Genomic DNA, 54,813 nt, shown 5'->3' with positions numbered 1-54,813 from the left:
AGTAGCCCAGCACAAATTGAGATGAAGGATCACAGATGAGCTACAAAGAGAAATTCATAAACGAGATTTTGTTTCAAGGCAGAGCTACGCCGATGCAGGTGAAATTTCTAGCCGAGGGCGCACTTAAGAATATCGCAGATAAAGACCTCGGGGAGTTTGCAAATTTCGCTTTCAGCCTCAAGACGAGGTATGACAACGCCATTCAAACGATCATCAATGCCGCCAACGAATATCAGAGGGAGACTACGATGCGGCTACTGAAGCGAGGATGCGCGTTTTCGGATATTACGGCGCTAAAAAGCTTCTTGGAGCAATACTTCAAGCGTAAGCTTATAGCGTGCGGCGTGTATCCGTTCACCTGCACGAGTATATCGATGAACGAATACGGCGAGTTTATCAGCGACACCACCAAAAAAGCGATTTCGGCGGCGGACGAAGTAGCATTTTTAACGGCGCTTTTGAAAGAGCAATACGCTATCGGCGAGTATAGAGGCGAGCTTTTAGCGCAAAACATCGAGAGGGCCCAGCGCAACAAGGCGGAGCAGTTTAAAGAGGTGCCCAAGATAGAAAACAAAAAAACGGCATCGGAATCGGAGGCCGCCGCAAAGGTGATCTCTTGGCTCAGCGAAAAGATAAAGGCGAGGTCGGCATGCTAGAGCTTAATAAAATTTATAATACCGACTGCTTGGAGTTTATGCGCTCTATGCCTGATAGCTGCGTGGATTTGGTTGTAACCGACCCGCCTTATGAAATTCACACCAAAGGCGGAGGACTGGGTAGGCGCCCCGTATATGAAAACGGCGCGCTGGGTAAAATTTCGCAGGGCTTCGACGCAGAGGCTACGCTAGAGCAGATTGCTCGCATCTGCAAGAAAATCAATATTTTCATATTTTGCTCTACAAAGCAAAAGCCGCGCATAATGAATTGGGGCTATAAGAGGGATTGTAATATCGCCGAACTCGCGTGGTATAAACCCAATGCTGCGCCATTTACAAACAATACCTTTAAAAGTGACCTTGAAAATATAATCTACATCAGGGAAAAAGGGGTCAAAATCAAAGGCATTTCAAGGCTTTTTACGCACAACTGCGGCAAGAGCAAATACGGACATCCGACTGAAAAACCGCTCGAAATAATCGAAAAGCTGATTTTAACCGCATCAAACGAGGGAGATTTGATATTCGACCCTTTTATGGGTAGCGGCACGACTGCGGCGGCTTGCAAAGAGCTAAATAGAAATTTTATCGGCTGCGAGATAGAGGCCAAATACTGCGAAATCGCCGAGAAAAGATTAAGAAAAACTATAAGGGGGCTACTATGAACGAAATTCTGAATTACGCGGTGTATAAGCTGGAGCTTGACGAGATAGAAAATAGCGACGATTGGTTTGACGCAAACGGGCAGCTGAAATACAAAGAGCGGTTTTTATTTGACGCGCTCAAAGAAGCGGGACGGATAGAGGCTAGCTGGCTAACGGCTCTATTCGCAAACGAGCAGGACGCGGTAGAGTTTTGCGAGGGTGCGGGGCTAAGCTCAAACTCGGACTATTTTTACTTTTGCCTGCGGGTAGAGGTTGCCGTTTCTGCCGGCGAGGGCGAATACGTGGAGATAGGGTATTGATGAGACTATCCAAAGCGAAGTTCGAAGCTTTTAAAAATTTCCTAGCCTACGAACACCCGGTGTGCCAAATTTGCGGACAAGCTCCGAGCGTTGAGCCGCATCACGTGAAATTTGGACGTTACGGAGCAGACAAAGACGATCACAAATTGATCGCGGTATGTAGAGTTTGCCATCAGTGGTGCCACGCGCACAAACACGAAAGCATAGAAAAATACGAGAGGCTGGCGGATGAGAATTGGGCGAATTTCCAAATACAAGGCTAAAAAGACCGCCTACAAAGGCGCGATATACGATAGCGCCAAAGAAGCAAAACGGGCGGCGGAGCTAGAGCTGCTACAAAGAGCGGGCAAGATAAAAAACCTTAGGCGGCAGGTGAAATTTACCCTGCAAGAGGGGTTTTTGTATGAGGGGCGCAAAATACGCGCGATAGAGTATATCGCCGATTTCGTCTATGAAGCGGACGGGCTCATCATCGAGGACGTCAAAGGCTACCGCACGCCCGAATACAAGATCAAAGCCAAGATGCTGAAAAAGCTGATCTCTTGCGGCGAGATAGACGGGGAATTCAAGGAGAGTTGATGGAGCTATATTTTTCCGTGCTAGATCATGTAGCACAGGGGTGGGAAAGCAGACCGGACGACTACTATTTGACCGAAATCTCATTTCTGCTGCGCGAGGTTTTCGGCTCAAAACTCACGGACGAAACCGTGATAAACTCTTTGCGGACTTGTAGAACTGCAAAATTTGAAAAAGAGCTCGGCGAAATCTTAAATACGCCAAAAGAAGCTTTGCGGTGGATTTTGAGCCATAGAATGAGAGAGGATAGGCGCAAGGCTTGCGAAAAGAGATATAAAAAAAATTAATAAAGCGTGATTGAGCGGTCGATTTTCATATGTTCGTTTTGTAGAAACCGCGCATACACCTTGATCGTCATGTCTAGGCTTGCATGACCTAGTATTTGAGATACCCATTTCAAAGGGATTTCGCCCCTTACCGCGCGCTCGACCATGTGGGTTGCGAATGTGTGGCGGGTATGTCTAGCGCTTCGGTATGGGATACCGCATTCAGCTAGAAATTTACGCCACCTGCCATTTCCAAAAAGCGCCGTAGAACCGAAAAGATGATCTTGCTTTCGCGAAAATACCCACTCACTATCCCTATTCTTTTCAAGCCGGGCGATGTATGGCAAAAGCGGCGCAAATATAGGCACGATCCTATCCTCTCCGGTTTTGGTGCGAGGTTTGACAAGCCCGTCCGTGAGGCTCTTGCTGATCGATATGCTCATAGCTTCCATATCTATATCATCCCAGCGCAGAGCCAAAATTTCGCAGCATCGCGCTCCCGTATAGAACGCAAAAGCAAGAAAGCTCTCAAGTCGCCCGCTAGCCTTTGAAAGCATCAGATCCACCTCTTCCGCCGAGAACGGATCTGTTTTGCTGCGCGGGATCTTTGGATATTTCGCGCGCAGAAATGGATTTTTTGCAAGCTTTCCGGCTTCTACTGCTTGTTCGCAGGCTCTGCGCCAGCACAGCACGACGCGCTTGATAGTGCTTGGGGCTAGACCTTCCTCAAGCCCCGCAAGCCACCTTTGAATATCTACCTTCTTGATGCAGGCGGCATCTTTCGGTAGATATTTCGTATGAGAAAACGCGAATTTTTGAGCACGACTTAGCTCAAAATTTATCTGTCCGAGAACTTCGAGATAGTCTCGGGCGATAGAGGCGAGGGTCATTCCTCGCCCTCATAAGCGTCACCATAACTCTCAAAATCTCCCCAACTTTCTGTTTCAAGAGAACTTTTCGGAACTCGGTAGTATCCACCACCGCCAACGGGCATTGCTAAAATTTTGCCATTTTCAAGCTCGATGAAATGGTCTATATCGCCGTTGCCTTGCGGGCTAGAGCTGCGAAGTATCTCTCTTTTTACGAAAAATTTCTCACTATTCCTAGAAGAAACTTTCGCGACAGCAGTAAAACTTTCAAATTTGACAGCATCCCATCCGGTATAGGACACAGCCGATCCGTCAGCGACATAGCAATATCTACCAGATGTTTCATCATAGAAACGAACCAAATATCCTTTTTTAGGATAGCTTTTACCCCAGTTGAGAATTTTGGAGTAGCTGAATTTTAACTCTTTCATTTTTAGATCCTTTTCTTCTTGTGGGCGACGAGGATTTTCCTCGTCTTGCCGCCAGCCCACTATTCCTCTATAAATTTTGTGATAGAGTTTTGTAGGTTTTTATCCTCCACAACAAATTTAATTGTTTTCCCGCTTTTATCTACAGCGGTAGCACTACCGCTAGTAGCATCTTCCCAACTCATATCAAAATCGCTAAAATAAACTCTAGCCTCTAGGATATAACCTAAGCGACGATCGCATCTATCATATCCGTTGCCGTCAAAGGTGGCGTATTTTTCAATTTCTCCATACTCCCTGACACGCTCAATCTGAATTCTTTTTCTCTCGACGTAGAAAACGTTACCATCGAAATCTCGAACCTTTGTGAAAACTACCTTTTTCATCTCTTAGTCCTTTGTAAAACATTTTGTTTTAAATTGAGCGTATTATAATACATTTTGTTTCAAATGTCAAGAGTTTTTAAAACTTTTTGCATTATTTTTATGAGAAAATGAAATATTTTGTTTTATTTTGCTATAATTATGAAAATTTGGATAGGAATAGACTATGACAAAACAGGAATTCGTGTCAAAACTAAAAGATCTCAATTTGTCCGTTGCCGATTTTGCGGAGATGGTGGGGCTTCATCCTGCGTCCGTGCGAAGCTTCAATGATGAAAAACGCCCCGTTCCCGATTGGATAGATAGTTGGATGCAAAACTACGAGAAAGCTAGGGCGCTAGACGAGCTTTTGGCGCTCATCGAAAAATTTAAAAAATAACCCCCCAAACATATCATTTTTTAAAAATTTTCACAAGCCGAAGTCTTTTTTCAAATCCGTGGTAGCATTTCACAAAAAAGGTGAAATATGGCAAGGATCACGGACGAAAAAAGAGAAAAAATCATCGCGGACTACAAGGCGGGAGCGAGCAAAAACTCCCTAGCTCTGAAGTATGAAGTCAGCATAGGCGCGGTTTTTAAAATTTGCAACGGCATAGAAAGAGACCTCGCGCCGCTTGTGAAAGCTCAAGTGGCGATAAATACGGAACTCGCAGACCGCAGTGAAAAAGAAGTGAAAGCCTTTCACTCTGCGGTAGACGAAGCCACAAAACACCTCATATATTTTCAAAACTCGGCATTGAGAAATCAAAAGTTGGCAAATGCTGCACTGGAGTCCGCAGAGAAGCTATGCGACATAGAGGCACACGCCCGCATCACGGCAAAAAACAAAGAGACCGTGCTAGGACGTATGCCCGAGACGATCATTCAAAACACCAACGCGCAGCAGACGAAAATTCAGATCACCAGGCGCGAGATAGGGGCAAAAGATGAGTGAGCTAGCCCTTGATCTGCGCTATACGCCGCAGCAAAAGGCGGTATTTTTCCAAAACGACGCGCGCTTTTGCACTATCGAAAAGGGCAGACGTTTCGGCTTTACGAAGGGCACGGCGAATGCCTGCATCGAGTGGCTGCTTGAGGGGCAAAAGATACTCTGGGTAGATACGATAGCGGCAAATTTGAAAAGATATTTCGAGCGGTATTTCCTCCCCGAACTGCGGCAACTGCCAAAAGAGCTGTGGAGCTGGAACGCGCAAGACAAACAGCTGAAAATCGGCGATGGCTATCTTGATTTTCGCTCCGCAGAACGCCCCGAAAATATCGAGGGTTTCGGATACGACACGGTCATCCTCAACGAAGCGGGCATCATCCTCAAAGACCCCTACCTATGGGACAATGCGATCTCTCCTATGCTGCTTGACAATCCGAACTCCCGCGCATTCATCGGCGGAGTACCGAAAGGAAAGAATAAATTTTTCGACCTAGCACAGCGTGGGATGAGAAACGAAAAGGATTGGCGGAATTTTCAGTTTTCTAGCTACGACAATCCGCTTTTGCAAAAAGAGGAGATCGATCGTCTCGTCGCGGAATTGGGCGGAGCGGATAGCGACGTAGCGAGGCAGGAGATTTTCGGAGAGTTTTTGGATACGACGTCAAATTCCGTGTTTTCTTTGGCGGCTATCGAAGCCTCGTTTCGCAAGCAGAGGTATTTCGACGCAAGCGCGCCCGTGATCTGGGCTCTGGACGTAGCCAGAGAGGGAGACGACGAAAGCGTGCTCTGCAAAAGGCAGGGCGATAGCGTAGAAGCTTTGAAGCCCTACCGCATAGCTAGCACGAGCGAGCTAGCGCGCGAAATTTACGGCGAGTATGAGAGAACCGAACTCAAACCTCACGCAATCTATATCGACACTATCGGGGTGGGCGCGGGGGTTTTTGATACGCTATGCGATCTAGGATTGCGCGGTATCGTGCGAGAGGCAAAAGGCAGCTTCAAGGCAAGCGATGAGCGCAAATATGCAAACAAAAGAGCGGAGATGTATTTCAATCTGCGCGAAAAGCTTCCGCTGCTTGCGATCGCGCCCGATGAGGAGCTCAAAAGGCAGCTGCAGACGATCTCGTTTTTTTTCGACAAAAAGGAGCGGTATCTGCTGATGCCCAAAGAGAGCCTCAAAAAAGAATATGGCCGCAGTCCTGATCGCGCCGACGCGCTGGCGATGAGCTTTTTTGATCTCTGTCCGATACTGCCGCAAAGAAAGGAGGAGCGCTATGACGACTACGCATGGTGAAAAGTCTATAAATGCTGTAGATTATGGACGGGAATATGACTATATTTTTGATCGGATTGATCCCCTGCTCGTGCGATCTTTCGCGAAACTTAACGACGAGGCGCTAAAACTCACGCTATATGCATATTTTTGCGATTTGGCACAAGGAAGCGCGCGCATACCGAAAAAAAAGGCAAAAACAAAAATGGCTGAAATTTTAATACGGCAAGGGAAAAATTTTAAAAAGGTGGCGGAGCTCACGGGGATAGGGCGCTCAACATTTTATAAGCTAGGAGGAAAAAATGGACGATAGGACGGCATATCTGCAGGAGCTCAAAACTGCGGCGATGGACGGCTACGAACACTACAAGCAGGGTTTCAAGGATTTGGAGGAGGCATATCTGCTGATATTGCGCCCCGAGCTCGCAGAGAGCCTGCAAAAGCGCAATAAGAGTAAAAACTATATTCCAAAGCTCAATTCAAAGGCAAAAAGAATTTACGACGGGCTTACGGAGACCTATTTTAACAACGACAAATTCGCAAAGCTGGAACCCTATATCAACTCTTCGGACGACGTGATAGACAAATGGCAGGCGGCGATTGATCATTATGCCGAGAGTATAAATCTATACAAAACCTTTGCACCGATATTCTTGCGTGCGCCGTTTTCGGCAAGCTGCGCGGTAAAGGTGTATTGGAGCAAAGACCGCGCAATGATAGACGAAGTGAGCCTGCAAGACCTATATTTTGATCCGGGTGCGCGCGGGCTGAATGACATATCCTATCTAGTGCATCGCATCTATCTTAGCAGCGAGGATATTTTGAGCTACGGCAAAAGGGGCGTTTTCAAAATAGAGAACAAAGAGGCTTTCGAGAACAAAAAACCCTACGAGCGGATCGAAATTTACGAAATTTACGAGCTGCGCGGCGGTAAATGGTATGTTTCTAGCCTCTACGAAAACGAACTTTTGCGCGACAAAATAGAGCTGCGAGACGGACAGCCTTTTATAGTAGGCTATATGCTACCGCAGATCAGATGCACGGACGAGGAAACCTATGTCAGCGCCTACGGCGAGCCCGCGCTGATGTCGATGCTGCCGCTGCAAAACGAGCTCAACGTCAATAGAAACTCGATCGCCGACGTCATCCGCCAGCAGGTCGCGCCGAAAATCATACTCGACAAGGCTTCAATGGTAGAGAGGGGCGAGCTTGAGAGCGTAGGCACGCCGATATACACAAATCAACCAAGAGCCGTGCAAGTTTTGCCCGCGGGAGACATAGGCGGAGCGATGGCTGCGCTTCAAGTCATCGAAAACGAAATGAGCGAAGTTAGCGGCGTCTCTCCTCAACAAAACGGCGCGACGACCGTGCGAAAAGAGACCGCTACTATGGCAAGCATAATGGCAAACGAGGGCAGCGTAAGACTTCAAGGATATATCCGCACATTCAACGAGACCTTTTTTGAGCCGATATTTGAACGGCTTGCGTTTTTGGTGTGGAAATACGCCGATCCGGTCTTTTTCGCAGGCTTTGGACGCGGCGAGGTGCCAAGCTTCAAGGTAAATTTAAACACGGGCATCGGAGCGCTAAATAAAGAGGTGCAGAAGCAATCCTTGATGGACGCGGCAAAGATGATCGGCGCGCAGTTTGGAATGTGCTTGCAGATAGGAGATCAGGCGGGGGCTGCTGCGATGAAAGAGGCGAGCAAAAAGCTTCTTTTGGAGCTTCTGCCGCTATACGGCATTAAAAATGCAAGCGAGTTTATCGGCGAGGAGAATAAGCTAGAGCAGATGATCCTACCGCCGCAGATACCACCCGATATAAATCCAATGCAAGGAGGAAGCAATGCTTTCTAACACGCAAAAAAAGGTTTTTGACGCCACTATCTCAAATTTGACGTCAAATAGAGAACTTGAGCCGATTTTAGGCAATGACGCCGTGAGGAAATTTATCGTTTTGCTAAGTATCAAATACGAAGAATATCTGATCGCGGCGCAAGATGAGAATGCAGGCGACGAAAGCCGCCTGCGAGCGATGGATAAGGTGAAGCTGATAGAGGGCTTCTTTGAATTTTTTGAAAATTATAAAGGAGAATAGAGATGACAGAGCAAGACGCAATCAACGCATTAGTAGGCGAGCTAGAAGCTAGCGAGGCGCAAGAGCAGGTAGAGCCGCAGGGATCAGAGCATGCAGAGGAGCAGCAAACAGAACATCCGCAAATCACACAAGAAAATCTGCAAAATATGATAGCAAGCGCTATGCAAGGCATAGAGGAGCAAAAGGCGGCACAAGAGGCGGAGAAAGCCAAAGCGGCGGAGCAGGCAAAGGCGGCGCAACTCCCGCCCGAGCAGCAAGCGCTCCTAGATAGTATGGGCTTGCAAGGAATGCCTCAGATGCAAGAGCAGATCAGGCAGCTTCAAGAAGCGCAGGCACAGGCACAAGAGGCGGCGCGCAAACGAGCGGTTTTTGATAAAAATTTAGACCAATTTAGTAAGGACTATCCGACTATCAAGCCCGAGGAGATGGGAAAATGGGCGGAACAAAACGGCTTTTTGTCGCTGCTAGGCGAAAACTACGACGGCTGGAAAGCGGTAGCAAACGCAATGATAAAGATCGCGACGCCTACGCAAAAACCGGACGAGATCATCGATACGAACAAATCGGGCGGAGAACTCGGTGCATTCGACAGGATGAAAAAAGGCGAAGAGGTAAGCGACGTAGAGATCGGCGCGGAGCTTCTAAAACAGGCGGGATTTTAAGGAGAATGAGATGAACCCATTTTTTTCAGGTATAGCAGGCGGGCTAGCAGGAGCCGCAAATACGGCGACAAGCGGCGGTGGATGGAATTTTCTTGATATGTTAAAGGGTGCGGGCAATCGGGCGCTAGGTTTGTTTTCAGGCTCGGGCGGCGGAACGCCTACGTGGTTGCAAGCTGCGGGCTTGGCGGGCGGTCTGTATTCGGGCTTGCAGCAGCAAAAGGCGGCGAATAAAGCCCTGCAAATGCAACAAGATGCATACAATTTCAATAAGATGCTTTCGCAGCGTGAGATCGACAGGCAAAATCAGGCGCAACAAAATCTCTATGACGGATAGAATGCGTCCACTTTCGCGAGGTAGAAAATGGCTTTTTTTAACCCGCACAAGGTAGATTTCAACTACGATACGAGGATGATAGATGCAGTCGGAGCGGTCGGTAGATCGCTCTATGAAATTTATAAGGACAATGTGGCGAAAAATCAAAATCAGGCGCAACTTGACGAGACGAACCGCGCAAATTTGATGAAAGAATACCTATACGGGCAGAAAAATCAAGAAACCGCGCGGCACAATCAAACAATCGAAGCCGAAACCTCAAAGAAAAACGCATTCGATCAGGATTTGAGCTTAAAAAACTTCTACAGCACCGACGCGCTACGCAGGGCTCAAATCGGCAATCTATACGCCGACAACGCGCGAGCGAATAAAGCCCTTGCCTTTCAAATAGGGCAGGCGCAGGATAAAGCGAGAGATGAGCAGGAAAAACAGGCGGGCATCGATATGGCGTGGTATAACGCGGGGCAACAAGGCGGGCAATTCGGGGAGTTGCCTGCGGGCTTGAGCGACGCGGAGAAGATCAATCTAGGTAGGCGGTATAGATTACAAACCGAAGCGCAAGGAGGAATTTACAAGGCGCAAGAGCCTATTTTGAAGCAGCAAGAGGAGCAACGCAAGCAAAAGCAGATCGACGCCGAAGCGGATATTATATTTTCGCAGCTAGGAGGACAAATTCCGCAAGGGATGACCGATCCGCAGGCGCAGCGCGAATATATCAACGCCTACGCCGCGGCAAAGACGAACCCGCAGCTGGTAAAGCAAACCGAAGCATCGGCGGGGCAGAAAAACGCAATCGCACTAAATCAAAAGAAATTTTTAGAGGGAATGAGCGCCCTTAATGCGGGCGAGAATTTCATCAACACCACCTCAAATTTAAGCAGTCTTACGGGTAAAGGCATTGAAACGCAAAGCGGCATATTCGATAGAGCCGTAAATGCTCTCGGCGCGAATATCAGCACCGATGCGGCGGCCTTTAATGCGTCTGCCGATCGCTGGGCTAGAGCTAGACAAAATCTACAGAAAGGAAACGGAAATTTTAATTACACGACCTTTAGAGATAATCTCGACCCGGGGCTCACGGGGTCTAAAACCGCGCAAGAAACCGCGATAAATTCATACATACAAGACCTGATGGAAGTCCAAAATGTAATAGATAACCTAAGAGCTCAAGGTTACGCGGGAGCCGATGACTATCAAAGACAGCTTGACGCGAAAATGAAATTAATCGAGGACATAAGAGAGCTGCTGGCGGGGCAAAAGAGGGGCGCAAAAGCGAGCAGCGGGGAGGCGACGCAGCTATTTATGCAAAAAATGGGTATACCTGTAAGCGCTGCGCCGATAAATTCCGCCCCACAGCGAGGATACCCAAGCGACGATCTGCGTCAGAGGTTGGACGAAATAGGCATTTTTAACGAGGAGTTTTAGATGAATGCAAGAAGTTTTTTAGGAGATGAAAAAATCAGCGCGTTGATGCAGCGGGGATATTCACCCGAGCAAATCACAAACTACGCCAAAACTGAATATTATAAGCAGCAGGGCGCGCAGCAGGCAAGCTTAACCCCGCAACAAGAAACCCAAGCCGCGTCACAACAAAACGTAGTTTTGCGCCCCGCGCCGCAACAGAGCGAAAATACCGATTGGGCGGCACAAGGTTATCGCCCCGTGCCGATAAGAGACGAGCAGACGGGAGAAGTCGTAAATTCCGCACCAAAATTAGGGCTTGACGGGCGCCCTATTCCTGCTGCGCCTACACCTGGGCGCAGTGAGGAAGCACGAGCCAACGATAAGAAGAGTAAATTTTTAGGCGGGGCGCTTGACGGGTTAGGAATGGAGGTAAAGACTATTCTTGCTAATTCGTTTTTTGGAAGCGGCGAACCGGCAAAAAGCAAAGATGAAATTTTGCGAGACAAGGTAGCAAAAGCATCTAGCAGGTCTCTTTTTCAAACCATAGCAGGAGATGAAAAAGATGCCGCGGAGCTACAAAAAGATTTAGATTATATCGCAAAAAATGCAGGATATGAGCTTGGCGCAGTGCAGACTAGCGACGGCAAAATTTACTTCGGAACCCGAGGCGCGAACGGGCAAATTATTCAAAAAGAGGTTACGCCTAGCCTCTGGGACGACCTAGCCGCGCGCAAGACCGAGATAGCAGGAGGCGTCGTCGGTGCAGGGCTCGCTCCGTTTACCGGCGGGGCTAGTCTTGTGCCTATGCTAGCTATGAGCGCAGGAGGTAGCGCGATAGGCTCGATGAATGATCTGCGCCAAAAAGGCGAAGCGGTCGGCAGAGAGTATAGTGCGGGGGATTATGCCTCAAGGGCGCTTCAGGCTGCGGGCGAGGACGCATTGGGCGGCGCTGCCGCCATAGGAGTGGGTAAACTCGTAAAAGCGGCAGCTCCCGCGATCAAACAGGCGGGCGAAAAAATAATAAGCCCAGTAGTAAAAAAGGCGGCAAGCCTAGCCGACAACAGCATTTTGGCAAATTTGGCTCGCCGCGCGACGACCGACAATATCGAGGGAGCCGAGGCACAGTATATTAAATCTATGGGCGGCGAAGCACAGGCTCTTAAAGATTTAGCCGCTACGAAAAATGCGCTAGGAGAGGAGGGATTTAGCCAATTTTCTAACGCAGATAGGTCCTTCCAAATCCCTAAAACCGGTAGCGAAAGCATAGATAAAGGGATAGGTTTTGCAAACGAAAAAATCATAAAACCCGCCGAACAGACGATCAAGCGCGTTATTCAAGGCGAAAATTTAAGCCAAAGAGAAGCCGATCTGCTCGCAAGCGCGCTAAGCAACGACAAGGGAGCAAAGCTCGTCCTCGACAGCGTAGCGAGCGATGCAAACGCATTCGCCAAAACGCAAAAGGTTATGCAGGGGTTAAACTCCAGTTTCGCGAAAAATATCGGCGAGGCCTTTAAGGATGCGCCTAATGCGGTTCAAACTCTCAAAGAGTATGCGGCGCGCACAAAAGGGGATTTTAGCAATGTCATAAAGACGCTGGATAATGAATTTAGCACCGCGGGACTTGATACGCGCGCCTTATCTAAAAATGTCTCTGCGGCGCTACAAGACACGCTCGGGAACTCGCGCACCACAAAGCACATAATGAAAGCTATCGAGCGCGGAGGACTTGACGGGCTGCAGGACGCGAGGTCGTTTATCAACAAAGAAATGTCGGCTATGAAGGGGGCAAATGATGCCCTTAGCAGAGAGCGCATCCTTGAGCTCGGCGACGCGCGAGCGATCATTGATGATGCCGTAAACGGCGCGCTCGATCAGTTTTCGCGTATAAATCCACGCGTAGGCGAGCGAGCAAAAGCGCTTATGGAGACGGCGCGAAATGACTACAGGGCTTTTAAGGAAGTGCAAGAAAGCGATCTTTACAAGCGCTTAACGGGGGCTATGAAAGATACGAACGACCTAACGAGCGCACTTATCAAAAGTGCAGACAATCAGACGGGTAAAAATTTAGACGAGATTTTAAGCGTATTAAATCCCGCCGAACGCGCAAACATAGAGGGAAGTCTTTTAAAAAATATCGTCGAGCGAAACACAAAAAACGGCATAACCGATTTTGAAAAAGCTTTCGAGCAGATAGACAAAATCCCTTTTAAATCGCAGCGCGTGGCGGGAGCGGTAGAGGAGCTGAAGCAAAGCGCACCGCTGTTAAAAAATTCGGGTGAAATTTTAAAACAGCTGTCTGAAATGGCGCCAAAAACCGCCGAACTACAGCAAGGTATCGGCAAAACTATTGCTGCTGCGTTTCAAGTAATGCTTAGAAATCGCGTAGTAAACAAATTGAAATCCAAAATCCCGTGGTATGGCAATAATCAAGCGCTTAAAAACCATATCGCAAACGCCCTTAAAAATGCGGGCGATTTAGAGGGCGCGATAAAAAATATCGAAGCGATACCGACGGAGGGTTTAGATAGCGCGACCAAAGAGGGACTAAGTAAATTTGTAAAAGAGGTAGTCCCCGAGATTAGGCAAATTATAAAAACCCAAAATGATGACGCCGTAAGGGCTAAATTTAGCCCCGAGGAATTAAAAAAGGCGTTGACAGATTCAAGCTTAACCACGCAAGAAAAGGTGAATTTGGTAGAGCGAGCAAAGCAACAGATCAAAGAGGAGCTAGATCAAAAGGCGGGCAAAGTCGCCAAGGGAGAGCTTGTCAAGCAGGGCGAGGGTTTTGCGGTCAAGGATGGCGGCAAGCCTTATCAATACGCGCAGCAGACATTTAAGCCCGAGCAGTGGATCAATGATTTAAGCGGAATTCTGACCGACAAATGGGCTGCAAATTTAAAAAGCCTCGCGGTAAAACACCCCGAGATGTTTAAGAGCGAGGCAGATGTTTTTAGGGTAATCAAGGAGATCAAAAACAATCCTACGCGCTTTTTTAAGAACAATAATTCGGAAAACGCCCTGATACTTAAAGATTTAAGCGAGACAAAGACGGGCGAGGTAGGCATTCGTAAAACAGACGGGCAAATAATCCACGCTACGACCAATGATAAAGAAAAAAGGTTAAATCAGCTAAACAAGAGACAAAATAAAATTTTAGGAAACACTCAATTGGAAAGTAGCGACCGGTCGGCGCGCCTCAGCCGACACTCCGATACTAGTCGGACAATGGCTACCGCAGATAATGCGGGGTCGGTCGCTAATGATCCTATTATACCCCAAAACTCCCAAAAAGTAAAGGAGCTATCCCCTGCCGAGCTAAGAAAGGCGATAATAAATGCTAAAGACGATAAAGAACGCCTAGCCATAATAGAAAATCAAAAGGCGGGGATTAGACAGAGGCTTGAGGATGAGGCAGTGGGCGATAAGTCCGCAGATAAGCTGGCTAAAGAAGCGCAGATATTAGCGGACAATAAACCCGCAGAGAAAAAATTTACTCTCGAAACAATTAAAAGCTTTGATCACAGAAAACACGGACATGCGTATTTATCCAAAATAAGTTTTAACGATAGGAAGCCCGTAAGGGAATTTATAGACAGCAACACCCGCATGTGGGATAGTAAGCGTAAATATTATGAAACCTCTTACACTTTTAATGCCAAAGAGGGTGATATGTTTGAAGCAAGGCTGGATGACGGAAGCTGGAAAAGCGACCTTAGAGACTATTATATCGTTAAAAAAGACGACAAGGGCGAGCTTTATTTAAGCAGGGCAAAAGAGCTATCCTATCTGCAAAAAGAAGCTATAAAAGAAGCTGAAACCAAAAGCGAATGGGAGACTAAAATTTTAAGTTCTGCAAATGTCGAAAAGCTAAACAAGATAATGCGCGACATAGAGCATACCGAAGTCATCACGCCCAACAATAGAGCCAAGCTATATGTAGCAATAACGAATAGACTAAAAGAGCTAAGAGAAGCGAGAAAATAATTCAGGTGCGAGGCTATACCCCCGCACCAATAGCCTAGCTTGAGCGGATCTTGCTGGGCAAATGCCGAATTATACTTAAATTTATACAAATCCCTCAAATTTATTAAAAATCTTTCAATCTTGCCGTTTCAGTCCATAAATGCTGTAGATTATGGACGCTCAAAAAGCCAAAATTGCCTTAACTTTCAAAAGGAGAACGTTATGGCAATCACATCTACGGGCTTTCAAGCCCCGGCAACAAAAAGAGAAGGGTTGAAGCCCTCCGTCTACGATAGCATAATCCTAATCGGAGCGGACGACACCCCCCTCCTAAGTCTCATCGGAACCTCAAGCGTTACGAATACCGAGCATAGTTGGCTAACCGACAATATCGCGGCGCCCAAAAAGAACGCACAGCTTGAGATTAGCGATTTTGCCGATGATCGAAAATCGACTCTTCAAAAAACCACCAACAGCGCGCAAATTTTCACTACCAACATAAGCGTATCTTATACGATGCAGAAGGTAGCCACCTATGGCGGAAAAGAGATGGAGCGCGAAACGGCTAAGCGCGCCAAAGAGCATAAGCGCGATATGGAATACGCACTATTCGGACTAGGCCGCGATACGGACACCAAAGTATCCATATTTAAAGCTCCTACTCCGCGAACCGATGCGGTCGCGGGCGAGATGGCGGGACTTTTCTACTATATTTCCAAAGGGGAGGCGGCATTTGCTAACGGCAGACGCGGCAATGTCCTTGCTTTCGATAGTAAGAAAGACTGGACCGGCACGCCTTCAGTTTTAACCGAGGAATATTTAAATCAAATTCTGCAAAGCATTTGGGATACGGGTGCGACACCTAGAGATGTTTTCATTGGCGCAAAACTCAAAAAAGCGATTAACGCTTTCGCTACCCGCCAATTCGGTAACGAAAAAAGCATCAATTCAAGCGTCGTAAGCCTTGACACCGACTTCGGAAAGGTAAATTTTAGACTTCACCGATACCTATCCGAGCAAAACAGGTTAGACGACGTGCTAATTGCGGGCGATTTTAGCTTTATGAAAAACGGACTTTTGATCCCTACTATGATCGAAAACGTAACCACTAGCAAGACCGCAAAACAAAAGCGCTACTACACCGAGGCAACGCTTGAGGTGCGAAATGCGGACGCTTTTGCAATCGGCGTAGGACTAAAGGTCAAATAATGACATCGAAATTCGCAAAAGAATTTCTAGCCCATAAGATCGTGGGCGGCAAAAAAATGCCGCCCGATCAGATATTGTCCGAAATGTTTTTAGAGGCTATGCTGTGGGTAGCCAACAAATGCACGCCTAGCGAATTATTGCGTAGCGTAGAGAGCAAACGAGTGTATAGAAACGTCGCAAATGGCTTTTATATCACATACCCTGATAAACCGAATTTTGATGACGAAAAAGAGCATATTATGATCGATGAGAGCCTAACGTATGCGGTAATCAACTACGTAGCATTTATCATCAATCAAGACGCTTTTTATAGGGATTTGGCGCTTGAAATTATTTCGGATTATATCGCAAACGACGGCAAAGAAAGGATATTCGATGACTGAGGAGGGCTTTAATACAGCGCTTTTAAACGCCAAGGCAATATCGGACATTGATATTTTAGAGTTGCTGCGGATTTTGGCGGAGAGGCTGAAAATTCTTGATGCTCTCATTACAGCAAGCATATTAGAGGGGTAAAAAATGGTATCGATTTATGAACTTAAACTGGGTGCTGAAAAGCTTGAAATTCTAAAGACCCTAAGCGCAGAAATAGAAAAAGCGATCGCCTCTATCGGCAAAATCGATAACAGCCGCTTAAATACTATCTATAACGACATCTTGGAAAAAGCAAATCAGGTCTTGCAAGATAAAAATTTCGTCCAAGAGCTTAAGGACAAGGTGGACGTCGCGCATAAAGACATTTCAGAAAAAGCCGCCACGATAAATCAAAAATTCGAGCAGCAGCAGACCCTATTGGAAAGCCTGCGAAAGTTGAAAGCAGAGATAGAGGTCGTCTTAAAAAGCGGAATTATTAACGACGAGGCTCAAAGCGCCATTCAAACTTATAGCTCGAATTTGATTGAGCGGAAGTTAGCGACCAAAGCGAGCGTGGAGTATGGTTACTCAAAGATTGAGGCGAATGCGAAATTTGAGACCCTCGCGCAGGGTATAACCACCGCAATAAGCGCCACCGCAGGCAAGCTCGGCAAAACCGAGCAAGCCGCAGATAGCGCAAAATTAGGCGGAGCCGCTGCAAGTATTAACGAAACTGCGGATACGATAGTCAAAAGAACGCAGGAAGGAGATATAAAAGCTCGATACTCACTATGTGAACACGTCGGGCTAGGCGCAAATACTCAAGATAATTTGATGGGGGCAACTAGCGAATTAATTTTTCGCAATGCGGAAGATAAATATGAGCGTGGGGCTACGCTAACAAGAGTTTTGCAATGCCTAAATTCCGTCCAAAACGATGTCGCGTGGATGGATAGCGATGCCATAACACCGGACAATAAAAACCAAGTAGGATATGCTAGATTGCCGGGCGGATTGATAATTCAGTTTGGTATGACGCATAGGTTAGCAACAGGCGAAGCTAGAACGCAGATATTTCCAATGGCATTTCCTCATGCTTGTTTCGTAGTTTTATGCTCGCCGCATTTGCCATTGCCTGAAAATGGAATTCTAAGCCCATATACGCAAGCGTGGAGCACAACAACCTGCACGGTCAAGAACGTCGATTCGGATAGTTCTTGTCATATAGCATGGATAGCAATAGGAAATTAGGAGAGATTATGAAATACGTAAACTATGACGGAAATTCAAAAATTCTAGGATACTACGATAGTGAGATACACAAAAACATCCCGACTCCAAACGTCGAAATAAGCGACGAGCAATGGGCTAAGGCTATCAGTGACGGAGCCACTCACATAAACCCCGAGACGAAAGCTTTCAGCACGAAGATAGAGGAGCCGCCTATCGAGCAGCTTCGCGAAGCAAAGACCGCTGAGCTTGCGAGATGGACGCACGATATGGGAGATAGCTGCAAGATCAATCTCAAAGACTTCGGCGTCATCAACGGCGGCTATCTCTATCTCCTAAACGTCGAGGCCATGATAGATACTTTTGATAGTCTTGAAGTAAGGGCGTTTAGGATGTATGATAACTCGATGAAGGCGATAAGCGGCCAAGAGGAGTTGAAGCGCATTAAAAAGGCGATTCAGCTCGGGGGTCAAAAACTCCACACTCTAAAATGGCAGTATGAACTCAAAATTTCAAAAGCAAAGAGCAAAAAAGAGCTAGACGCCATAGTGTTTGCGGACACAATCGAGGTGGCGCTATGAGCTACCTTTTGATATTTCTCCCTGCGTTTATACTTGGAATTCTTGCCTGCCCGCTGGTAATTTTTCTAAGGGCTCGCAAATGCGGCCAATGGGATCATTCCAATATGATGAATATCTTTCGAGTGGTCGCGCACCTTGCGACGCACCCCGACGACTTTGCGAAATTTCAATACCCTGACGGCTCAAAGCCTTTCTGGTATCTAGGTAGCGATGAATTCGCTGATGTCGTGAAGAGCCGCCCAAAGGAGCGATGATGTTTTGGGTACTCAATAGGCTACGCGGGCGATACGCCTACTTTGCGAAAATCAATGCGCTGGTAGTGGCTCTGCTGATATTTGCCTTTTTGGGAAATTTCTACCTTGCGATCATCTGCGGGCTCGGGTATTTGCTCGGAGAAAGCAAAGGCTGGGGCGTATGGGTCGGCGCGCTCGTAACCCACGGCAGTTACACAAGCGAGCATGAGGTGAAATTTATCGAGCGCCTTGCCCGCAAGATTATCAAAGACCCGCGCGAGCATTGGCTAGGCTATTGCCGCGTCTGTTTGTTTCTGCGCGGGCTTTTATGGTGGCTACCGGTATTCGTACCGCTGCTCTTTGCGGGCATTTACGGCGCGCCGCTTTTTGCCGTAGCTCTTGCGGCGGGTTTTCCGCTTGCTTGTGAGCTAGGATACCGCACGAAATGGACGATCAAATTTCGAGCATTTGAAGCGAGCGATGCGTGGGGCAGGCAAGAGGTGTTTTATGGGGCTATGCAGGATGCGGCGTTTATAATTTTATGGGTGATGATATGAGTTTTAAAATTTACCTTGGAATTATCGGCGCGCTGATCCTTACCAGCCTTGCGCTGGCGGGGTGGAACCATAGCCTAAAGAACAAGATCGAGCAGCTGAACAAAGACCTAGTATTCGCCAAAACGCAAGAGCTCGTAAGCTCCTCGAATTTGCAGGCTTGCAACGCAAAGATCGATCTGCAAAACGCCAAATTTGAAGAGATCGCTCTGCAAAACGAAAAGCTCAAAGCCGCCGGTCCTATCATCAAAAAAGAGATAGAAACTAGATACAAGCCGATAAATGTGCCGATAAGGGACGCAAAATGCGAAAAGAAGCTGAAATTCTATGAGGAAATATTCAGGGAGATGGGCAGATGAAAACAGGACAGCTATATATGCCGCAGTATTCAAAGCCTCTGCGGAAAACATTTTTGATGGATAAAAACTACCAAAAAGAGCTAGCTAGGCACAAGCGAGAGTATATCATCAGATTTTTTCTTTTTCTGATAGGGCTGGCGCTGTGCGTATCTCTTAGCGGGTGTGCAAAACAGGCGCCGATAACAAGAACGGAATATAAAGACGTTTTCATTCCGATAAGGTGCAAAGTAAGCCTCCCTGCAAAGCCTAAATTTGATCCAGACAATATGCAAAGCGCGGTCGAGCTGGCAAAATACTATCAAACCTGCGAAGCGCTCCTGAAGGAGTGCGCGAATGTGGGGGATCGATAAAGAAGTGTGGAACTACATACTTGTAGGGATCATAAGCTTTTTGGGCTCAATGCTGGGGATCGGTAGCGGAAATATGAAGCTGCGAGGATCGGGCGGACAAAAGGTCATATCGTGGCTCGTGGCGGTGGGCTCATCGATGCTGTTTGCGTTTGTGAGCTACGCGGTGCTGAGCGAGTTTATGCCCGGCAGTCCCAAATCCTGCATAGCTCTTAGCGGAGCGGTGGCTTGGTTCGGCGCAGATTGGGTCAGAGCAAAAATAAATAGCTTCTTGTCGAAGAAGATTAAAAATTTAAAAGATACGGATTTCGGAGGATCGGAATATGAAGATAAAGATAAATAGATTTAAAAACATTCACGACGGAACGATCGGGAAACTCACGATCACGGACGACGGAAAGAGGCTTTTTGAGTGCTTCACCCTAGAGCCGGCAGGCGGCGATACTACGCAGAGGGGCAAGGATAGGCGTATACCGGCAGGCAGGTATCAAATGGAGTGGCACAATAGCTCAAGACAAAAACGGATGTGTCCGCTTCTATATAACGAGCTGGTGCCGAAAGATAGATACATTCTGATCCATACGGGCAATATCCCGCAAGAAACATCGGGATGTATTCTCGTAGGCGACGGACACAACGCTGCGGGGGTTACAAACTCCGTTCGGGCATACAATTCGTTTTTTGAAATTTGCATAGGCAAACACATAGAATTCATAGAGATCACAAACGAGGAGGGGATATGAGCCTGCTAGAAAACATCAAAGCTCACGAGGGCTTTCGGGATCACATATACAAAGACAGCCTCGGAAAGGCTACGATAGGATACGGCTTTTTGGTAGCCGCTCTTAGCCCTGATGAGCTCAAGCTAAACGGCGGCAAGGCGGAACCGATGAGCCGAGAGGTGGCGTATAAAATTTTAAATCTCAAACTAAAAAAGCTTCAAAAACGGCTCTTTCAGTGTTTGCGGTGGCTTGCGGACAAGCCGCAAAACGTGCAGGACACCCTAATCGAAATGGCATATCAGCTAGGGCTTGCGGGGCTTATGGGCTTCCGTCATACCTTAGGCTGCATAGAAGCAGGCGATTACGCACAAGCGGCAAGAAATTTAAAAGCAAGCTTGCTTTACCGCCAAACCCCAAAAAGGGTTGAGGGCTACATTAAAGGACTGAAAAATGGCTGATTATAAAGAAGCATATAGCGAGCTTTACAAGCGCGTGCTCGGCGACACTATGGCGGCTGATACGCCGTATCAAAAATTTACCGCTAAGATCGATGAATACATGCAGCTTTACGGGCTACATAACGATAAGAAATTTGATATGCTTTGCAACACCCTCGTTTCGATGACGCAAAGCGTAACGACGAGCTCACAAGATATAGCCCTAAGGCTTCTAAGCGAAAGCGAGGAGTTGCCGCTGCGAAAACAGCAGCTCGAAGCCCAAGTAAAAATAGCCGATGCGGATGTAAAACTCAAGGAGCGCGAGCTTGATCTGATGGAGAAAAAGCTTGCCCTAGCGGACAAAGAAGCCGCATTCAACGAAGCGCGCACAAAGCTTATCAACGCTCAAACCGAAAGTGAGGGCGAACGCAAAAAGGCTATTACGCGCGAGATTGAAAGTTACAACGACAAGCTACGAGTGCAAGAAGCAACGATGCTAAAGGATGCAAATTTTGGCTATTCGGTAGGAGGATTAGTGCCGCCTGCGGATCTGACGACGAGAATGTTTGACGCGATCGATAAAATCACTCCGTAAGGAGAAAGAATGTCTACCGAAGCAGCAGCGTTTTTTAAACAGACCTCGTGGAATTTCGTAGAAGACGCCAGAAACGGGATGATATGGAGTATGCTTGCATACAACCGTACCCATGAGTATCTACATAAGCAGCTAGTGCGAAAAGGGCGTGTTTCGAGAATTTTTATCGATACCAAACAATGGGGACGAGTTTATTTTTGCAAAGACAGCAGCGAAACGTCAAGGGACATAGATTGGAAGCCTATCCCTCCCGAATACGGAGCATATAATATCAACAGCGGAGGAGTGCAGCCTTATACCAGAGACGGGGGCAATAATCTTGGACTTTCGCAACTGTTCAGCAAACAAAAGCCTACCGAAACATATAATGGCCCGAGCGAGGGGCAGATAACGGATTATTTTTGGGTCAAAAAAACAAAAATTTCGGATTTTACTTTTTATTGTAAGAATTCGGGCGGGAAATTCAATGCTTCTAAGATAATAGAATACGTAAAGTCCTTACCCGACACGCCCAAAAACCCGCATGGCTTCGAGGGTCGCGCCAAGGGAGAGGGTCTAGCCGCCGCGCTTGGTTTAGAAAACTACGAATACGCAAGCGGGTATGTTTTAGACATATCCGAAGGGACCGCTCTTTTATACTATGCCGTTGCTTGGTATAGCGCAAAAGAAGATAAAATTACGTGGAGAGCATACGGCAAAGCGTATCCGCTTTTTTATGCCGATAGCGATGCTCCCGTTATAGGCGTGAGAAAGTGGATAAAAAACTGGAACGTGTATAACGGGGTAGCGTATCACACAAAAACAAAAAAGGGCGGATGGTACAAACAAATAATCCCGCCCGTACTTTTCATCGTTTCTGCAATCCTCGTCGCTGTTTCGGTAGGCACTTATGGTCCTGCCGCGGCGGCTACGATAGGCGCGATCGCAGGTAGCGGTGCGGTAACCTTGGCGGGCGTAATGGCGACACTCGCAATCGCAGGCGCAATCGGCGGTTTTATTGCTACGCTTGGAATGCTAAGCGGGAATAAGTCCCTAAGTAAATTTGGACGCGTAGTAGGTTGGATCGGCGCGATCGGATCGATTTATACCGCCGCAAAAGACTTTTTCTTTCAAACCGCCGCCGCTCAAAACGCAAGCACGGCTACCAACCAAGCCGTTGCAGGAGCAGCAGGCGCCAATCAAACCTGCCAGCTTTACAACGGCGTGAGCGTAAGCTCTTGGGCGGGAGCCGGTAGCTCCGCGGGTCTAGGCTCTGCAGCGACACAAGGAGCGTCTATAGGCGGATTTGCGGCAGCTGGTGCTACTTCGACATCACAATTGTATCTTACGACTGCGTTAAGAGCTCTGTCTATCGGCTCCAAAGCTTTTGCACTCGTGCAGGACATACGCGGCGCTTTTCGCAAGGCGGGCGACACACAGGATACGGATATGCAAGAGCAAAGCGCAGATGAAAAAGTCGTCAGCGTAAATTCCGACGCCGATATGGACGAAGAAAACGCAAAAAGACGCTTTTATGAGCGCGATGTCGAATACGACTTGGGCTTAGAGGGCGGCACGCTAATATCGATCGACGATAGCGCTATGAACGAACCTAATAGCGCGATAAGAAGTATTTAAATTTATCCCCCGTCCGTTACGTTTTTACTTATCTTTTTACTGATTATAAATTTTGTATAATTAAGTGTATAACTAAAATTTACATATTGCCTATTTTAGGCGATATACATATTATAATCAAATCTCCTGTGGTCACCATTTCATCACTTAAAATCAATTAAAATTTTCTAGCATTTAGCTGCCTGCCCTTGAAATTTAAGACTTCATTTGATTTTGTAGTATTTTGGTTGAAATTTCATCATATTTTTTTATCTGGGCTAATTGCTCTAGAATGAAAGTCGCGCGAATTAAAATTTAGATCAAATTTTTAAATTCACGGCTAAATCCTACCGCTGCTTATATTTTCTAGATTGCGTAGCCTGTTCCAGTTCTGCTCGTTTTGTAAATTTCTCATATTTTGCCGCCGCTGCATCTGCTCCATCTGCTGCTGTGTTTGCTGCTGCATTAGGCTTCGCTGCGTGGCGATATATTGCTCATGCGCTCTTTGCTGTGCTTGCGCGCTGTCCGCTCTGAATGAATTAAGCGTATCTTGCGATACCGCCTGCTCTTGCGCCTTTCGCGCGACTTCGGCGTCAATCTTTTGCCGCTTCGCGCAGCGATTTGACTGCTCCTTATTTAGCGAGCTTATGACGTCGCATCTGCTCGCGTCCGCCAAGAATGGAGCCTCCTCGTCGCCCTGCGAGAGTAGCGAGCAACCGCCAAGCAACACGACTAAAACCAAGGCAAGGAAAAATTTTAACTTCATAGCCGCCTCTTAAATTTTATCTTTAATTCCCGACCGCTGCTAGTCTGCGCCCTTTGCTAGGTCGAATCCGCACTGCGCCACAAGCGCCTTATCGCTTGCGATGCTATCGCCGGTGGTGGTTAGGAAATTGCCCGTAAGCGCCGAGTTGATGCCGCATCCAAGCGCCGTGCGCACGTGCTCTCCCAAATTCCGCCTGCCGCCTGCGAAGCGCAGATACGCGCGCGGCAAGATGAAGCGATAGATCGCGATCGATTTTAAAATTTCATCGTGCTCTAACGGCGCGGCGTTTTGCAGCGGAGTGCCCTTGATTGGGGTCAGGATATTGATCGGCACGGAGCTAACGCCCAACTCTCGCAGCTGCAGCGCCATATCGATGCGATCCTCCATGCCCTCGCCCAGCCCGAAAATCCCGCCGCTACATACGTCAAGCCCCACGGCGCGGCAGTTTCGTATCGTTTGGATGCGATCGTCGTAGCTGTGCGTCGTGCAGATCTGCGGATAAAATTTGCGCGAAGTCTCGAGATTGTGATGATAGGTCTGCACGCCGCTAGCTTTAAGCAGCGCTAGCGCGGGCTTTGAGGCGATTCCCAGCGAGGCGCACAGATGCAGCCGCGTTTCGCTTCGCAGCCGCTCGTAAATCGCGCAGTATGCCCTCAGATCGGAGCTTTTTTGAGAAATTCCGCGCCCGCTGGCAACGAGCGAGAAGCGGTGCGTCTGTTCGGCTTCGTTCGCAAGCGCGGCGCTTAGCACCTGCTGCTCGCCCAAAATTCCGTAAGTCTCGCAGCCCGTATCAAAATGCGCCGACTGCGCGCAGTATTTGCAGTCCTCGCTACAGCGCCCCGATTTTACGTTTATGATCGTGCAGAGATTAAATTTATCGCCGCAAAAAGCACGCCTGATCTCATCCGCCGCCGCAAAAAGCGCGCCCAAATCCTCGCATCGCGCCAGCTCTAGCGCCTGCTGCTTTGCAATCTCGCAGCCGCCTATCACGCGATCTTTCAGCTCAGAAACATAAAATTTGTCTATCAATACTTAGCCTTTTTGAAAAAAAATGCATAATTATACAATGCGAAATTTAAAGCAAAGCTCGCGCGTGAAATTTTGGCGCAGAAATTTTGCGCTAAAAATTTTATGCGAAATTTTACGCCCTTGCTCGCCGATTTTGTGCCGCGACTTTTACGGACGGCTCATCTGCGACATCTGCGTGCGATTTATCGTTTTGAAATTTTATTTTGGCTAAAATTGCGGCTTTAAATTTAAAGGTAAAAAATGAAATACGACGTTATCGTTGTGGGTGGCGGGCACGCTGGTATCGAGGCGAGCTTAGCCGCCGCAAAAATGGGCGCAAAGACGCTGCTAATTACGATCTTAGCCGAGCAGATCGGCGCTGCGAGCTGTAACCCTGCAATAGGCGGCCTTGCGAAGGGACATCTGGTAAAGGAGATCGACGCTCTGGGCGGTCAGATGGGGCTTGCGGCGGATGCGTGCGGGCTGCAGTTTAGAATTTTAAACGAGAGTAAGGGTCCCGCCGTGCGAGGCTCGCGCGCTCAGATCGATATGGATGAATACCGCATCTACATGCGAAATTTGCTGCTAAACACGCAGGGGCTGGATGTAAGCCAGGAGATCGCGAGTGAAATTTTAACCTGCGAGCAAGGCGGCGAGCCGTGCATTTGCGGCGTTAAAACCCATCTTGGCAACGTTTATGAGACCGAGCATCTGATAATCACCGCAGGCACCTTTTTAAACGGACTAATTCACGTAGGCGAGAACAAGCTACAAGCGGGGCGCGTGGGCGAGCTGGCGAGCGTCGAGCTAGCCGAATCGCTGCGAAGCCTGGGTTTGCAAATGGGGCGGCTAAAGACGGGCACCTGCCCGAGGATCGATGCTAAGACGATCGATTTTAGCGTGCTTGAGCGCCAAGACGGCGACGCCGATCCGCGCCCTTTCAGCTTTCGCAGCAAAAATTTTGCGCCGAAGCAGCTTGCTTGCTTCATCGCTTATACGAACGAGCGCACGCATGAGATCATCCGCGAAAATTTCGCCCGCGCGCCGATGTTTACGGGGCAAATTTCAAGCACCGGCCCGCGCTACTGCCCGAGCATCGAGACAAAAATTTATGAATTTCCAAATCGCGACCGCCACCACGTTTTCGTCGAGCCGCAGACGCGCGAGGCCACGGAGTATTACGTAAACGGGCTTTCTACGAGCCTTCCTTACGACGTGCAGATTGCGTTTTTGCGCACGATCAAAGGCTTTGAAAATGCTAAAATCGTCCGCCCGGGCTATGCGATCGAGTACGATTTCATCGATCCTACCGAACTTAAACACAGCCTCGAGACTAAAAAGATCCGCGGGCTGTTTTTGGCAGGCCAGATCAACGGCACCACCGGCTACGAGGAGGCCGCGGCGCAGGGGCTGATGGCGGGCATCAACGCCGTACTTGATTTGCGCGGGCGGCAGCCTTTGATCTTGCGTAGGGATGAGGCGTATATCGGCGTTTTGATCGACGATCTGGTTACCAAGGGCACGAACGAGCCTTACCGAATGTTTACTTCGCGTGCGGAATTTCGCCTGCTGCTGCGCGAGGGCAACGCCGTGCTACGCCTGAGCGAATACGGCCGCGAGATCGGTCTTTTAGACGAGGCGAGCTACGAGCGGGCGCGTAAGCTTAAGCTTGATGTGCAGAGCGGAATGGAATTTTTGCTAAAAACGCAGATTACCCCTTCGAAACAGACGCTTAGCCTGCTACAAAGTATCGGCGCAGAGCCCATTTCGCAAAGCTGCAGCTTGCAAAAAATTGTAGCCAAAAGCGGCTTTTCAAAGGCGAGCTTGCTTGCTCTGGTGCCGCATTTTGAGAGTTTTAGCGATGAGGTTTTGGATGAAATTTTAACGCAGTGCAAGTATCATTTCTACATCGCGATGCAGCGCGCCGAGGTCGAGAGGATGAAGGGGCTGCTGGGCGTCGCGATCCCGCCGCAGATCGATTTTAGCAAGATCGGAGGGCTTAGCAACGAGATCGTGCAGAAGCTAAATCGCTTTGCGCCGCCGACGCTTTTTGCCGCGAGCGAGATCAGCGGCGTAACGCCCGCTGCGATCGATATTTTGCACATTTACATCAAGCAAAATTTTGGCTTGAAATAAGCTGCGCGTCTGGCGTGAGAAAGCCGTAGTAGAATTTGACTACGCGAACAAAATAGGAATGAGCATGCAAGATGAGTTAAATTTAAGCCTGAGAAAATTTGCAAGAGACTACGACAAAGAGCCGCTAGTCATCAAAGACGAAACTAATCAAGTCATAAAAATTTCGATTATTTTGATGCTTGCGTTAATGGCTTTTGGAATTTTAAGAAACGTATTTTTTGGCGGCAACTCCGATATATTTAAAATTTCATTATGCTTTTTGCTCGTCATAGGCAGGAGAAAATTCGATATGAATTTCTATAGAAACGCTTATGTCTATTTTTATAATGATAAAATCGTCAAGATAATTGACGGTAACATTTTTGCGGAAATTGCGCCGCGTCAAATACGAAAGCTTCACAAAACAGTATCCTACGCGCTTCCGATACATTACGGGCTAGATAGCGTCGGCGGTAAATCAGGCATAATATTTCTTGTCGTTATCATGGCGGCGATGTTTGTAGTTCTGCCCGTAGCGACATCTGTTTTTATAATTTTAGCGACGATCTGCATGGTGCTTTTGCCTCAGATCATTTTTCATTTTGGCAAGGGCGTTGATAGTGTTTTTGATATGATATTTTTACAGGGCAAAAACGGCTTGTTTTGTAATTTTATGATCAGCGATCCAAATGATTACGCAGAGCTGCGCAGATATTTCAAAGTCGTTTGCAACAAAAATTTAGACCTAGCCGAAAAGAAAATCACAGCGTTATTTGAAGTAAGCAAATTGGAGATAAATTTATTAGCTAAATTTATCACCGAGCGCAACAAAAAGGGCGATGCCTAGAGTTAAATTTAGATTTTAGCAGAGCCGGTAAAGTTTATAAAATTTAAAAATATAGTTGAAATTTTGCGCTCTCGCTTTAGGCCTTTAAATTTGACTCAAAATTTTGCAATCCGTCAAATTTAATCCTATCTGCTAATTTCTGTCATGGACGTGAACACAGATAGAGCTTATCGCTCCTGGTGCGCCAAAAGAGGATAAATTTACGGCGGAATTTCACGCAGTCCGGGTAAAATTTTATTCGAGAAATGAGAACGGATTTAAAATTTAACCGTTTTTTCAAGCGAATTTTGCCACAATTACGCTCAAATTTCATTGGGGCGAAAGATGAAAAAATATACCAAGCAAATCCTCGCGATGCTCGCGCTAAACGCGATCTACAGCGGCTCGGGGATCTTGATTTTAAGCTTTATCAATAAATATCTACTTGACGGCGCCGAAAGAGGCGGCAGGATCATCGCGCTATTTTTCGCGCTCTTGGCGCTATTTTTGCTGCTTTCGGTGCTAAGCCGCATCATGCTTTGCAAGATGGAAAACGACTTCGTATTCGATCTGCGCACCAAGATCATCAAGCAGATCATCGATACGAAGTTCGAGCGCATCGAGGCTGCGTCGAAGGCGAACCTGCTTGCATCCCTTTCTAGCGATATTTCGCGCCTGACCGAGGGCTTTATGCGCATCTCCGAGCTCATTCAAGGCGCGATGATTGTGCTATTTTGCAGCATCTATGTGCTATACATCGCGCCTATGATGTTTGCGTTTTTATTCGTTTGGATCGGCGCGCTGATGGTATTCAACCGCTTTTTGATGAAAAAAGTCATGCAAAATTACGATCTGTACCGCCAAAACGAGGACGTTTTGTATAAAAACTACGCCGCGGCGATCGAGGGGCACAAGGAGCTGTCGCTAAGCCTAGCCAAAGCAAAGAGCCTATACGAAAACGACTTTTTGCCCAACGCGCAAAATTTACGCCAAAGCTCGCTGCGAGCCGAGGTTTACGGCGCGTTTGCGAGCAATTTTATGAACGTGATGATGCTAGGCGCGGTGGGCTTTGTGCTTTATTTTGGGCTTAGCGGCGGCAAAGCGGAGCTCGCAAACGCCGTAACGATCGCGCTTACGGTGCTTTTTTTGCGCGCGCCTTTGATGATGCTAATATTCTCGCTTCCTAGCGTGCTGCGCGCCAAGATTGCCTACGCAAAGATTAAAGAATTAAATTTAGACCCATTCGTGCAGGGCTTTGAGCTTGTGCAAATGCAGCCATGGCGCAGCTTGGAGCTTAAAGACGTGGGCTTTTCGTATCCCGGCGGGAAATTCGGCATAAAAGGGGTAAGCTTGCAGCTAAATGCGGGCGAGACGGTGTTTTTAATCGGCGAAAACGGCAGCGGCAAATCGACGCTTTTTATGATTTTAGCGGGCCTTTACACGCCGCAAGCAGGCGAAATTTTAGCCGATGGCGCGGCTCTTAAACTCTCTGATCTGCGCGCCTACAGCAACAACATAAGCGCGGTTTTCAGCGATTTTTATCTCTTCGACTACGCTACGGGCGATGCGGACATCGCGCGCGAGTGGTTGGCGCTCACGCACCTTAAGGATAAGGTTGAGCTAAAGGGAGCCAAATTTAGCACCACGAGCCTATCTAGCGGACAGCGCAAGCGTTTGGCGCTCGTAAGCGTGCTGATGGACGGGCGAAAATTTTTGATGCTCGATGAGTTTGCGGCCGATCTCGATCCGCAGTTTCGCACGGAGTTTTACGAGCGAATTTTGCCGGAGCTGAAATCGCGCGGATACACGATATTTGCGATCTCGCACGATGATAAATACTTCGGCGCCGCAGATAAAATTTATAAGATGCAAAGAGGCGAAATGTCGCGCATAAAGTAAAGCGGCGAAATTTTAAAATTCTACGCAGAATTTCGCGATGGAATTTGGCGTCTAGATGAAATTTCGCCTTAGAATTTCGCTGCGAAATTCTACGATTGAAATTTCAGCGGGAAGGTAAAATTTGCTTAAAATTTTACAGCGTAAATTCCGCTTTGAGCCCCTACGCTAAAGTTTGCAGTAGATAGAATTTCGCCTCTTTAGCGCAAATTGCAAAAATTTAGCCGAAATTTACTAAATTTTGATTATACTGCACCCACAATTTAAAAAGAAAGGATAGGAATGAAAAAAGTTCTTATTGCATGTGCTGCGTTGGCGGCGTTTAGTTCGAGTGTATTCGCCGCTGACGGCGCTACTTTATATAAAAAATGCGTGGCCTGTCATGGAGCCAACGCCGAGAAGCCTTATCTTGGCGGCAAAGTACCTGCGCTAAACACCCTAAGCAAGGAAGATATCATCGCTAGCCTAAAGGGCTACAAAGACGGCACCTTGGGCGAGGGCAAGGGAAAATTCGGCATGATGGGCGTTATGAAAGGTCAAGCAGCTTCGCTCAACGACGAATCGATCGAAGCGCTAGCCGATTTCATCGTTTCTAAAAAATAATTTCAAACTTCATTCGGCGGGCTTCACGCTCGCCGAGCTTCGCTTAACCTTAAATTTCAAAATTCTACGCTAATATCACGTAAAAATTCCAAAGGCTCATAATGTTTAACGGACTGATCAGAGAGATCGCGCAGGTTGCGAGCTTTAACGGCGATTTGCTGCGACTGCGCGCGAGATACCGCCCCGCGCTCGGCGATAGCGTCGCGGTAAACGGCGCGTGCCTGAGTGTGACGCGGCTTTTTGCGGATGGATTTGCGGTGCAGCTTTCGAGCGAAACGGCGCGCGTCATCGTCGCACAAAACCTGCGCGGCTCGGTGCATATCGAGCCAGCGATGCGGATTGGAGATCGCATAGACGGGCATTTGATCCAAGGGCACGTCGATGCTGTGGGCGAAATTTATAAAATTTCAAAGCTTGCAAGCGGCGTCGATTTTTTTATCCGCGCGCCGCTGCATATAGCGCCGCTGCTAGCGCCGAAAGGTTCGGTAGCGATCGACGGCGTGAGCCTAACGATCAACGAAGTGCTTGAGGGCAGCGGCATGCACGGGCGAAATTTTAACAGCCAAGGTCTTGACGGCGGAAATTTTATTCGCAAAGAGCTGCGCGACGCAAATTTTAACGGCGCAAGCTTGCGCGGGCCAAATTCTAGCGGCTCAAATTCCGTTCGCGATCCGAACTCCTTGGACGTAAATTTAAAGAGCGGAGCGCAAAGCTGCGCCATTCGCCTTACGATCATCCCGCTCACGCTCAAAGATACACTCTTTGGATCCTACAAAATCGGGCGCCGCGTAAATATCGAAACCGATCTGCTCGCGCGATACGTTGCAGCGCAGTTACGCTTTGCCGGCGGACGACCCGCCAGTCGCGGCACTGCCGCTGCGCGCGATGATAGCGCCGAGGGCGAAAAAGATAGGCTTTCGTGGGACGCAGTAGATAAAATTTTGAGCCTGTATTAAGCGGCGCGCGATGACTAACACCGAAATTTGCAGAGAAAATCTTGAGTTTGTATTGGACGGATGCGGCGTGTTGGCGGGCTTTAGCACGCGGCTTGGCGGCGTAAGCGGCGGAGCGTATGCGAGCTTAAATTTAGGGGATCACGTAGGCGACGATCCGCAAAATGTCGCGCAAAACCGCGAAATTTTAGCCGCCGCGCTCGGTATCGCGCCTCAAAATTTAAAATTTATGCGCCAGATCCACTCAAACAAAGTTGAAATTTTACGCGCAGCTAGCGATGAAATCCCGCCCTGCGACGGGCTTGTGACCGATCTGCGCGGCGTGGCGCTTTGCGTGCTGGTAGCGGACTGTTCGCCAGTGCTGATCGCGGACGAGCGGCGCGGCGTGATTGCCGCAGTGCATGCGGGGCGCGCAGGCGTGAGCCAGCGGATCTGCACCAATGCGATAAATTTGATGAGCGAGCGCTTCGGCTGCGTCGCTGCGGAGCTAAAGGTATTCGTAGGCGCGAATATCAAGGCGCGAAACTACGAACTCGGCGGGCTTGATCTGGGCGAGTTTGAGCGCTATAAAACGCAGGGGTATTTCGATATAAACGCCGCACTTCGCGACGAGCTCACAGCTGCGGGAGTACGAAACGTTAAATTTGATCCGCGCTGCACTTTTGAGAGCGAGCGGCATTTTTCCTACCGCAGAGATGGCGTCACGGGGCGCTTCTGCGGCTTTGTGATAAAAATATAAGCTTGAAGTTTGACAAAGATGAGATAATGAAAGAAAATCAAATGAGCGGGAGAATTTAAAGCTAGGCGCAATCCCGCTCTTTAAAATAACTTATCTTAATGCATCGTATTTATCGCACCAATGTTGCCAAGGCTGTTCACTTTCGCCTTCTAATATACCTCCTATTTCATCGCTATTTTTGCCTAGTTCGCATGCTTTTTTGAAATATTCTACTGCTTTTTGCTTATCGTCGAATGCCGCATATCTAATCGCGCCAAATCTTCCGCAGCCGTCCCAATAACCCGCATCGCAAGCTCTTCTAAAATATGCCGCCGCCTTTACGAAATCTTTTTCTACTCCTTGTCCTCTAGAATACATAACGCCTAAATTTGAACACCCTGCTGCGTATCCGCCGTCGCAAGCCTTAGTATAAAGCTTTATAGCCTTTTTGCTATCTTGTTTTACGCCTTCTCCTTGCCCTTCGCTATATAAAGTACCTAAATTTGAGCATGCTTCATAGTCGTTTCCGTCGCAAGCTTTTTTATAAAATTGAGCCGATTTTGCGAAATCTTTTTTTGCTCCTACTCCAAATTCATACATTTTACCTGCTAGTGTGCAAGAGGCAAAATCCCCTTTATTACAATCCTTTTCTATGCTTGTAGCACTAAGAGCTACGCAAGCAGACAGTGTCACAACTAAAACTATTTTTTTCATTTCTTATTTCTTAAATCAAATTTAGTAAAATTTTACCTCCCCCCCTCATTAAAATTTGCTGAATTTTTAACCTTATTTATGATCCGTTATTTTTAAAACTTAAATTTAAACGTTGCTCGCTACGGTAAAATTTCGCCGTGCCGCAAGCTTATTTTAATAAAATTTTAAATATAATCCTCGTTTCATTTCACACGCATCAATCCTTGATTTAGTTGTAAATTTAAAGCAAATTTACGGGCGGATGCGGAGGAAGAAACTAAATTTCGGGGCAACCCACAAGGAGAAAACTCATGGTAACAATGAGAGATTTGCTAGAGTGCGGCGTTCATTTCGGACACCAAACGCGCAGATGGAATCCGAAGATGAAAAAATTCATTTTCGGCGAGAGAAAAGGTATCTACATCATAGATCTACAAAAAACTATCCGCTACTTCCGCTACACTTATAATATCGTGCGCGACGCGGCTGCCGAGGGCAAGACGATACTTTTCGTAGGCACCAAAAAACAAGCCGGCGCGACGCTAAAAGAGTACGCCGAAAAATGCGGCATGCCTTATGTAAGCCACAGATGGCTAGGCGGCATGCTGACGAATTTTTCCACTATCAAGCAATCGATCCGCAAGCTCGAAGTAATCGAGACTATGGAAGAGGATGGCTCGATAAATTTACTAACCAAAAAAGAGGCGCTAATGCTTCGCCGCAAAAAAGAGAAGCTCGAGCTTTATCTAGGCGGCATTCGCAATATGAAGGGCCTTCCTGATATGATCTTCGTCATCGACGTAGTTAAAGAAAAGATCGCCGTAGCGGAAGCTAACCGCCTAAAAATGCCGGTTATCGCGCCTTTGGATACAAACTGCGATCCGGACGTAGTCGATTTCCCGATACCTGGCAACGACGATGCGATCCGCTCGGTTCAGCTTTTCTGCCAAGAGATGGCTGAGGCGATCAACGAAGGTAAGGCGCTTCGCGATCAAGACGCGAGCGAGGATGGCGAGCAGAGCGAAGCCGTCAGCGACGAAGAGAAAGAGGAAGTCGTAGCCGAGGCGATGAGCGAAGAGGATTTTGACGTAAGCGAGGACGAAGAGTAATGGAAATCAGCGCGCAAATGGTAAAAGAGCTCCGCGAAAGCACCGGAGCGGGGATGATGGATTGCAAAAAGGCTTTGGTTGAAACAGACGGCGATATGGATAAGGCCGTCGATCTGCTTCGCGAAAAGGGTCTCGGAAAGGCTGCTAAAAAAGCCGACCGTCTAGCTAGCGAAGGCCTAGTGAGCGTCGAAGTGGGCGCGGATCATAAGATCGCCACGATAAGCGAGATAAATTCCGAAACCGACTTCGTAGCTAAAAATCAAAATTTTATAAATTTAGTTAAAAATACCACTCTACATATCCAAAGTAAGGGCATTAGCAGCATTGATGAGCTAAATTCCAGCATCATCGACGGCGTTAAATTTGATGAGCATCTAAAGAGCCAGATTGCTACGATCGGTGAAAATTTAGTCGTTAGAAGATTTGAGACGATTAAGGCGGGCGCAAACGGCGTGGTAAACGGTTATTTGCACTCAAACGGCCGCGTAGGTGTAATCATCGCAGCAGCTTGTGACAGCGAGCGAACTGCGGAGGGTGCGAAGGAGCTTATAAAAAATCTCTGCATGCATGCAGCCGCGATGAAACCTCAGGTTATCAGCTATAAAGAGCTTGATCCCGATTTTATCGAAAAAGAATTCTTAGCTCTTAAAGGCGAGTTTGAGAAGGAAAATGAGGAGTTTGTGCGCTTGGGCAAACCGCTTCATAAGATCCCGCAGTTCGGCTCGCGTGCGCATCTAACAGACGAAATTTTAGCCAAAGAGATAGAAGTTTTAAAAGATGAGCTTCGCAAGCAAAATAAACCTGAAAAAATTTGGGATAAAATTTTGCCGGGTCAGATCGATCGCTTCATTGCCGATAATACTCAAATCGATCAGCGCCTCACGCTGCTAGGGCAATTTTACGTAATGGACGATAAAAAAACCGTCGAGCAGGTTATCGAGGAAGAAGCTAAAAAACTAGGCGGCAAGATCGAGATCGTAAAATACGTCCGCTTCGAAGTGGGCGAGGGTCTAGAGAAAAAGAGCGAAGACTTCGCTGCCGAAGTAGCGGCTCAAATCGGCTAAATATGGAACTTCTAAAGGGCGTAAATCTTACTCATGCGTATGATTATACGCTCTTTGAAAATGTAAGCTTAAGCGTCAAAGAGGGCGAGAGCATCGCTATTTTAGGCGTTAGCGGCTGCGGCAAATCGACTCTGCTTCATATTCTATGCACGCTTTTAAGGCCGAACTCGGGCGAAGTGATCTACGGCGGGCGCAGTATTTACGAGCTAAGCTCCGATGAGAGGCTTAAAATTCGCCGCAACGACTTTGGCATAATATTTCAATCCCACTACCTTTTTAAGGGTTTCTCCTCTGGCGAAAATATTGAACTTGCCGCCAAACTTACGAATAACGCGATAGATGATGGAATTTTAAAAAAGCTTCAGATCGAACATACTTTAAAGCAAGGCGTGGGCGAGCTTAGCGGCGGGCAGCAGCAGCGCGTGAGTATCGCTCGTATACTTTGCAAAAAGCCGCGCATAATCTTCGCCGACGAGCCTACTGGAAATTTAGATAAGGATACCGCAAACGAGGTCATGGGCGTGATCTTTGATTACGTAAAATCCAGCCGTGGCGCACTCGTGCTTGTGACTCACGATGAGAATTTAGCGCAAAAATGCTGCAAAGTTTATCGCCTAAATAACCGAAATTTAGCGCAAATATAAGCAATTAATAACCAAAAATATCTTACAATAGCCCAAATTCTTTCTAAAAGGTCATAAATGAAAATTCTACTTGACAATCACAATGAGCAGGTTGCAAGTGTCGTAAATATTTGCTGCGAGCGCATCGGGGCGGATCTGGTGGATTATAGCGCGGACGAGAGCGAATATGATTTGGCTATAAAAAACTACGAATCGGGCGACGATATTTCAAATTTTGATCTTCATAAAACTTTATTTTTGACTCCCAAAAACGTCTCTCCGAGCGGGGCTAGGTATACTTTGAGCAAGCCTTTTTCGCCGCTTGAGCTCATCACGTTTATCAGCGAGTTTTCGCTGCAGACGATGAGCGCTCAAGCCAAGCAGAAGATGGCTCAGGAATTTGCCGACGCAAGCTCCGTTATGAAAGAGATCGACGCGATTGATCAGGCAAATTCCGCTTCGGGTAGTAATTTTGAAGAGCTTGTGGATAGCTTTTATGACTCCGGCAAGGATATACCGCTTTCGCAGCTGGCAAACGATATAGCGCCCGAGATTGCAGATGATGTGCCGCTTTCGCAGTTGGTAGGCGATATGCCGCGCACGGACGAGATCGCAGATGATATTCCGCTCTCGCAGCTTGCAGATGAAGCAGCTCTTGCGGGCACCATCGCCGATGATACGCCGCTTAACGCCGTTGCAGAAAAGATTGCGGATAATATCGCAGACGATATGCCTCTAAACTTAGCTGCTAGCGATATCCCTGAGGATGTGCCGCTAAATAGTATCAGCACAAGCGAGCCTGCTGAAAATAATCACACACTCCAGGGCGAGATTCCAATCGCAAAGGATGACGCTCCGATAGCTTTAGCAGCGCTAGATGATGAAAATCCTAAGAATTTAAAAACAGATAAATCGCAGATAAAAGATGAAATTCCCGCCACACGGGCGAGCGAAACTTTACCGTTTGCGCAGCAAGACGAGTCGCAAAGAGCTGGCAGCTCTAATGAAGCTGCTGTTGAAAAAAGGGTAGACGCTGCGCCTAATCTAGAGGAAGCGAAAGACTCTGCGGACGTTACGCTTAAACAGCGTGAGTCGGACGGCTTATTTGCCTATAAAACAGATGAAAAAAATTCTGCCTCGCAAGTAGTGCAAGATGCAGCTGGCGCGCCTGTTAACAGTGGATTTGATATGGATTTTTCCAGGCTTTTCGATAGCGCTGGCATGCCCGTGGAGGAGTTTGGCGGATATGATAATTTTGCCGCGGCTGCGTTTGCTTCCGATGAAAAAGAGGATAAAAGATCTGCGCATGATAAAAATAAAATGGCTACGGATTTTCAAAAAACGCAAATTTCGTCTCAATACGAGGTCGCTTCAGATACGCCGATTGCGTTAGCGGGTGCGGGCGATATACCTCGCGAAAATCTTTATAACGCCGTTCCGTTTCAAAGTATGGAATTTACCGGCGGACTTGCACAGAATACGCCTATGTCTGCTCATAATGAAGCATGGAATTCAATTGGCGCAAATTTTGCAGCTTCTGCAAATTCTAGCAATACCGGGACTACAAATTCCACTCCTGCGCCGAATTTTTCGGAGCTAAACTTACCGCACATATTAGATGCCTCAGATTTACCGAAGCAAAGCGAGCAAGCCAATAGTGTTGCTAGCGGGTTTGCGGACGGATTTTTGCGCGCTATGGAGGGCGATTTTGCAAACTCTGCGGATAGCGAGCAATTTAAATCCGGTAAGCCCGCAAAGAGCGCCGCGCAGCAGATAAAATTTAATGCTTCAAAGCCTTCGGAGCGCACCGAATTTAAAGCGCATAAATTTGGTGCGTCCGAGCAGGTAAATGAGATGAAATTTGGCGCACAAGCTATGCCGAATGAGCTTGCTGCTTCGGCTGCGGCGGAGTTTGCCAGCCTTATGGCAAGCGAGTTAGAGCCTAGCGCCAAAAGCGAGTCGCTGCGTAACGAGCACGGTAAAAAACCGAGCGCTGAGGAGCTGAAAACCAAGTTGCGTGATGATCTAGAAGCGGGCATCGCAAACACGATCGAGAAATTTGCGGGCAGTAAGGACGCTAAGGACGCGCTGAAGGACTTTAAGATCAATATCGACATATCGTTTGGAGATCGGTAGTGCGGGGCAAAATTTTGCTCGTCTCCGGTCCTAGCGGCAGTGGCAAAAGCACGCTTATAAAGCGTCTTATCGCAGAATTTGGCGAGCAGATATACTTCTCGATCTCCTCTACGACGCGCGAAATGCGTGCGGGTGAAGCGGACGGCGTGAATTACCATTTCATAAACGAGAGCGAGTTTCGCGCAGGTATTGAGCGCGGAGAGTTTTTAGAGTGGGCGTTAGTTCATGGCAAATACTATGGTACTTCGCTAAAGGCCGTTACGAGCGAGCTTGAGCGCGGCAAGATCGTGATTTTTGACATCGATGTGCAAGGATATGAGATTGCGCGTAGCAAAGTGCCTAAAAGTGAGCTTACTAGCGTATTTATTACTACGCCGAGCTTGTCGGAGCTTAGGGATAGGTTGCGTGCTCGTGGCGATAATGATCCCGCCGATATTGCTTTACGCCTGCAAAACGCGCAAGAGGAGATGGAGCGCCTAGGCGAGTATGATTATTTCATAATAAATGATCGCCTGGAAGCGGCGTATGAAAATTTAAGATCAATCTACAAAACTATCAAACTAGAAACGGCAAGCCGCGACATAGGCAAGCTAATCGAAATTTGGAAAATTTAAAGGAGAAAAAAATGGGCGTAAGCGTTCAACAACTGCTAATTATCTTAGCGATTATCGTGTTACTTTTCGGAGCTAAAAAAATCCCCGAGCTTGCAAAGGGCGTAGGTAAGGGCATTAAGACCTTCAAAAAAGAGATGGAGGACGATACGCCTGAGAAGGTCGAGAAAAAGGCAGAGGAAGAGATCAAAGACGCCGAAATCAGCGATACTAAAAAGGCGTAAAGGATTTGAAAAATTTAGTCTTAAATGAAATTTTTAAAATTTTATCTCGTAAAGTCGTTTTAGAAAAACCCAAAGATAAAAGTTTGGCTCATTACGCCTCACCCGAGGCTTTCGCGCTGGCTAAGGAGCTGCGAAAGGCACCAAAGCTTATCGCCGAGGAGCTTGCGGCTAAATTTAAAGATAGCGAAATTCTAAGCGCCACGGCGGTGAACGGCTATCTAAATTTTCATCTAAAGCCCGCTGTGTTGGGCGCACTTGCTGAAAATGCTCTTAGCTTGGGCGGTGATTTTGCGAAAAACGACGCGAAGCTCGGAGGCGGAATTTTACCAGATTCGGAAAGGATTTGCGCGAGCCAGCCTGCTAGTAAAGGCTCCGCTGCAAATCTGGCTGCGAGCGGCAATGACGCTGCCAAATCGCAGAATTCCGAGGAGGCGTCAAATTCCGTCGTAGCGTCAAACTGCGATGAGGCGCGGAATTCCTCCGCTATGCCGCAAAAAATTCTGCTTGAATACATCAGCGCCAATCCGACCGGTCCGCTTCATATCGGGCACGTGCGCGGCGCCGTTTACGGCGATACGTTCGCGCGTATCGGAGGCTATCTGGGGCACCGCGTCGATACCGAGTACTACATCAACGACGCGGGCAATCAGATCGAGCTTTTGGGTACTTCGATCGCGCTTCGTGCGCGCGAGCTTGCGGGCGAGGATGTGAACTACCCCGAGAAATACTATCGCGGCGAGTATATCGACGAGATCATCCCTCTTGCGCGCGCCCAATTTGGCGATGAAATTTTCCGCGACGAATCGCGCGTTTTGATCCTTGCGGAGTTTGCTAAAGACGAAGTGTTAAAGATCATCCAAAAAGATCTCGCAGATGCGGGCATCCATATCCAAAACTGGGCTAGCGAAAAGAGCCTCTACGGCGAGCTTGAGCCTACGATTAAGAAGCTTGAGCGCAGCGGCAAGATGTATGAGGCGGATGGTAAAATTTGGATCCGCTCATCGCAGCTCGGCGACGAAAAAGATCGCGTCGTCATCCGCGAGGATGCGCGCCCGACCTATCTTGCGGGCGACATCGTCTATCACAACAACAAATTTGAGCGCGGATATGAGCGCTGCATCAACATCTGGGGAGCCGATCACCACGGCTACATCGCGCGATTAAAGGCCGCCGTGCATTTTCTGGGCTATGACGAAAGCAGGCTCGAGATCATCCTAATGCAGATGGTAAATTTGCTCAAAGACGGGCAGACCTACAAGATGAGCAAGCGCGCGGGCAACGCGATCTTGATGAGCGACGTGCTCGCCGCGATCGGCAGGGACGCGATGCGATTTATCTTCATCAGTAAAAAGGGCGAGACGCCGCTTGAGTTCGACGTGGACGAGCTCGCGCGCGAGGACAGCAGCAATCCGATCTTTTACATCAATTACGCCCATGCGCGGGTCAATCAAATTTTTACCAAAGCGGGCAAGCGTGAGGCGGACGTCTTGGGCGCGGACTTCGGCGCGCTGGATGAAACGGGGCTCGGCCTAGCTTTTGCGGCGCTTGGCTTGAATGAAATTTTAAACGACGCATTTAATTCGCGCGGCTTGCAGAAGCTGCCAGATTTCCTAAAGGCGCTCGCGGCGGACTTTCATAAATACTACAACGAAAACCGCGTCGTAGGCAGCGAGAACGAGGATGCGAAGCTCAAGCTGTTCGCGCTCGTAGCGCTTAGTATCCGCACGGCGTTTGCTCTGATGGGCCTAAGCGCAAAAGAGAAAATGTAGCCGCGCAGGCTACATTTCGCGCCGATATCCCTAAATCTCACGAACGAAATTTATGATTTAAATACAAAGCGAAATTTTTAGGTGGAATTTCTGTTGCAAAATTTTGTGTTTTGCTTTTTGCTTCCCGCTTTGCCGCAAAATTTTGCGGCGGAATTTGGGATGAAATTTTATCGCGAAATTTGACTTAAAATTCTATCGCTATGAAATTTTAAAGTTAGTTCTAAATTTGCGGCTCGTAAAATTTCAATTTTAGAATTTTGCGAGCGATTTCGCGGTATTGCTGTGGCGCTGGGTGCGGTTCGTAAAATTTAAAATTTGGCTGCAAATTTACCGCTTGCGGAATTTTGAAATTTTAAAATTTTGCGGCGCTGAAGCTTTAAGTAAAATTTTAAAACAAGGCTTGAGGTACTAAAATTTTTGTGCAGATTAAATTTCATGCGACGAAATTTAATTCGTAGAATTCTCCTTGTCGGGATTTGCCTGCAAGACCGCCCCTTAAGCCCCGCGGCGCATCGCTGCAAAAAGGATAGATATGAGAAAGATCATCGACATAGCGGCGCTTTCGATTGCCGTTTGCATCTTGGTTATGGTGCTTTTTTGGCCGTCACCCGTTTTATCGTTTAAGTGCTACCGCGGCGATGGCGTAAGCTGCGCGCAGCTGGGGCGCGACAAGCTCTCCCGCGGAGATTACGACGGCGCCAGGCTCGCTCTTGCTAAGGCTTGCGAGGCGGGCGAGAAAGATAGCTGCTTTGATTTGGGTGCCCTATACGACGGCGAGGGCAATGCGACGCAAGCGGGCGTATTTTATGCCGCAGCGTGCGATAAAAACGTCGCCGTAGCCTGCCACAAGCTAGGCAACCTATATCAGCGAGGGCGCCTGAGTAGGGACTTCGTTGCGGCAGCTCGGCACTATGTCAAGGCCTGCGATTTGGGCTACGCCAAAAGCTGTCATAATGCGGGCGTGGTCTATTTCACGGGCGGTTTTGGGCTCGCGGCGGATCCTGCAAAGGCGGTGAGCTTTTTCGAGCGAGGTTGCGACGGCGGGCTAGTGGATAGCTGCTATAACGCCGGCGTTGCGTATGATAGGGGTCTCGGCGCGCCGCAGGATCGCGACAAGGCGGAGAAGCTTTACACCAAATCCTGCGAGCTGGGCTACGGCGATGCCTGCAATAATTTAGGCTATTTGTATCTGAACGAGGGGGATTTGCGCGGATTTTCCAAGGGACTCGGATACGTCAAAAAGGGCTGCGACGCGGGCAATAAAAAATCCTGCCAGCTATACGAATTCATGAAAGAGCAAATTTTAAAGAAGTAGGCGCTTGGTAGCCCGGCGCACATTTCGGTTTGCACTGCCTGCCGTGCGTCGCCTCTTTTGTATTGCTCGCCGTGCACCGTCTGTCGTATGGCGTCTGTTGTGCTACCTGCCTTGCACCGTCTATCTACGCTACTCGTCGCGCGGTATCAGTTTTTTCGATGGGCTTGCCTGCAATATTGCTGTAGCGGATTTGTGAGCTTTTGTAGCGCGCGGAATTTCGCCACGATTTTGCGACGTGCGAAATTCTGCAAGGCGCAGATAGCCCATGCATGCGATTAGTTAAATTTAGCGGAGGAGCTTTACTTGAAATTCTATCGCTATGAAATTTTAAGGCTTAGCTCTAAATTCAGGGCTTGCAGAATCTCAACTTTAAAATTTTATGGGTGGCGCTGCAAGCAAGACAAATTTAGATTTTAAAATTTTACGGCGCGGAATTTAGCGCGGAAGCAAAGCGCGAAGCTATGTTTGAGGAGGCAAATTGGAATATGAGATCACGGGCGAGGTTCGAAATCTCCGCGTCCACGCTGCAAGAGGAAATAGCAAAATTTGGGTATTTTTCGAGATAGACGGCGTGAAGCTGCGCGGCGAGTTTAACGATATCCCCGTGGAAGAGGGCGAGCTTGCGCGCGCGTATTTCATCCGCGGAGGATATGCGGGCAGCTACGTAGTTACGAGGGTTCAGGTAGCGCGCAAACCAAGCCCCTTGCGCCGTAAGCTGGGGATCGCGACCGCCGTGTGTACGCTTGGCTTCGGCGCAGCGCTGTGGATCGTGGGCTTTGGGATTTTAAACGTCGGCGGGAGGGGCTCGCTAATTAATTTTGTCTGTATTGCCGCGGTAGGATTTGGGGTGCTAAAAGAGGGCGCGGACAATCTTAAAATGTGGCTAAATCAGCGCACGTCCGAGTAGATCGCCGCTGCGACGCGAATTTCATAGATTTACAAATCTGCCGAATAAAATTTACTCACGCCCGCCGTATCTTTGCGGCGTAAATTTTGCTAAAATTTGCTCAGAGCGAGAAATCCGCTGCGTAAATTTAGAAAAAGGCAAAATTTGAACATAAACGAAGCAATAGTTGCCACCGCCAAAAAGCAAAAAGAGTGCCGGCTAGCATTTATAAAGTATCTGTTTTTAGGAATTTTATTTATAATAGTGCTACCCGTAGGCGGCGGGTTTGCCGTAGGGCACCTTTTTGAAAATCGCCTTGCACCGCTATTTTTCATCATTATCTATATTCCGTTTTTTCTCGCCGCGCTAATGGCTAATGCTAGCCGAGTGACCAGCGAGCTGGGGGATTACAAAGCGTTTTATAAAGATGTTTTCGTCCGCGCCGCTATTCGGAGCACAGATCCAATTTTAACTACGATCCGAATGCCGGCATCAGCCGCAAAGAATTTCGCAAAATCGGCATCTATTCGCCCGACGAATTTCGTGCCGAAGATCAAATCAGCGGTATTTATAAAGGCGTCAAATTTAGCCTCAGCGAAGCAATTGATATCCCAAACGGCGCGACGCTGGAGCTAAGCGACTCGGCGGCGCTAAATTTGCTCTCCGCGATAATTTTTGCGTGGGAGGCCATGAAGGATATGCAGGCATTTAGCGGCTCGGTTTTGGTCTGCGAGTTTTACAAGAAATTTAGCGGGCAAACGATAGTCGCGAGCCGCACGCTAAACACCAGATTTTTAGGCGAAAAATGGCAGATGGACGACGTGTTTTTTAGCAAAGAATTTCGGGTCTTTGCGGATGATAAAGTAGAGGCGAGGTATCTTTTGACGCCCGCATTTATGCAGCGCCTGCGAGAGCTAAAGGAAAAATTCGCGGGGAAAATGGGGCTGAGCGCGGCGTTTATGGACGATAAGCTTTATCTATTTTTAAACGGAGCGAAAAACAAATTTGAGACGACGTTCTTTTCGCTACCGCCTAGCCTCGAGGATGCCGCGGGGATCAAAAATGAAATTTTAGAGCTTTTATCTATCATAGACGAGTTAAATTTAAACCCAGATTTAAGCGAAGCGGCGATTTTGGCTGATTAATGCGCGCCACTATTTGGCGGATAAAATTCGCTTGTGTTGCGACAGGGCGCATTACTTGTCGCCTATCGAAATACATTGCGGCTAGAGCGCTATTTCTCCACCAGCTAAAATGTGCTACGCTTTGGTCGTATCCTCCACCGCCTATCGAGATGCGCTAAAGCCTGGATTGCTTCTATGCTACTTACCGAGATGCGCTACGGATCGGATCGCTCATTTTTGCTACCGGCGAGGGTGCGATTAAGTAGCTCCTGTTCGCGAGCGAATAATCTGCAAAATTTTTCCCAGTCGTGCAGATAGACGAGCCTGTGCTCTTTGCCATTTTCGTCTATGTAGATGCCTTGCGTCGAGCATAGGCTCATCTTTTGCCAGTAGTCGAAAAACGGCAACGCCTCGATGTCATCTTGCAGTACACCTCGCATCATGCCGTTATCGTAAATTTTTAAATCATAATAAGTCATTTCCATTTTTAACCTTTCTAAATTTTATATCTACGAAATTCTGCCGCGATAAAATTCTGCTTTCTTAAAATTTTGCCGAGATAAAATTCCGTAAACCGGATTTAGAATTTTAAAATTTTATGCACCGCGAAATTTGCTGTAAATTCCGCCCCTTTAAATTTTGCGGCGTCAATCCTCGATGAAGCCCTGTAGAATTTCACCGCAAGTAAAATTTAGCCCGCCAGCGCCTTTAGCTGATTGACGTTTAGCCCGTCAACCAAAATATAGCTCGCATCGATGAAGCGGTAGTTTTGCTTCGGCAGACGCGCGATAAACTCGCCGTATTCCAGCTCGGCGATTGCATGGTAGTTACCTGCGTCGTTTTCGTCGCCCTCTATGCCTATGAGCGAGATCTGCCAGCGCGCGACGTCGTTATTTTTCAGCATCTCCGCGTTTTGCCACTCCACAAGCGGCTTGTAGGGCAGGATAGTGGGCAGGTCCTGCGTGAGCGCGTATGAGCCCATTATCGTGCCGTCATCTCCATTTCGATAAAACCTCTGGTGCGCGCTGTAAGCGTCGAGGTACTGCACCTCGGTCAGCCGCTTGCTAAACTCGGCGGCGGGGTTGTATGAGGCTAAAATTTCATCCATCATCGCGCGGTTTATCGCAAAAGGCCTCTGCACCCCGTAGCAAAAATTTACCTCCGTATCGCCGCTTAAGTGTTGATCTATCGAATGTAGCCCCGCCGCTATATCGCGCTCGTAGTCGAATTGCTCTATCCTGTCGTGAGCGTAAATTTCGCCGTTTTCATCCATGATCTCGCCCCCCAGCTGCTTAGATAGCGCCTGCAGATACGAGATCGCCAAAACCCAATCAAAGACCGTCGCGGGCGTATTTACGCGCACGGCGTAGCTTTGCCGATCCTCGTCGTAACTAACCTCCATCCCGCGCCCGCTCTTGTCCCGCACGCCCAAAATCAAGCACTCCTGCTCGCTCAAAAGCGATTTAAAAAACGCCCTCTCGTCGAAATCCTCGGCGCTCTCGTCTATGCCAAATACCGATAGATCGGGCAGGATATCCAATGCCTCGCTAACGCTCATAGCGTCCGAATAGCCCATAAATAGCGGGCGCTTTTTGTTTTTGACATGGAATTCTACGCTCGCCCTTTTCTCCTTTGTTAAATTGGCAAAATTATAGCGAAATTTTACCCACCGCCGCGAGCTAAATTTGCAGCGCAAGGAGTTGCGAAAAGTAAGCTTAAAGCTTTTTGAGAGTAAAATTTAAACAGACCCATGTAGGCGGTAAATTTAATCAAAAGGAGCGAAGATGACGAAGGATCAGTGCTGCGTCCTAAAGCATTTGACGGCGGGAGAGACGGGCGGTTTTGGGAAAACGGGCGAGATGAATGACGGCGAGTTTTTGGATGCGCTTATCGCAAAAGGGCTTGTTTGGATGCTTGACTGGGCCGGCGAGGACGAGACGGGCGATGTGGGCAAATTTATCAGCTCTAGGCTTGATGCGCTGCAAAGCGGCGTATCACTAGAGTGCGATAAAATTTACGCAAGGCTCGAAAAAGAAGCGAAAAAAGAGGGTTTCGAGCGCGGCGATGCGAGCCTATTTTTGATGAACGAGTTTCAAAAAGCGCTCAAAAAGAGCGATTTTAGGCTCTTTACTTTGGATCTTTATAGCGACGCTTATTATCTGCTCGTCGCGCACAAGGACGCCGAGAAAGATTTTAAAAAGCTAGGCAAGCGCGAGGAGCTATTTTGGGATATCGCGCCGTGGGGCAAGCGCCGCAAAAGGCAGATCCTTTACGTCATAAACTGCGAGTGCGGCGAGATGTCCGCGTGGCAGCTGGATGCGGACGAGCCCTCTCCTAGAGATGAGGTTTGCGAGGTGTGCGGGCGGGTGCTTTTTGACGCAGACGGCAACGCGATGCAGCCTTTGGAAAAGGAATTTATCTGATCTTACTTGCTTATCGCGGCTTTGCGTGCGAAGTTTTGGCTAAATGAAAGTCAAATTTTATTGCGCAGCTCGGCAGGATTTGGCGCACGGGTTTGGTTTGCAGCTCGGCGGCGAAGCGTAGTTTAAATTTAAGGCTCGCTCCGCGATGACATGCGGTTTTGATTTGAGGCTTGCTCGGCGGGCGGCGGAATGTGTTTTGATTTGCAGCTTGCTTTGGTAGTAAAACATTGCTCGGCGCGACTCGCTTTGGTTTGCTGCTCTCGTGAACGGTGAAATTTTGCGGCTTGTGTTTGCCTTAATAAGACCGTAGCGCAGGATGCACTCTTTTAGCGCTTGCGTTCTTGGCTTGATTTTTTATCCAGCAAGTTCGCAGTCGTGGGCGCATCTACCTATGCTGCGCTAAATTTTGATTTTAATGGTTGTGGACGCCAAGTTTGCTCTACTAAAAATCAAAATTTAGCTCTGTTGCGATCACTAAATTTATAATCCTATAAATTTAAAATTTTAAGCGTAAAAATTTTGAACTAAAATCTCTAAATTTTAAAATTTTAAATGCGATACGAGCTTACCGGCTCACTTGTCATAAGGCTCGCGAATTCTGCTGCAACTAAAGCGGGCAAGCTCGTTTGATTTAAAAATAAGACAAAATTCTAGCTAGCGCGCCCGCACAGAATTCCGATATTAGCGCGACTGCGAAAGCGCTATGTTTGAAATCCGAAACCGACGAGGTGCGGCGAGGCTAACTGCGAGCTTTGGCGATGCACGCCTCGATCGCCGCCATCACCGCTGCGCGAAACCCCGCTGCCTCGAGCGCCGCGAGTCCCTCTATCGTCGTGCCCGCAGGCGAGCAAACCGCGTCTTTGAGCTCCGATGGGCGCTTGCCGCTTTGCAGCAGGCGCGCCGTGCCCTCTACCGCCGCCGCTACCGCGTCGTAGCACAGCGCCCGCGGCAGTCCGCCCCGCACGCCCGCGTCCGCCGCCGCCTCGATAAAGGCGCACACATACGCAGGCAGGCTACCTGCAATCCCCGTAAATGCAGCAAAGCCAGCCTCGTCTATCTCGTAAAATTTACCGATTTTGGCGGCTAGCGCTCGCACGATCTCCCGACTAGCCTCATCAAAATACTCGCCGTAGCACAGCGCCGTAGCCGACGCGCCGATGCCTGCAGCGACGTTTGGCATCGCGCGGGCTACGAAAACGTCCGCACCTACGATATTTTGGGCGCGCTCCAGCTTGAAATTAGGCGCCAAAAGAAGCAGAATTTTGCCCGCAAGCTCGGGCGCGATCAGGTGCAAAATCCCCTCGTAGCTGGCGGGCTTGGTCGCGAGCACGATCATATCCGCTTCATGTGCCAGTTGCGTCTCGTCCTGCAAAATTTGCACGCCGTAGCGCTTGCGCAAAAATTCGTTTTTGCTTCTGGCATAAGCTAGGACCTGAAGCTTCGTATCGGAGCCGGACTGCGCGCAGGCGGAATCACGTTCGTGGCTCGTAAAATCCTGCTCTAAATTTACGGAATTCCGCTCGCAAGCGGTAAAATTTTGAGCATCGGGCATAAAATTCCGCCCGCCGTGCGCGGAATTTTCTTTATCCTCTGCAAAATTCTCTCTGCTCGCCGTGCAATTTTGCCCGCCAGCTTTGCAAAGTGCGGCGATCATCGCCTCGCCCATATTTCCGCCGCCGATAAATCCCACTTTCATTTTCGCTCCTTCAAAGCTAAATTATGCCTCAATGATAGCTCAAAATTTCTTTATCCGCCCTTGCGGCGCGCAGTTTATCTACGTAAAAGCAAATTTTAGCTACAATCTCGCCTAAATTTTTTAAAAAAGGATGCGTTATGGCAATAAATGTTTTTTATGACAAAGATTGCGATTTGGGTTTGATTAAGGCCAAAAAGGTCGCTATGATCGGCTTTGGCTCGCAAGGACACGCTCACGCCGAAAATTTGCGAGATAGCGGCGTAGAAGTTATCGTGGGCCTAAAAAAGGGTGGCGCGAGCTGGAGTAAGGCCGAGGCAAAGGGCTTTAAAGTAATGAGCGTCGGCGAGGCTACGAAGGCAGCTGATCTTGTGATGATCCTAACGCCCGATGAGTTTCAAGGCGACATTTTCAAAGCGGAGATCGAGCCGAGCTTAAGCGAGGGCAACGCGATCGCGTTCGCGCACGGTTTTAATATCCACTTCGGACAGATCGTCCCTCCAAAGGGCATCGACTGCATTATGATCGCTCCGAAAGCCCCGGGTCACACCGTCCGCAACGAGTTTGTAAGCGGCGGCGGCGTGCCGATGCTGATCGCCGTTTCGCAAAACGAAAGCGGCAGAGCCAAAGAGCTTGCTCTAAGTTACGCAAGTGCGATCGGCGGCGGCCGCACCGGCATCATCGAAACGACCTTCAAAGCAGAGACTGAGACCGATCTTTTCGGCGAACAGGCTGTACTTTGCGGCGGACTTTGCGCGCTCATCAACGCGGGCTTTGAGACCCTTGTAGAGGCTGGATATGAGCCTGAGATGGCGTATTTCGAGTGCCAGCACGAGATGAAGCTGATCGTGGATCTCATCTATCAAGGCGGTATGGCGGATATGCGCTACTCGATCTCAAACACCGCAGAATACGGCGATTACGTAAGCGGAAACCGCGTCGTAAACGAAAGCAGCAAAGCGGCGATGAAAGAGGTGCTAAAGGAGATCCAAAACGGTAAATTTGCAAAAGACTTCATTCTTGAGCGCAAGGCGGGCTATGTACGGATGAACGCCGAGCGCAATATCACAGCAAACAGTTTGCTTAGCAAAACCGGCGAGAAGCTTCGCGCGATGATGCCGTGGATCGCCAAAGGCAAGCTCGTAAATAAAGATAAAAACTGATTTCGGCTGAGCTTTGGCTAATACAAATCCACGCGGGCGCCGCAAAAAGCGCCCGATCAACTACGCAACGATCGCCTTTGTCGTAATCTTATGCTTTTTAAGCGGTGCGGTTACCTACGCGGTTTTAGATCTCGTATTTTCGGGCAATAAAGCTGCGTTGCAGCAAAGCTCGCGCAAACAAACCCCCGAAAGCCCTTCCGATCCTCGCGGTAAAAAGCCGCGTTTAAGCGCTGCACAGAAGGAAGCCCTGATTCAAAAGGAGCTTGATAAGATCGCCGAGCAAAACGTAACCGCGCCTAAGATGAGCATCGAGCCCGCACGACAGAATTTCGCAGGACAAAATTCTGCAAACGGCGATTCGCAAAATTCCGTAAATTCTACGGCTTCCGTAAATTCCGCCGCTGCAAATTCGGCGGGTGAAGGACCTGACGTAAATTTTACCGCGGCAAATTCCGCTTTAGAAAATTCCATAAATTTTACCGCGCAAAGTCCTGCTTCTAGCAGCGCGGACGATCTTTCTAAATCGCCGCGCAAGGCTTTGCCCGCAGGCTCTCGCGCAAAGCTAGCGATCATCATCGACGACGTAGGCACCGACGAGCAGGCGCAAAAGATCGCCGCTTTGCCCGTGCGCGTGACGCCGTCCATCTTCCCGCCCGAGTATCAGCGCAATGACACGCGCTCGCTCGCTCGCGGCTTCGAGCATTACGCGATCCACCTGCCGATGGAGGCGAGCTCTGCTAAAAATAACTCCGCGACGCTGCGAGCCTCGGATAATTACGAGAAGCTGCGCGGCGTCATAGCGAAGCTGCGCGCGGACTTTCCAAATGCTAAATTTATAAACAACCACACCGGTTCTAAATTTACCGCCGACGAGCGCGCGATGCAAAACCTGCTGCGCGCGATGAACGAGCATGGATTTTTATTTATCGACTCGCGCACGAGCCCCGCTACCAAGGCTAAGGCGGCGATGAATGGGCTCGGTATGCGATACGTGCATCGCGATGTGTTTTTAGATAATCAAAACAGCGTCGCTGCAGTGCGCAAAAAGCTGCGCGAAGCCGTGACGCTTGCTAAAAAGCAGGGTTACGCCATCGCTATCGGCCATCCCAAAAGCTCCACTATGCGCGCGCTTGCAAACAGCGCCGACATCCTAGGCGAGGTCGATTTGGTCTATTTGGACGAAATTTATGAGTACTACGAGTGAGCTCGGTTTTAAAATTCTAAGCCTAGCAAGGCTTGGCGCAAGCGAGCCCGCGCGGCTGTATTTTAGGGGCGAGCCGGCGATGTTACAAAAGCGCCGCATCTCGATCGTGGGCTCGCGCAAGATGAGCGTTTATAGCAAAAATTTGATCCTGCGGCTTGCGCGCGCTTTGAGCGATGCGGACTTTTGCGTCGTAAGCGGCGCGGCGATCGGCTGCGACATAGCCGCGCACGAAGGGGCGTTTCCAAACACGATCGCGGTTTTTGGAAACGGCCTTGATCAAATTTATCCCGCACAAAACGCCGCTATGATCGGCAAAATTTACGAGCGCAGCCTCGCGCTTAGTGAGTATGAGGACGGCGTGAGCGCGCGCGGGTTTCAGTTTTTGCAGCGCAACCGTATCGTCGTGGCGCTATCCGAAGCGCTCATCGTCGCTCAAGCCGAGCCCCGCAGCGGCTCGCTGCAAAGCGCGCGCCTGGCCCGCGAGATGGGCGTACCCGTCTACGTGCTGCCGCACCGCATAGACGAGAGCGCGGGCACGAACGATCTGCTCGCAAAATCTCAGGCGCGGCTGATCGCGGATTTTGGCGAGTTCGTAGCTTCTTTAGCTCCGCAGACGCCGCAAAACACCGAGCGCGCGCAGGATGAAGTGATGGAATTTTTAGCGCTAAATTCCGATCTGCAAGCGGCGATCGAGCGCTTCGGCGATAAAATTTACGAATACGAGCTTGAAGGCAGGATCGAAATTTTAGGCGCAAAGATAGTGGCAAAGTAGCCGGCGGCGGGCGCTTGCTTGCCGTGGTTTGATCGGCGCGCTCGCCGGTATGGTCTGTTTGCACGGCGCGTAGTCTGCGCAGCCGATGTTTAAATTTAGAAAAAGGCGGCTCGGTAAAATTTTACTTTCCGCAAGTAGCGCTAGAGCTTAAAACAAACCCGCGCGGCTTGCTAAAGCCGAATTAAAAGGATGAAATTTGATAGTTGCGATCGATCTTGGGCTTAAACGTATCGGCGTGGCGGCGGCACCGGATGATAAGACGCCGCTTCCGTGCGAGCCGATCCTGCGCAAAAACCGCACCCAAGCCGCGCGTGAGCTAAGCGAACTGCTACGCGAAAAGGGCGCCAGCGTGCTCGTGCTGGGCGTGCCGCGCGGCGGGGCGAGCGAGGAGGAGATGAGCAGGCGCATACGGCACTTTGCCTCGCTGCTGGATTTTGACGGCGAGATAAAATTTCAAGACGAGAGCTTTTCGAGCGCCGAAGCGGCGGAGTTTGCGAGTAAAGGCGCTAAGGGCGGCGGCAAGGACGCGCGCTTTGATAGCATCGCCGCGACGATAATTTTACAGAGGTTTTTGGCGAGCAAGGGCTAGGCGCGCGTGCAGCAACGCAATTCGCGCGCAGCTGCGCAAGAAAGAATTGCCACTCGTCTGTTTTGCCGATCACTTAATGCTTGCAAAATTTTATCTTGCCCGCCTAAACGGACGGAATTTATGCGCGTCAAAAGTCGGTAAAATTTTCATCGTCTGCTAAAGCTCGGCAGAATTTTGATTTGCCCGCAAAGAGCCTGCGGAATTTATTTTGGCGGTAGCCGTAAAATTACTCCATAGACAGTCAAACCGAGTGAGATTGACAGCGATTTAAGTTTTAATCGGCGAGGTTTATGCATTTTTGGCGATTTGTGCTCGCGCGCACGGCTGCTATTTAAGTTTTTTCAAGGTCTATTTAGACGCAAAGAACGCTAAGCAAAATTGCAAAAACGCGTATGCATCATAGAATAGGGCGCAAATTTTGCGATAAATTTCATTTAGGGAGCGGTTATGTTTAAGATCACGATGTTAGTAAAAAGGGCGCCGAACATCACGCAGCAGGAGTTTTTGGCGCACTGGGCGGCGCATTCGCAAAAGGTTTTGGCTAATCAAAAAGAGCTAAATATTATCCGTTACGCAAAAACTATTCCCGTCTTTCCCGATGGGCAGAGCACCAAGCGTGAGACGGCGGCGTTTGGCTACGACGCGATGGGCGAGCTATGGTATGAAAGCGTGCAGGCGTTTGCGGACGCACGAAACAGCGAGGTAGCGCGAGCGGTGCTAGCGGAGTTGATGGCGGACGAGGCGAAGTTTTGCGATATGAAAAACTCGGTGATGTGGTTCGGCGAGGAGGAGGCTGTGATAGAGTTTGAGCGCTAGGGAGCGCGGCTTGCAGCGAATAAATTTTGAAGTAAAGCAATTCTACGTGGCATTTGGGTTTTAAAACTAGCAGAATTTTACGAGCTGGGCTTGCACGGCTGAAATCGTAATCGCAGTCTACATAGATGAAATTTACATGCGCGATACAGATACTGCGCGGCCTAAATTATTTTAAGGCTCATATATCTAAGTGGTGTAGATCTAAGAAGCCTGGGTATTGGAGCCAAAACGCCTAAAGACGCATTACGCCCGCGATTTTGACATAGGCAAGCCGATTTCTAAGCTAAAATTTAAAGGCTAGCGGCATAAAATTTTTTAAAATTTCTAAGCAGCAATGCGAAATTTTCAAAAGTTTTCTAGGGCGTGGCAAGATGCTTGCTACGGGCTTGGTATATGGCAAAATATTTTACACACTAGATTATCGCCCTGATAAATCGCCATTGCAGAGGCTGCAGGTGCTTAAGACCTCAAGGATTAAATACGTTTTAGTCCTAGTTATAAATACTATAGCCGTGGACAGTCATATAGACGTGCGAGTAAAAAAGTGGGATAGCCAGCCATAAAAATAATCTTGCAAGTAAAATTTTAATTTGTCTTTTTGAAATTCAGCTCAAAGCTCCGTTTAAAATTTTATTTAAAATTTTGCTTAGGATTTTGATAGGAATTTTACAAGAATTCGCCGGAAATTTCACAGCTATTATCAAAAATTAAAATTTTATCCCTCGCTTTTTGCTATAATTATTTTTAAAATTTAAAAGGAGCAAAAATGAAAATTTTAGCGTCGATTGCCGCACTAATCGTAGCAGTCTACTTGCTCGCGCAGATATTTTTCCCGCAGGCGATTTCGTTTGTCGGATGCAGCATCGGTAGGGCTAATTCGTGCGAAGACTATGGAGCATATTTGCTTGAGGAGCGCGATTATGAGGCAGCAAAAAAGCCATTTGAAAAAGCTTGTGAAGCGGGGCTAGAAAATAGCTGTGCTATCGCGGGGGATTTATATTACGACGAGCAAAATTTATATAAAACTACGAAAGATAAGGGCAAGTCCGCGCGGTTTTATTCCAAAGCGTGCGAGCTGGGAGCCGCCAAAGCTTGCTACAACGCCGCGATAATCTCTTATAAAAATGCGGATAAGAAAAATACATTTGCGTTTTTTGCCAAATCATGCGATTTGGGATTAGGCGAGGGCTGCTTAAATGCTGCGGTCGCTAGCTACGAAGAAAAAGATTATCAGGGCGCTCTTAAGTTTTTCCTCAAATCTTGCGATGCCGCTTTGGCAGAGGGATGCCAAAGGGTCGGGCTAGCGTATTCAAAGAAGGAATTTGGCGAGCCGGATCTGAATAAGGCGATGATCTACTACGACAAAGCCTGCAAGCTGGGAGTTGAGTTTAGCTGCAACGTAGTAGCTGCGATGAATAAAATAAATGCAAGCGAGGCTAATGCTACTAAATAGATGACAGGGCTAGCTAGATGATAATACGGCGAGATCGAAATTAGTATAGAAATTTTGCGGAGCTTTATGGGATTTTATGAAATTTCGTGAAATTTCGTCTTTAAATTTTATTGCTGAGATTCCGCATATTGCGATAATGGCGATGGATAGCGATTTTAAAATTTCAGTATTTCAGAAGTTTAGAATTTAATCCATGCTGTGGATTTTATTGACAGAATTTTAACTTGTCATAGACTTATCCATCGCGATATAGGGATTTCATCATAATCTTAGTGCATCCCTGAAAGAGAAAAAATTGTGCAAACTAGCGAGTAGCTATGTAATCACAGCTGATATGGCAAAAATATCCGAAGAAGATCGCACGGGATAATTAATTTGCGAAGTAAATAAAATCAATTCACAAGGGAATGGGAATTTGTCAATAAATAAGTAAAATTATTCATTGCAAAGCAAGCAAAATCGATCTGTAAATGGGTAGATCAAGCTTAAAACTAACTCGAAGTAGCCTGTAAATAATGTAAAACCGCTTTTCAAATCAAAGTGAATTTACGCTTAAAATCAAAGTGGAGTAAATTCAGGTAAATTCCCACTTTGATTTGAAATGCAAATTTTATTTTAAAACGGTCTTAAAACACCTTTTAAAAGCTTAGTATAAAGATCGTTTAAAAAGCCTTTAACCGTCATAATTCATAATCAAAAGCTCGCTGCTACTCTTTCGCTCTGCTGCGTTATTGAGGCTATAGCTAATCTTTAGCTCTTTCATATTAAAGCCCTTATAAAGCTCTCGCACTAGCTCGCAGTCGTTGTAGCTAAGCATAAATTTGCCTTTGATACCTCGTAAAATTTCAGCCAAAGCTTCGTGATCTTGCTTGCTAAATCCGCCTGCCGTTTTGTAATAATTTTCAGTGCCGACATACGGCGGATCTAAGTAAAAGAAGCTATCCTCGCTATCATATTCTTTAATAAGCTTCTCGTAGCTTAAATTTTCGATAGTAGCACGCTTTAGTCTGCGTGAATAAACGCGAAAATCTCTATAAATATTCTTAGCGCTGCGACCTTTTGGCATAGCGAAGTGCTCGCCCTTTGCGCCAAAGCTTGCCGCAATTTGGAAGTAGAAAAATGCCGCCGCTTCTATCTTATTTCGTGGCTTAAGCCTCCCTTGTTTGATTACGTAAAATATCTCCCTGCTTCTTAAGAGTCCGTTAAGACACGAGTTTAAGCTCTGCGGTCTAGTTTGGATT

66 protein-coding genes (1 of these 66 only partly in view) are annotated in these 54,813 nt (G+C 48.1%); 56 read left to right on the top strand and 10 right to left on the bottom strand.

Going from position 1 to position 54,813, the window contains the following annotated elements:
• The 7 genes in view from Q0323_RS10505 to Q0323_RS10475 are tightly spaced (each overlapping or abutting the next) and all read left to right on the top strand, a layout consistent with a single transcriptional unit that may run on beyond the window.
• Positions 1-39, top strand: the end of a protein-coding gene (locus Q0323_RS10505) for a hypothetical protein (protein ID WP_298054290.1). It extends 879 nt beyond the left edge of the window; the window shows 39 of its 918 coding nt (coding positions 880-918); the start codon falls outside the window, past its left edge; it ends in the stop codon at positions 37-39.
• Positions 36-656, top strand: coding sequence for a hypothetical protein (locus Q0323_RS10500; protein WP_298054287.1), 621 nt, complete (start codon positions 36-38; stop codon positions 654-656). Before Q0323_RS10505 ends, Q0323_RS10500 begins: the two co-directional genes overlap by 4 nt.
• Positions 617-1,321 carry a site-specific DNA-methyltransferase gene (locus Q0323_RS10495; protein WP_298054284.1) on the top strand — a complete coding sequence of 235 codons (705 nt, stop codon included), beginning with the start codon at positions 617-619 and terminating at the stop codon, positions 1,319-1,321. Before Q0323_RS10500 ends, Q0323_RS10495 begins: the two co-directional genes overlap by 40 nt.
• The gene (locus Q0323_RS10490; RefSeq protein ID WP_298054282.1) at positions 1,318-1,620 is read left to right on the top strand and encodes a hypothetical protein; all 303 of its coding nucleotides are present in this window, start codon (positions 1,318-1,320) and stop codon (positions 1,618-1,620) included. The genes Q0323_RS10495 and Q0323_RS10490 overlap by 4 nt, the downstream gene beginning before the upstream one ends.
• Positions 1,620-1,883, top strand: coding sequence for a hypothetical protein (locus tag Q0323_RS10485; protein WP_298054279.1), 264 nt, complete (start codon positions 1,620-1,622; stop codon positions 1,881-1,883). The genes Q0323_RS10490 and Q0323_RS10485 overlap by 1 nt, the downstream gene beginning before the upstream one ends.
• Positions 1,849-2,199 (top strand): DUF1064 domain-containing protein, encoded by a 351-nt coding sequence (locus Q0323_RS10480; protein WP_298054277.1) that lies wholly within the window; start codon positions 1,849-1,851, stop codon positions 2,197-2,199. Before Q0323_RS10485 ends, Q0323_RS10480 begins: the two co-directional genes overlap by 35 nt.
• The gene (locus Q0323_RS10475) at positions 2,199-2,483 is read left to right on the top strand and encodes a hypothetical protein (RefSeq protein ID WP_298054274.1); all 285 of its coding nucleotides are present in this window, start codon (positions 2,199-2,201) and stop codon (positions 2,481-2,483) included. The genes Q0323_RS10480 and Q0323_RS10475 overlap by 1 nt, the downstream gene beginning before the upstream one ends.
• Here the strand turns inward: Q0323_RS10475 and Q0323_RS10470 are convergent.
• The 3 genes from Q0323_RS10470 to Q0323_RS10460 are packed head-to-tail and all read right to left on the bottom strand — an operon-like array spanning position 2,480 to position 4,145.
• Entirely contained in the window at positions 2,480-3,352 is an 873-nt protein-coding gene (locus Q0323_RS10470) for a site-specific integrase (RefSeq protein ID WP_298054271.1), read from the bottom strand. The genes Q0323_RS10475 and Q0323_RS10470 overlap by 4 nt on opposite strands.
• Entirely contained in the window at positions 3,349-3,762 is a 414-nt protein-coding gene (locus tag Q0323_RS10465) for a hypothetical protein (RefSeq protein WP_298054269.1), read from the bottom strand. The genes Q0323_RS10470 and Q0323_RS10465 overlap by 4 nt, the downstream gene beginning before the upstream one ends.
• 59 nt (positions 3,763-3,821) lie before the next feature.
• The gene (locus Q0323_RS10460; RefSeq protein ID WP_298054266.1) at positions 3,822-4,145 is read right to left on the bottom strand and encodes a hypothetical protein; all 324 of its coding nucleotides are present in this window, start codon (positions 4,143-4,145) and stop codon (positions 3,822-3,824) included.
• Positions 4,146-4,308: 163 nt separating this feature from the next.
• Here Q0323_RS10460 and Q0323_RS10455 point away from each other — a divergent pair, with 163 nt between their 5' ends.
• The 24 genes from Q0323_RS10455 to Q0323_RS10340 all read left to right on the top strand — a co-directional run bounded on the left by Q0323_RS10455 (position 4,309) and on the right by Q0323_RS10340 (position 23,041).
• Positions 4,309-4,521, top strand: a complete 213-nt coding sequence (locus Q0323_RS10455) for a hypothetical protein (RefSeq protein ID WP_298054263.1) — start codon at positions 4,309-4,311, stop codon at positions 4,519-4,521.
• A gap of 87 nt (positions 4,522-4,608) precedes the next feature.
• Positions 4,609-5,076 (top strand): hypothetical protein, encoded by a 468-nt coding sequence (locus tag Q0323_RS10450; RefSeq protein WP_298054260.1) that lies wholly within the window; start codon positions 4,609-4,611, stop codon positions 5,074-5,076.
• Complete coding sequence (locus tag Q0323_RS10445; protein WP_298054257.1) at positions 5,069-6,364, top strand: hypothetical protein; 1,296 nt, start codon at positions 5,069-5,071, stop codon at positions 6,362-6,364. Before Q0323_RS10450 ends, Q0323_RS10445 begins: the two co-directional genes overlap by 8 nt.
• Positions 6,345-6,656: a hypothetical protein gene (locus tag Q0323_RS10440; RefSeq protein WP_298054255.1), complete on the top strand. Its 312-nt coding sequence runs from the start codon at positions 6,345-6,347 to the stop codon at positions 6,654-6,656. The genes Q0323_RS10445 and Q0323_RS10440 overlap by 20 nt, the downstream gene beginning before the upstream one ends.
• Entirely contained in the window at positions 6,646-8,199 is a 1,554-nt protein-coding gene (locus Q0323_RS10435) for a phage head-tail adapter protein (protein WP_298054252.1), read from the top strand. The genes Q0323_RS10440 and Q0323_RS10435 overlap by 11 nt, the downstream gene beginning before the upstream one ends.
• Entirely contained in the window at positions 8,189-8,440 is a 252-nt protein-coding gene (locus Q0323_RS10430) for a hypothetical protein (protein WP_298054249.1), read from the top strand. Before Q0323_RS10435 ends, Q0323_RS10430 begins: the two co-directional genes overlap by 11 nt.
• 2 nt (positions 8,441-8,442) lie before the next feature.
• Complete coding sequence (locus Q0323_RS10425; protein ID WP_298054246.1) at positions 8,443-9,102, top strand: HIT family hydrolase; 660 nt, start codon at positions 8,443-8,445, stop codon at positions 9,100-9,102.
• A 10-nt stretch (positions 9,103-9,112) separates the two neighbouring features.
• Complete coding sequence (locus Q0323_RS10420; RefSeq protein ID WP_298054244.1) at positions 9,113-9,436, top strand: hypothetical protein; 324 nt, start codon at positions 9,113-9,115, stop codon at positions 9,434-9,436.
• A gap of 27 nt (positions 9,437-9,463) precedes the next feature.
• Positions 9,464-10,861, top strand: a complete 1,398-nt coding sequence (locus Q0323_RS10415; protein ID WP_298054241.1) for a hypothetical protein — start codon at positions 9,464-9,466, stop codon at positions 10,859-10,861.
• Entirely contained in the window at positions 10,862-14,824 is a 3,963-nt protein-coding gene (locus Q0323_RS10410) for a hypothetical protein (protein WP_298054240.1), read from the top strand.
• 201 nt (positions 14,825-15,025) lie between these two features.
• Positions 15,026-16,012, top strand: coding sequence for a DUF5309 family protein (locus tag Q0323_RS10405; RefSeq protein WP_298054238.1), 987 nt, complete (start codon positions 15,026-15,028; stop codon positions 16,010-16,012).
• Positions 16,012-16,395 (top strand): hypothetical protein, encoded by a 384-nt coding sequence (locus Q0323_RS10400; protein WP_298054234.1) that lies wholly within the window; start codon positions 16,012-16,014, stop codon positions 16,393-16,395. The genes Q0323_RS10405 and Q0323_RS10400 overlap by 1 nt, the downstream gene beginning before the upstream one ends.
• Positions 16,388-16,528 carry a hypothetical protein gene (locus Q0323_RS10395; RefSeq protein WP_298054232.1) on the top strand — a complete coding sequence of 47 codons (141 nt, stop codon included), beginning with the start codon at positions 16,388-16,390 and terminating at the stop codon, positions 16,526-16,528. Before Q0323_RS10400 ends, Q0323_RS10395 begins: the two co-directional genes overlap by 8 nt.
• 3 nt (positions 16,529-16,531) lie before the next feature.
• Complete coding sequence (locus Q0323_RS10390; protein ID WP_298054229.1) at positions 16,532-17,617, top strand: hypothetical protein; 1,086 nt, start codon at positions 16,532-16,534, stop codon at positions 17,615-17,617.
• 8 nt (positions 17,618-17,625) lie between these two features.
• On the top strand, positions 17,626-18,177 hold the full coding sequence (locus Q0323_RS10385) for a hypothetical protein (protein ID WP_298054226.1): 552 nt from the start codon (positions 17,626-17,628) through the stop codon (positions 18,175-18,177).
• Positions 18,174-18,431: a hypothetical protein gene (locus tag Q0323_RS10380; protein ID WP_298054224.1), complete on the top strand. Its 258-nt coding sequence runs from the start codon at positions 18,174-18,176 to the stop codon at positions 18,429-18,431. Before Q0323_RS10385 ends, Q0323_RS10380 begins: the two co-directional genes overlap by 4 nt.
• Entirely contained in the window at positions 18,431-18,967 is a 537-nt protein-coding gene (locus Q0323_RS10375) for a hypothetical protein (RefSeq protein ID WP_298054221.1), read from the top strand. The genes Q0323_RS10380 and Q0323_RS10375 overlap by 1 nt, the downstream gene beginning before the upstream one ends.
• On the top strand, positions 18,964-19,323 hold the full coding sequence (locus tag Q0323_RS10370) for a hypothetical protein (RefSeq protein ID WP_298054216.1): 360 nt from the start codon (positions 18,964-18,966) through the stop codon (positions 19,321-19,323). Before Q0323_RS10375 ends, Q0323_RS10370 begins: the two co-directional genes overlap by 4 nt.
• Positions 19,320-19,673: a hypothetical protein gene (locus tag Q0323_RS10365; RefSeq protein ID WP_298054214.1), complete on the top strand. Its 354-nt coding sequence runs from the start codon at positions 19,320-19,322 to the stop codon at positions 19,671-19,673. Before Q0323_RS10370 ends, Q0323_RS10365 begins: the two co-directional genes overlap by 4 nt.
• Entirely contained in the window at positions 19,657-20,013 is a 357-nt protein-coding gene (locus Q0323_RS10360; RefSeq protein ID WP_298054211.1) for a hypothetical protein, read from the top strand. Before Q0323_RS10365 ends, Q0323_RS10360 begins: the two co-directional genes overlap by 17 nt.
• Positions 19,994-20,413, top strand: a complete 420-nt coding sequence (locus Q0323_RS10355) for a DUF5675 family protein (protein ID WP_298054209.1) — start codon at positions 19,994-19,996, stop codon at positions 20,411-20,413. Before Q0323_RS10360 ends, Q0323_RS10355 begins: the two co-directional genes overlap by 20 nt.
• On the top strand, positions 20,410-20,850 hold the full coding sequence (locus Q0323_RS10350; RefSeq protein ID WP_298054208.1) for a glycoside hydrolase family protein: 441 nt from the start codon (positions 20,410-20,412) through the stop codon (positions 20,848-20,850). Before Q0323_RS10355 ends, Q0323_RS10350 begins: the two co-directional genes overlap by 4 nt.
• Positions 20,843-21,424, top strand: a complete 582-nt coding sequence (locus Q0323_RS10345; protein ID WP_298054206.1) for a hypothetical protein — start codon at positions 20,843-20,845, stop codon at positions 21,422-21,424. Before Q0323_RS10350 ends, Q0323_RS10345 begins: the two co-directional genes overlap by 8 nt.
• A 9-nt stretch (positions 21,425-21,433) precedes the next feature.
• The gene (locus Q0323_RS10340; protein ID WP_298054205.1) at positions 21,434-23,041 is read left to right on the top strand and encodes a hypothetical protein; all 1,608 of its coding nucleotides are present in this window, start codon (positions 21,434-21,436) and stop codon (positions 23,039-23,041) included.
• A 319-nt stretch (positions 23,042-23,360) separates the two neighbouring features.
• Here the strand turns inward: Q0323_RS10340 and Q0323_RS10335 are convergent, their stop codons facing one another.
• Both Q0323_RS10335 and bioB read right to left on the bottom strand, forming a co-directional pair.
• Positions 23,361-23,786, bottom strand: coding sequence for a hypothetical protein (locus tag Q0323_RS10335; RefSeq protein ID WP_298054203.1), 426 nt, complete (start codon positions 23,784-23,786; stop codon positions 23,361-23,363).
• A gap of 39 nt (positions 23,787-23,825) precedes the next feature.
• A complete protein-coding gene (bioB, locus tag Q0323_RS10330) occupies positions 23,826-24,815 on the bottom strand; it encodes a biotin synthase BioB (RefSeq protein ID WP_298054201.1) in 990 nt (329 codons plus the stop codon).
• Positions 24,816-24,837: 22 nt separating this feature from the next.
• On the opposite strand from bioB, the gene Q0323_RS10325 reads away from it, so the two are divergent.
• From Q0323_RS10325 to Q0323_RS10290, 7 genes are all read left to right on the top strand, one after another.
• The gene (locus Q0323_RS10325; RefSeq protein WP_298054199.1) at positions 24,838-25,026 is read left to right on the top strand and encodes a hypothetical protein; all 189 of its coding nucleotides are present in this window, start codon (positions 24,838-24,840) and stop codon (positions 25,024-25,026) included.
• Between the two features lie 29 nt (positions 25,027-25,055).
• Positions 25,056-26,930 carry a tRNA uridine-5-carboxymethylaminomethyl(34) synthesis enzyme MnmG gene (mnmG, locus tag Q0323_RS10320; RefSeq protein ID WP_298054196.1) on the top strand — a complete coding sequence of 625 codons (1,875 nt, stop codon included), beginning with the start codon at positions 25,056-25,058 and terminating at the stop codon, positions 26,928-26,930.
• Between the two features lie 64 nt (positions 26,931-26,994).
• A complete protein-coding gene (locus Q0323_RS10315) occupies positions 26,995-27,756 on the top strand; it encodes a hypothetical protein (RefSeq protein WP_298054194.1) in 762 nt (253 codons plus the stop codon).
• Between the two features lie 324 nt (positions 27,757-28,080).
• A complete protein-coding gene (locus Q0323_RS10310; protein ID WP_298054191.1) occupies positions 28,081-29,634 on the top strand; it encodes an ATP-binding cassette domain-containing protein in 1,554 nt (517 codons plus the stop codon).
• Between the two features lie 279 nt (positions 29,635-29,913).
• Entirely contained in the window at positions 29,914-30,234 is a 321-nt protein-coding gene (locus tag Q0323_RS10305; protein WP_005872020.1) for a c-type cytochrome, read from the top strand.
• A 101-nt stretch (positions 30,235-30,335) separates the two neighbouring features.
• Complete coding sequence (locus Q0323_RS11290; protein ID WP_366939574.1) at positions 30,336-31,190, top strand: riboflavin synthase; 855 nt, start codon at positions 30,336-30,338, stop codon at positions 31,188-31,190.
• A 10-nt stretch (positions 31,191-31,200) separates the two neighbouring features.
• Positions 31,201-31,926, top strand: a complete 726-nt coding sequence (locus Q0323_RS10290; RefSeq protein WP_298054187.1) for a polyphenol oxidase family protein — start codon at positions 31,201-31,203, stop codon at positions 31,924-31,926.
• A gap of 90 nt (positions 31,927-32,016) precedes the next feature.
• Here Q0323_RS10290 and Q0323_RS10285 read toward each other — a convergent pair whose 3' ends face one another.
• Positions 32,017-32,619, bottom strand: coding sequence for a tetratricopeptide repeat protein (locus tag Q0323_RS10285; RefSeq protein WP_298054185.1), 603 nt, complete (start codon positions 32,617-32,619; stop codon positions 32,017-32,019).
• 290 nt (positions 32,620-32,909) lie between these two features.
• On the opposite strand from Q0323_RS10285, the gene rpsB reads away from it, so the two are divergent.
• From rpsB to Q0323_RS10230, 11 genes are all read left to right on the top strand, one after another.
• Positions 32,910-33,707, top strand: a complete 798-nt coding sequence (rpsB, locus tag Q0323_RS10280; protein WP_297896475.1) for a 30S ribosomal protein S2 — start codon at positions 32,910-32,912, stop codon at positions 33,705-33,707.
• Positions 33,707-34,771 carry a translation elongation factor Ts gene (gene tsf / locus Q0323_RS10275; protein ID WP_298054182.1) on the top strand — a complete coding sequence of 355 codons (1,065 nt, stop codon included), beginning with the start codon at positions 33,707-33,709 and terminating at the stop codon, positions 34,769-34,771. Before rpsB ends, tsf begins: the two co-directional genes overlap by 1 nt.
• Positions 34,772-34,773: 2 nt before the next feature.
• Positions 34,774-35,415: an ABC transporter ATP-binding protein gene (locus Q0323_RS10270; protein ID WP_298054179.1), complete on the top strand. Its 642-nt coding sequence runs from the start codon at positions 34,774-34,776 to the stop codon at positions 35,413-35,415.
• Positions 35,416-35,472: 57 nt separating this feature from the next.
• A complete protein-coding gene (locus Q0323_RS10265) occupies positions 35,473-37,530 on the top strand; it encodes a hypothetical protein (RefSeq protein WP_298054176.1) in 2,058 nt (685 codons plus the stop codon).
• Complete coding sequence (gene gmk, locus Q0323_RS10260; RefSeq protein WP_298054173.1) at positions 37,530-38,144, top strand: guanylate kinase; 615 nt, start codon at positions 37,530-37,532, stop codon at positions 38,142-38,144. The genes Q0323_RS10265 and gmk overlap by 1 nt, the downstream gene beginning before the upstream one ends.
• 11 nt (positions 38,145-38,155) lie before the next feature.
• Positions 38,156-38,365, top strand: coding sequence for a twin-arginine translocase TatA/TatE family subunit (locus Q0323_RS10255; protein ID WP_297944621.1), 210 nt, complete (start codon positions 38,156-38,158; stop codon positions 38,363-38,365).
• 5 nt (positions 38,366-38,370) lie between these two features.
• Entirely contained in the window at positions 38,371-40,134 is a 1,764-nt protein-coding gene (gene argS, locus Q0323_RS10250) for an arginine--tRNA ligase (protein ID WP_298054170.1), read from the top strand.
• A gap of 532 nt (positions 40,135-40,666) precedes the next feature.
• Positions 40,667-41,449 (top strand): tetratricopeptide repeat protein, encoded by a 783-nt coding sequence (locus tag Q0323_RS10245; RefSeq protein ID WP_298054167.1) that lies wholly within the window; start codon positions 40,667-40,669, stop codon positions 41,447-41,449.
• Positions 41,450-41,927: 478 nt separating this feature from the next.
• Positions 41,928-42,356 (top strand): hypothetical protein, encoded by a 429-nt coding sequence (locus Q0323_RS10240; RefSeq protein WP_298054164.1) that lies wholly within the window; start codon positions 41,928-41,930, stop codon positions 42,354-42,356.
• 144 nt (positions 42,357-42,500) lie between these two features.
• The gene (locus Q0323_RS10235; protein ID WP_298054160.1) at positions 42,501-42,971 is read left to right on the top strand and encodes a hypothetical protein; all 471 of its coding nucleotides are present in this window, start codon (positions 42,501-42,503) and stop codon (positions 42,969-42,971) included.
• Between the two features lie 53 nt (positions 42,972-43,024).
• On the top strand, positions 43,025-43,480 hold the full coding sequence (locus Q0323_RS10230; RefSeq protein ID WP_298054157.1) for a DUF3137 domain-containing protein: 456 nt from the start codon (positions 43,025-43,027) through the stop codon (positions 43,478-43,480).
• Between the two features lie 194 nt (positions 43,481-43,674).
• Here Q0323_RS10230 and Q0323_RS10225 read toward each other — a convergent pair whose 3' ends face one another.
• Positions 43,675-43,944, bottom strand: coding sequence for a hypothetical protein (locus tag Q0323_RS10225; RefSeq protein WP_298054156.1), 270 nt, complete (start codon positions 43,942-43,944; stop codon positions 43,675-43,677).
• A gap of 206 nt (positions 43,945-44,150) precedes the next feature.
• On the bottom strand, positions 44,151-45,155 hold the full coding sequence (locus Q0323_RS10220; RefSeq protein ID WP_298054155.1) for a DUF4299 family protein: 1,005 nt from the start codon (positions 45,153-45,155) through the stop codon (positions 44,151-44,153).
• An 88-nt stretch (positions 45,156-45,243) separates the two neighbouring features.
• Here Q0323_RS10220 and Q0323_RS10215 point away from each other — a divergent pair, with 88 nt between their 5' ends.
• Complete coding sequence (locus Q0323_RS10215; RefSeq protein ID WP_298054153.1) at positions 45,244-45,882, top strand: hypothetical protein; 639 nt, start codon at positions 45,244-45,246, stop codon at positions 45,880-45,882.
• A 739-nt stretch (positions 45,883-46,621) separates the two neighbouring features.
• Here Q0323_RS10215 and proC read toward each other — a convergent pair.
• Positions 46,622-47,578, bottom strand: coding sequence for a pyrroline-5-carboxylate reductase (gene proC, locus Q0323_RS10210; protein WP_298054152.1), 957 nt, complete (start codon positions 47,576-47,578; stop codon positions 46,622-46,624).
• A 137-nt stretch (positions 47,579-47,715) separates the two neighbouring features.
• Between proC and ilvC the strand changes: the two genes are divergently transcribed.
• The 6 genes from ilvC to Q0323_RS10180 all read left to right on the top strand — a co-directional run bounded on the left by ilvC (position 47,716) and on the right by Q0323_RS10180 (position 53,572).
• The gene (gene ilvC / locus Q0323_RS10205; RefSeq protein WP_298054149.1) at positions 47,716-48,738 is read left to right on the top strand and encodes a ketol-acid reductoisomerase; all 1,023 of its coding nucleotides are present in this window, start codon (positions 47,716-47,718) and stop codon (positions 48,736-48,738) included.
• Between the two features lie 13 nt (positions 48,739-48,751).
• Positions 48,752-49,942: a divergent polysaccharide deacetylase family protein gene (locus Q0323_RS10200; RefSeq protein ID WP_298054146.1), complete on the top strand. Its 1,191-nt coding sequence runs from the start codon at positions 48,752-48,754 to the stop codon at positions 49,940-49,942.
• The gene (locus Q0323_RS10195) at positions 49,926-50,714 is read left to right on the top strand and encodes a DNA-processing protein DprA (RefSeq protein ID WP_298054143.1); all 789 of its coding nucleotides are present in this window, start codon (positions 49,926-49,928) and stop codon (positions 50,712-50,714) included. The genes Q0323_RS10200 and Q0323_RS10195 overlap by 17 nt, the downstream gene beginning before the upstream one ends.
• A 196-nt stretch (positions 50,715-50,910) precedes the next feature.
• Complete coding sequence (gene ruvX, locus Q0323_RS10190; RefSeq protein ID WP_298054141.1) at positions 50,911-51,303, top strand: Holliday junction resolvase RuvX; 393 nt, start codon at positions 50,911-50,913, stop codon at positions 51,301-51,303.
• Between the two features lie 447 nt (positions 51,304-51,750).
• The gene (locus tag Q0323_RS10185; RefSeq protein WP_298054139.1) at positions 51,751-52,119 is read left to right on the top strand and encodes an EthD domain-containing protein; all 369 of its coding nucleotides are present in this window, start codon (positions 51,751-51,753) and stop codon (positions 52,117-52,119) included.
• Between the two features lie 766 nt (positions 52,120-52,885).
• A complete protein-coding gene (locus Q0323_RS10180; RefSeq protein ID WP_298054138.1) occupies positions 52,886-53,572 on the top strand; it encodes a tetratricopeptide repeat protein in 687 nt (228 codons plus the stop codon).
• Between the two features lie 673 nt (positions 53,573-54,245).
• Here Q0323_RS10180 and Q0323_RS10175 read toward each other — a convergent pair.
• The coding region (locus tag Q0323_RS10175; protein ID WP_298054137.1) for a DNA adenine methylase at positions 54,246-54,813 on the bottom strand (568 nt) is incomplete at its 5' end.

The sequence above is a fragment of the uncultured Campylobacter sp. genome, assembly GCF_938030145.1.
Lineage (GTDB): Bacteria > Campylobacterota > Campylobacteria > Campylobacterales > Campylobacteraceae > Campylobacter_B.
The sequence above is the reverse complement of the archived record's forward strand: the minus strand, read 5'-3'. Positions and strand labels throughout refer to the sequence as shown.

Bases quoted from the DNA above. Each gene is read 5' to 3' on its own strand.
- Q0323_RS10410 (WP_298054240.1), top strand. From the start codon at position 10,862: ATGAATGCAAGAAGTTTTTTAGGAGATGAAAAAATCAGCGCGTTGATG.
- Q0323_RS10485 (WP_298054279.1), top strand. From the start codon at position 1,620: ATGAGACTATCCAAAGCGAAGTTCGAAGCTTTTAAAAATTTCCTAGCC.
- Q0323_RS10435 (WP_298054252.1), top strand. From the start codon at position 6,646: ATGGACGATAGGACGGCATATCTGCAGGAGCTCAAAACTGCGGCGATG.
- ilvC (WP_298054149.1), top strand. From the start codon at position 47,716: ATGGCAATAAATGTTTTTTATGACAAAGATTGCGATTTGGGTTTGATT.
- Q0323_RS10340 (WP_298054205.1), top strand. From the start codon at position 21,434: ATGTCTACCGAAGCAGCAGCGTTTTTTAAACAGACCTCGTGGAATTTC.
- Q0323_RS10360 (WP_298054211.1), top strand. From the start codon at position 19,657: ATGTGGGGGATCGATAAAGAAGTGTGGAACTACATACTTGTAGGGATC.
- Q0323_RS10325 (WP_298054199.1), top strand. From the start codon at position 24,838: ATGCATAATTATACAATGCGAAATTTAAAGCAAAGCTCGCGCGTGAAA.
- Q0323_RS10390 (WP_298054229.1), top strand. From the start codon at position 16,532: ATGGTATCGATTTATGAACTTAAACTGGGTGCTGAAAAGCTTGAAATT.
- Q0323_RS10430 (WP_298054249.1), top strand. From the start codon at position 8,189: ATGCTTTCTAACACGCAAAAAAAGGTTTTTGACGCCACTATCTCAAAT.
- Q0323_RS10385 (WP_298054226.1), top strand. From the start codon at position 17,626: ATGAAATACGTAAACTATGACGGAAATTCAAAAATTCTAGGATACTAC.
- Q0323_RS10290 (WP_298054187.1), top strand. From the start codon at position 31,201: ATGACTAACACCGAAATTTGCAGAGAAAATCTTGAGTTTGTATTGGAC.
- Q0323_RS10350 (WP_298054208.1), top strand. From the start codon at position 20,410: ATGAGCCTGCTAGAAAACATCAAAGCTCACGAGGGCTTTCGGGATCAC.
- Q0323_RS10270 (WP_298054179.1), top strand. From the start codon at position 34,774: ATGGAACTTCTAAAGGGCGTAAATCTTACTCATGCGTATGATTATACG.
- Q0323_RS10265 (WP_298054176.1), top strand. From the start codon at position 35,473: ATGAAAATTCTACTTGACAATCACAATGAGCAGGTTGCAAGTGTCGTA.
- Q0323_RS10345 (WP_298054206.1), top strand. From the start codon at position 20,843: ATGGCTGATTATAAAGAAGCATATAGCGAGCTTTACAAGCGCGTGCTC.
- Q0323_RS10245 (WP_298054167.1), top strand. From the start codon at position 40,667: ATGAGAAAGATCATCGACATAGCGGCGCTTTCGATTGCCGTTTGCATC.
- Q0323_RS10445 (WP_298054257.1), top strand. From the start codon at position 5,069: ATGAGTGAGCTAGCCCTTGATCTGCGCTATACGCCGCAGCAAAAGGCG.
- Q0323_RS10460 (WP_298054266.1), bottom strand. From the start codon at position 4,145: ATGAAAAAGGTAGTTTTCACAAAGGTTCGAGATTTCGATGGTAACGTT.
- Q0323_RS10365 (WP_298054214.1), top strand. From the start codon at position 19,320: ATGAAAACAGGACAGCTATATATGCCGCAGTATTCAAAGCCTCTGCGG.
- Q0323_RS10405 (WP_298054238.1), top strand. From the start codon at position 15,026: ATGGCAATCACATCTACGGGCTTTCAAGCCCCGGCAACAAAAAGAGAA.
- Q0323_RS10180 (WP_298054138.1), top strand. From the start codon at position 52,886: ATGAAAATTTTAGCGTCGATTGCCGCACTAATCGTAGCAGTCTACTTG.
- Q0323_RS10230 (WP_298054157.1), top strand. From the start codon at position 43,025: ATGAAGGATATGCAGGCATTTAGCGGCTCGGTTTTGGTCTGCGAGTTT.
- Q0323_RS10255 (WP_297944621.1), top strand. From the start codon at position 38,156: ATGGGCGTAAGCGTTCAACAACTGCTAATTATCTTAGCGATTATCGTG.
- Q0323_RS10315 (WP_298054194.1), top strand. From the start codon at position 26,995: ATGCAAGATGAGTTAAATTTAAGCCTGAGAAAATTTGCAAGAGACTAC.
- Q0323_RS10425 (WP_298054246.1), top strand. From the start codon at position 8,443: ATGACAGAGCAAGACGCAATCAACGCATTAGTAGGCGAGCTAGAAGCT.
- Q0323_RS10400 (WP_298054234.1), top strand. From the start codon at position 16,012: ATGACATCGAAATTCGCAAAAGAATTTCTAGCCCATAAGATCGTGGGC.
- Q0323_RS10225 (WP_298054156.1), bottom strand. From the start codon at position 43,944: ATGGAAATGACTTATTATGATTTAAAAATTTACGATAACGGCATGATG.
- mnmG (WP_298054196.1), top strand. From the start codon at position 25,056: ATGAAATACGACGTTATCGTTGTGGGTGGCGGGCACGCTGGTATCGAG.
- Q0323_RS10440 (WP_298054255.1), top strand. From the start codon at position 6,345: ATGACGACTACGCATGGTGAAAAGTCTATAAATGCTGTAGATTATGGA.
- Q0323_RS10380 (WP_298054224.1), top strand. From the start codon at position 18,174: ATGAGCTACCTTTTGATATTTCTCCCTGCGTTTATACTTGGAATTCTT.
- Q0323_RS10310 (WP_298054191.1), top strand. From the start codon at position 28,081: ATGAAAAAATATACCAAGCAAATCCTCGCGATGCTCGCGCTAAACGCG.
- Q0323_RS10420 (WP_298054244.1), top strand. From the start codon at position 9,113: ATGAACCCATTTTTTTCAGGTATAGCAGGCGGGCTAGCAGGAGCCGCA.
- Q0323_RS10375 (WP_298054221.1), top strand. From the start codon at position 18,431: ATGTTTTGGGTACTCAATAGGCTACGCGGGCGATACGCCTACTTTGCG.
- Q0323_RS10450 (WP_298054260.1), top strand. From the start codon at position 4,609: ATGGCAAGGATCACGGACGAAAAAAGAGAAAAAATCATCGCGGACTAC.
- Q0323_RS10185 (WP_298054139.1), top strand. From the start codon at position 51,751: ATGTTTAAGATCACGATGTTAGTAAAAAGGGCGCCGAACATCACGCAG.
- Q0323_RS10475 (WP_298054274.1), top strand. From the start codon at position 2,199: ATGGAGCTATATTTTTCCGTGCTAGATCATGTAGCACAGGGGTGGGAA.
- Q0323_RS10395 (WP_298054232.1), top strand. From the start codon at position 16,388: ATGACTGAGGAGGGCTTTAATACAGCGCTTTTAAACGCCAAGGCAATA.
- Q0323_RS10500 (WP_298054287.1), top strand. From the start codon at position 36: ATGAGCTACAAAGAGAAATTCATAAACGAGATTTTGTTTCAAGGCAGA.
- Q0323_RS10195 (WP_298054143.1), top strand. From the start codon at position 49,926: ATGAGTACTACGAGTGAGCTCGGTTTTAAAATTCTAAGCCTAGCAAGG.
- Q0323_RS10455 (WP_298054263.1), top strand. From the start codon at position 4,309: ATGACAAAACAGGAATTCGTGTCAAAACTAAAAGATCTCAATTTGTCC.
- Q0323_RS10490 (WP_298054282.1), top strand. From the start codon at position 1,318: ATGAACGAAATTCTGAATTACGCGGTGTATAAGCTGGAGCTTGACGAG.
- Q0323_RS10215 (WP_298054153.1), top strand. From the start codon at position 45,244: ATGACGAAGGATCAGTGCTGCGTCCTAAAGCATTTGACGGCGGGAGAG.
- Q0323_RS10415 (WP_298054241.1), top strand. From the start codon at position 9,464: ATGGCTTTTTTTAACCCGCACAAGGTAGATTTCAACTACGATACGAGG.
- proC (WP_298054152.1), bottom strand. From the start codon at position 47,578: ATGAAAGTGGGATTTATCGGCGGCGGAAATATGGGCGAGGCGATGATC.
- Q0323_RS10355 (WP_298054209.1), top strand. From the start codon at position 19,994: ATGAAGATAAAGATAAATAGATTTAAAAACATTCACGACGGAACGATC.
- Q0323_RS10305 (WP_005872020.1), top strand. From the start codon at position 29,914: ATGAAAAAAGTTCTTATTGCATGTGCTGCGTTGGCGGCGTTTAGTTCG.
- Q0323_RS10470 (WP_298054271.1), bottom strand. From the start codon at position 3,352: ATGACCCTCGCCTCTATCGCCCGAGACTATCTCGAAGTTCTCGGACAG.
- Q0323_RS10465 (WP_298054269.1), bottom strand. From the start codon at position 3,762: ATGAAAGAGTTAAAATTCAGCTACTCCAAAATTCTCAACTGGGGTAAA.
- tsf (WP_298054182.1), top strand. From the start codon at position 33,707: ATGGAAATCAGCGCGCAAATGGTAAAAGAGCTCCGCGAAAGCACCGGA.
- Q0323_RS10370 (WP_298054216.1), top strand. From the start codon at position 18,964: ATGAGTTTTAAAATTTACCTTGGAATTATCGGCGCGCTGATCCTTACC.
- rpsB (WP_297896475.1), top strand. From the start codon at position 32,910: ATGGTAACAATGAGAGATTTGCTAGAGTGCGGCGTTCATTTCGGACAC.
- Q0323_RS11290 (WP_366939574.1), top strand. From the start codon at position 30,336: ATGTTTAACGGACTGATCAGAGAGATCGCGCAGGTTGCGAGCTTTAAC.
- Q0323_RS10480 (WP_298054277.1), top strand. From the start codon at position 1,849: ATGAGAATTGGGCGAATTTCCAAATACAAGGCTAAAAAGACCGCCTAC.
- Q0323_RS10285 (WP_298054185.1), bottom strand. From the start codon at position 32,619: ATGAAAAAAATAGTTTTAGTTGTGACACTGTCTGCTTGCGTAGCTCTT.
- Q0323_RS10335 (WP_298054203.1), bottom strand. From the start codon at position 23,786: ATGAAGTTAAAATTTTTCCTTGCCTTGGTTTTAGTCGTGTTGCTTGGC.